Annotated in this window: 54 protein-coding genes, 1 tRNA gene, 1 pseudogene and 1 riboswitch (1 of these 57 cut by a window edge); of the genes and pseudogenes, 36 read left to right on the forward strand and 20 right to left on the reverse strand. The window is 64.6% G+C overall.

Annotated elements, in window-relative coordinates:
- Positions 1-133 precede the first annotated feature (133 nt).
- Positions 134-952: an isocitrate lyase/phosphoenolpyruvate mutase family protein gene (locus QMZ05_RS08465; RefSeq protein ID WP_353700380.1), complete on the forward strand. Its 819-nt coding sequence runs from the start codon at positions 134-136 to the stop codon at positions 950-952.
- 65 nt (positions 953-1,017) lie between these two features.
- On the opposite strand, the gene QMZ05_RS08470 is transcribed toward QMZ05_RS08465, so the two are convergent.
- Complete coding sequence (locus QMZ05_RS08470) at positions 1,018-1,449, reverse strand: hypothetical protein (protein WP_353700381.1); 432 nt, start codon at positions 1,447-1,449, stop codon at positions 1,018-1,020.
- A gap of 146 nt (positions 1,450-1,595) precedes the next feature.
- Between QMZ05_RS08470 and QMZ05_RS08475 the strand changes: the two genes are divergently transcribed.
- Complete coding sequence (locus QMZ05_RS08475; protein WP_353700382.1) at positions 1,596-2,237, forward strand: trimeric intracellular cation channel family protein; 642 nt, start codon at positions 1,596-1,598, stop codon at positions 2,235-2,237.
- Positions 2,238-2,241: 4 nt separating this feature from the next.
- On the opposite strand, the gene QMZ05_RS08480 is transcribed toward QMZ05_RS08475, so the two are convergent.
- On the reverse strand, positions 2,242-3,468 hold the full coding sequence (locus tag QMZ05_RS08480; RefSeq protein ID WP_353700383.1) for a cytochrome c: 1,227 nt from the start codon (positions 3,466-3,468) through the stop codon (positions 2,242-2,244).
- Between the two features lie 243 nt (positions 3,469-3,711).
- Here QMZ05_RS08480 and QMZ05_RS08485 point away from each other — a divergent pair, with 243 nt between their 5' ends.
- The 10 genes from QMZ05_RS08485 to QMZ05_RS08530 all read left to right on the forward strand — a co-directional run bounded on the left by QMZ05_RS08485 (position 3,712) and on the right by QMZ05_RS08530 (position 18,056).
- On the forward strand, positions 3,712-7,206 hold the full coding sequence (locus tag QMZ05_RS08485) for an indolepyruvate ferredoxin oxidoreductase family protein (RefSeq protein WP_353700384.1): 3,495 nt from the start codon (positions 3,712-3,714) through the stop codon (positions 7,204-7,206).
- A 268-nt stretch (positions 7,207-7,474) separates the two neighbouring features.
- Positions 7,475-8,632 (forward strand): thiolase domain-containing protein, encoded by a 1,158-nt coding sequence (locus tag QMZ05_RS08490; protein ID WP_050420450.1) that lies wholly within the window; start codon positions 7,475-7,477, stop codon positions 8,630-8,632.
- Positions 8,632-9,021 (forward strand): Zn-ribbon domain-containing OB-fold protein, encoded by a 390-nt coding sequence (locus tag QMZ05_RS08495; protein WP_353700385.1) that lies wholly within the window; start codon positions 8,632-8,634, stop codon positions 9,019-9,021. The genes QMZ05_RS08490 and QMZ05_RS08495 overlap by 1 nt, the downstream gene beginning before the upstream one ends.
- Before the next feature lie 206 nt (positions 9,022-9,227).
- The gene (locus tag QMZ05_RS08500; protein ID WP_353700386.1) at positions 9,228-10,088 is read left to right on the forward strand and encodes a MaoC/PaaZ C-terminal domain-containing protein; all 861 of its coding nucleotides are present in this window, start codon (positions 9,228-9,230) and stop codon (positions 10,086-10,088) included.
- Between the two features lie 77 nt (positions 10,089-10,165).
- A complete protein-coding gene (locus QMZ05_RS08505; protein ID WP_076831307.1) occupies positions 10,166-11,047 on the forward strand; it encodes an SDR family oxidoreductase in 882 nt (293 codons plus the stop codon).
- Positions 11,048-11,188: 141 nt separating this feature from the next.
- Positions 11,189-12,145, forward strand: coding sequence for a dihydrodipicolinate synthase family protein (locus QMZ05_RS08510; protein WP_353700387.1), 957 nt, complete (start codon positions 11,189-11,191; stop codon positions 12,143-12,145).
- A 3-nt stretch (positions 12,146-12,148) separates the two neighbouring features.
- Complete coding sequence (locus QMZ05_RS08515) at positions 12,149-12,943, forward strand: NUDIX hydrolase (RefSeq protein WP_353700388.1); 795 nt, start codon at positions 12,149-12,151, stop codon at positions 12,941-12,943.
- A gap of 338 nt (positions 12,944-13,281) precedes the next feature.
- Positions 13,282-14,226, forward strand: a complete 945-nt coding sequence (locus tag QMZ05_RS08520) for an alpha/beta hydrolase (RefSeq protein WP_353700389.1) — start codon at positions 13,282-13,284, stop codon at positions 14,224-14,226.
- Positions 14,227-14,261: 35 nt separating this feature from the next.
- Positions 14,262-15,143, forward strand: a complete 882-nt coding sequence (locus QMZ05_RS08525; protein ID WP_353700451.1) for an EamA family transporter — start codon at positions 14,262-14,264, stop codon at positions 15,141-15,143.
- A gap of 231 nt (positions 15,144-15,374) precedes the next feature.
- Positions 15,375-18,056 (forward strand): PAS domain S-box protein, encoded by a 2,682-nt coding sequence (locus tag QMZ05_RS08530; RefSeq protein ID WP_353700390.1) that lies wholly within the window; start codon positions 15,375-15,377, stop codon positions 18,054-18,056.
- A gap of 34 nt (positions 18,057-18,090) precedes the next feature.
- Here the strand turns inward: QMZ05_RS08530 and QMZ05_RS08535 are convergent, their stop codons facing one another.
- The 4 genes from QMZ05_RS08535 to glsA form a co-directional block, all read right to left on the reverse strand.
- On the reverse strand, positions 18,091-19,458 hold the full coding sequence (locus tag QMZ05_RS08535; RefSeq protein ID WP_353700391.1) for an amidohydrolase family protein: 1,368 nt from the start codon (positions 19,456-19,458) through the stop codon (positions 18,091-18,093).
- A gap of 24 nt (positions 19,459-19,482) precedes the next feature.
- A complete protein-coding gene (locus QMZ05_RS08540) occupies positions 19,483-20,046 on the reverse strand; it encodes an HdeD family acid-resistance protein (RefSeq protein WP_353700392.1) in 564 nt (187 codons plus the stop codon).
- Between the two features lie 476 nt (positions 20,047-20,522).
- A complete protein-coding gene (locus QMZ05_RS08545; RefSeq protein WP_353700393.1) occupies positions 20,523-22,172 on the reverse strand; it encodes an MFS transporter in 1,650 nt (549 codons plus the stop codon).
- Positions 22,173-22,241: 69 nt separating this feature from the next.
- A complete protein-coding gene (glsA, locus tag QMZ05_RS08550) occupies positions 22,242-23,237 on the reverse strand; it encodes a glutaminase A (protein ID WP_353700394.1) in 996 nt (331 codons plus the stop codon).
- Positions 23,238-23,609: 372 nt separating this feature from the next.
- Between glsA and QMZ05_RS08555 the strand changes: the two genes are divergently transcribed.
- Complete coding sequence (locus QMZ05_RS08555; protein WP_353700395.1) at positions 23,610-23,813, forward strand: hypothetical protein; 204 nt, start codon at positions 23,610-23,612, stop codon at positions 23,811-23,813.
- Between the two features lie 242 nt (positions 23,814-24,055).
- A complete protein-coding gene (locus QMZ05_RS08560) occupies positions 24,056-25,141 on the forward strand; it encodes an SMP-30/gluconolactonase/LRE family protein (protein ID WP_353700396.1) in 1,086 nt (361 codons plus the stop codon).
- Positions 25,142-25,348: 207 nt separating this feature from the next.
- Here QMZ05_RS08560 and QMZ05_RS08565 read toward each other — a convergent pair whose 3' ends face one another.
- On the reverse strand, positions 25,349-25,699 hold the full coding sequence (locus tag QMZ05_RS08565; RefSeq protein WP_026192881.1) for a GrlR family regulatory protein: 351 nt from the start codon (positions 25,697-25,699) through the stop codon (positions 25,349-25,351).
- Between the two features lie 321 nt (positions 25,700-26,020).
- Here QMZ05_RS08565 and QMZ05_RS08570 point away from each other — a divergent pair, with 321 nt between their 5' ends.
- Entirely contained in the window at positions 26,021-26,377 is a 357-nt protein-coding gene (locus QMZ05_RS08570; protein WP_050420459.1) for a hypothetical protein, read from the forward strand.
- A 15-nt stretch (positions 26,378-26,392) separates the two neighbouring features.
- Here the strand turns inward: QMZ05_RS08570 and QMZ05_RS08575 are convergent, their stop codons facing one another.
- Positions 26,393-26,776 carry a VOC family protein gene (locus QMZ05_RS08575; RefSeq protein WP_097675182.1) on the reverse strand — a complete coding sequence of 128 codons (384 nt, stop codon included), beginning with the start codon at positions 26,774-26,776 and terminating at the stop codon, positions 26,393-26,395.
- Positions 26,777-26,919: 143 nt separating this feature from the next.
- Between QMZ05_RS08575 and QMZ05_RS08580 the strand changes: the two genes are divergently transcribed.
- Positions 26,920-27,666: a hypothetical protein gene (locus tag QMZ05_RS08580; protein ID WP_353700397.1), complete on the forward strand. Its 747-nt coding sequence runs from the start codon at positions 26,920-26,922 to the stop codon at positions 27,664-27,666.
- A gap of 216 nt (positions 27,667-27,882) precedes the next feature.
- Positions 27,883-28,407, forward strand: a complete 525-nt coding sequence (locus QMZ05_RS08585; RefSeq protein WP_353700398.1) for a hypothetical protein — start codon at positions 27,883-27,885, stop codon at positions 28,405-28,407.
- Between the two features lie 120 nt (positions 28,408-28,527).
- Here the strand turns inward: QMZ05_RS08585 and QMZ05_RS08590 are convergent, their stop codons facing one another.
- A complete protein-coding gene (locus tag QMZ05_RS08590) occupies positions 28,528-28,944 on the reverse strand; it encodes a hypothetical protein (RefSeq protein WP_050420461.1) in 417 nt (138 codons plus the stop codon).
- Between the two features lie 217 nt (positions 28,945-29,161).
- Positions 29,162-29,241, forward strand: a riboswitch (ZMP/ZTP riboswitch).
- Between the two features lie 15 nt (positions 29,242-29,256).
- Here QMZ05_RS08590 and QMZ05_RS08595 point away from each other — a divergent pair.
- From QMZ05_RS08595 to QMZ05_RS08620, 6 genes are all read left to right on the forward strand, one after another.
- A complete protein-coding gene (locus QMZ05_RS08595; protein ID WP_353700399.1) occupies positions 29,257-30,120 on the forward strand; it encodes a tetrahydrofolate dehydrogenase/cyclohydrolase catalytic domain-containing protein in 864 nt (287 codons plus the stop codon).
- Between the two features lie 129 nt (positions 30,121-30,249).
- Entirely contained in the window at positions 30,250-30,702 is a 453-nt protein-coding gene (locus QMZ05_RS08600; RefSeq protein ID WP_353700400.1) for a MaoC/PaaZ C-terminal domain-containing protein, read from the forward strand.
- Between the two features lie 147 nt (positions 30,703-30,849).
- Positions 30,850-31,278, forward strand: coding sequence for a zinc-ribbon domain containing protein (locus QMZ05_RS08605; protein ID WP_353700401.1), 429 nt, complete (start codon positions 30,850-30,852; stop codon positions 31,276-31,278).
- A 200-nt stretch (positions 31,279-31,478) separates the two neighbouring features.
- Positions 31,479-31,772, forward strand: a complete 294-nt coding sequence (locus tag QMZ05_RS08610; RefSeq protein WP_050420464.1) for a hypothetical protein — start codon at positions 31,479-31,481, stop codon at positions 31,770-31,772.
- A gap of 246 nt (positions 31,773-32,018) precedes the next feature.
- Entirely contained in the window at positions 32,019-32,390 is a 372-nt protein-coding gene (locus QMZ05_RS08615) for a hypothetical protein (protein WP_074125568.1), read from the forward strand.
- Between the two features lie 122 nt (positions 32,391-32,512).
- Positions 32,513-33,325, forward strand: a complete 813-nt coding sequence (locus tag QMZ05_RS08620) for a hypothetical protein (RefSeq protein WP_353700402.1) — start codon at positions 32,513-32,515, stop codon at positions 33,323-33,325.
- 25 nt (positions 33,326-33,350) lie between these two features.
- Here the strand turns inward: QMZ05_RS08620 and QMZ05_RS08625 are convergent, their stop codons facing one another.
- Entirely contained in the window at positions 33,351-34,496 is a 1,146-nt protein-coding gene (locus QMZ05_RS08625; protein WP_353700403.1) for an alkane 1-monooxygenase, read from the reverse strand.
- Between the two features lie 158 nt (positions 34,497-34,654).
- Here QMZ05_RS08625 and QMZ05_RS08630 point away from each other — a divergent pair, with 158 nt between their 5' ends.
- Positions 34,655-35,665: a helix-turn-helix domain-containing protein gene (locus tag QMZ05_RS08630; protein ID WP_353700404.1), complete on the forward strand. Its 1,011-nt coding sequence runs from the start codon at positions 34,655-34,657 to the stop codon at positions 35,663-35,665.
- Here QMZ05_RS08630 and QMZ05_RS08635 read toward each other — a convergent pair.
- Positions 35,662-36,759, reverse strand: coding sequence for a sterol desaturase family protein (locus QMZ05_RS08635; protein WP_353700405.1), 1,098 nt, complete (start codon positions 36,757-36,759; stop codon positions 35,662-35,664). The genes QMZ05_RS08630 and QMZ05_RS08635 overlap by 4 nt on opposite strands.
- Between QMZ05_RS08635 and QMZ05_RS08640 the strand changes: the two genes are divergently transcribed.
- Positions 36,743-36,919: a hypothetical protein gene (locus tag QMZ05_RS08640; protein WP_353700406.1), complete on the forward strand. Its 177-nt coding sequence runs from the start codon at positions 36,743-36,745 to the stop codon at positions 36,917-36,919. The genes QMZ05_RS08635 and QMZ05_RS08640 overlap by 17 nt on opposite strands.
- A gap of 439 nt (positions 36,920-37,358) precedes the next feature.
- Here the strand turns inward: QMZ05_RS08640 and QMZ05_RS08645 are convergent, their stop codons facing one another.
- On the reverse strand, positions 37,359-38,924 hold the full coding sequence (locus QMZ05_RS08645) for a hypothetical protein (RefSeq protein WP_353700407.1): 1,566 nt from the start codon (positions 38,922-38,924) through the stop codon (positions 37,359-37,361).
- 821 nt (positions 38,925-39,745) lie between these two features.
- Here QMZ05_RS08645 and QMZ05_RS08650 point away from each other — a divergent pair.
- The 6 genes from QMZ05_RS08650 to QMZ05_RS08675 all read left to right on the forward strand — a co-directional run bounded on the left by QMZ05_RS08650 (position 39,746) and on the right by QMZ05_RS08675 (position 45,229).
- Positions 39,746-40,600 carry an N-acyl homoserine lactonase family protein gene (locus tag QMZ05_RS08650; RefSeq protein WP_353700408.1) on the forward strand — a complete coding sequence of 285 codons (855 nt, stop codon included), beginning with the start codon at positions 39,746-39,748 and terminating at the stop codon, positions 40,598-40,600.
- A 118-nt stretch (positions 40,601-40,718) separates the two neighbouring features.
- Complete coding sequence (locus tag QMZ05_RS08655; RefSeq protein ID WP_353700409.1) at positions 40,719-41,471, forward strand: ABC transporter ATP-binding protein; 753 nt, start codon at positions 40,719-40,721, stop codon at positions 41,469-41,471.
- Positions 41,468-42,169 carry an ABC transporter permease subunit gene (locus tag QMZ05_RS08660; protein ID WP_353700410.1) on the forward strand — a complete coding sequence of 234 codons (702 nt, stop codon included), beginning with the start codon at positions 41,468-41,470 and terminating at the stop codon, positions 42,167-42,169. Before QMZ05_RS08655 ends, QMZ05_RS08660 begins: the two co-directional genes overlap by 4 nt.
- Positions 42,166-43,659, forward strand: coding sequence for a Gldg family protein (locus tag QMZ05_RS08665; protein ID WP_353700411.1), 1,494 nt, complete (start codon positions 42,166-42,168; stop codon positions 43,657-43,659). The genes QMZ05_RS08660 and QMZ05_RS08665 overlap by 4 nt, the downstream gene beginning before the upstream one ends.
- Positions 43,656-44,177, forward strand: coding sequence for a hypothetical protein (locus QMZ05_RS08670; protein WP_353700412.1), 522 nt, complete (start codon positions 43,656-43,658; stop codon positions 44,175-44,177). The genes QMZ05_RS08665 and QMZ05_RS08670 overlap by 4 nt, the downstream gene beginning before the upstream one ends.
- Positions 44,174-45,229, forward strand: coding sequence for a HupE/UreJ family protein (locus tag QMZ05_RS08675; RefSeq protein WP_353700413.1), 1,056 nt, complete (start codon positions 44,174-44,176; stop codon positions 45,227-45,229). Before QMZ05_RS08670 ends, QMZ05_RS08675 begins: the two co-directional genes overlap by 4 nt.
- Positions 45,230-45,450: 221 nt before the next feature.
- Here QMZ05_RS08675 and QMZ05_RS08680 read toward each other — a convergent pair whose 3' ends face one another.
- The 3 genes from QMZ05_RS08680 to QMZ05_RS08690 form a co-directional block, all read right to left on the reverse strand.
- Positions 45,451-46,677 carry an integrase arm-type DNA-binding domain-containing protein gene (locus QMZ05_RS08680; protein ID WP_353700414.1) on the reverse strand — a complete coding sequence of 409 codons (1,227 nt, stop codon included), beginning with the start codon at positions 46,675-46,677 and terminating at the stop codon, positions 45,451-45,453.
- A 226-nt stretch (positions 46,678-46,903) separates the two neighbouring features.
- Positions 46,904-46,980 (reverse strand) — tRNA-Arg (locus QMZ05_RS08685).
- 99 nt (positions 46,981-47,079) lie between these two features.
- Positions 47,080-47,367, reverse strand: a complete 288-nt coding sequence (locus QMZ05_RS08690; protein WP_353700415.1) for a hypothetical protein — start codon at positions 47,365-47,367, stop codon at positions 47,080-47,082.
- Positions 47,368-47,589: 222 nt separating this feature from the next.
- Between QMZ05_RS08690 and QMZ05_RS08695 the strand changes: the two genes are divergently transcribed.
- On the forward strand, positions 47,590-48,036 hold the full coding sequence (locus QMZ05_RS08695; protein ID WP_095735047.1) for a hypothetical protein: 447 nt from the start codon (positions 47,590-47,592) through the stop codon (positions 48,034-48,036).
- A 30-nt stretch (positions 48,037-48,066) separates the two neighbouring features.
- On the opposite strand, the gene QMZ05_RS08700 is transcribed toward QMZ05_RS08695, so the two are convergent.
- Positions 48,067-50,295 (reverse strand): cation:proton antiporter, encoded by a 2,229-nt coding sequence (locus QMZ05_RS08700; protein ID WP_353700452.1) that lies wholly within the window; start codon positions 50,293-50,295, stop codon positions 48,067-48,069.
- Between the two features lie 281 nt (positions 50,296-50,576).
- On the opposite strand from QMZ05_RS08700, the gene QMZ05_RS08705 reads away from it, so the two are divergent.
- Positions 50,577-50,699 carry a hypothetical protein gene (locus QMZ05_RS08705; RefSeq protein ID WP_274613371.1) on the forward strand — a complete coding sequence of 41 codons (123 nt, stop codon included), beginning with the start codon at positions 50,577-50,579 and terminating at the stop codon, positions 50,697-50,699.
- Positions 50,700-50,728: 29 nt separating this feature from the next.
- On the opposite strand, the gene QMZ05_RS08710 is transcribed toward QMZ05_RS08705, so the two are convergent.
- Together QMZ05_RS08710 and QMZ05_RS08715 are read right to left on the reverse strand one after the other, a co-directional pair.
- On the reverse strand, positions 50,729-50,857 hold the full coding sequence (locus tag QMZ05_RS08710) for a hypothetical protein (protein WP_353700416.1): 129 nt from the start codon (positions 50,855-50,857) through the stop codon (positions 50,729-50,731).
- A gap of 178 nt (positions 50,858-51,035) precedes the next feature.
- Positions 51,036-51,251, reverse strand: a complete 216-nt coding sequence (locus QMZ05_RS08715) for a hypothetical protein (RefSeq protein WP_353700417.1) — start codon at positions 51,249-51,251, stop codon at positions 51,036-51,038.
- Between the two features lie 352 nt (positions 51,252-51,603).
- On the opposite strand from QMZ05_RS08715, the gene QMZ05_RS08720 reads away from it, so the two are divergent.
- Positions 51,604-51,978, forward strand: a complete 375-nt coding sequence (locus QMZ05_RS08720; RefSeq protein WP_353700418.1) for a hypothetical protein — start codon at positions 51,604-51,606, stop codon at positions 51,976-51,978.
- Positions 51,979-52,019: 41 nt separating this feature from the next.
- On the opposite strand, the gene QMZ05_RS08725 is transcribed toward QMZ05_RS08720, so the two are convergent.
- Positions 52,020-52,778: a GNAT family N-acetyltransferase gene (locus QMZ05_RS08725; protein ID WP_353700419.1), complete on the reverse strand. Its 759-nt coding sequence runs from the start codon at positions 52,776-52,778 to the stop codon at positions 52,020-52,022.
- A gap of 171 nt (positions 52,779-52,949) precedes the next feature.
- The gene (locus QMZ05_RS08730; RefSeq protein WP_353700420.1) at positions 52,950-54,158 is read right to left on the reverse strand and encodes an acyl-CoA dehydrogenase family protein; all 1,209 of its coding nucleotides are present in this window, start codon (positions 54,156-54,158) and stop codon (positions 52,950-52,952) included.
- A gap of 102 nt (positions 54,159-54,260) precedes the next feature.
- On the opposite strand from QMZ05_RS08730, the gene QMZ05_RS08735 reads away from it, so the two are divergent.
- Complete coding sequence (locus QMZ05_RS08735) at positions 54,261-55,826, forward strand: winged helix-turn-helix domain-containing tetratricopeptide repeat protein (RefSeq protein ID WP_353700421.1); 1,566 nt, start codon at positions 54,261-54,263, stop codon at positions 55,824-55,826.
- A 457-nt stretch (positions 55,827-56,283) separates the two neighbouring features.
- Positions 56,284-56,293, forward strand: a pseudogene (locus QMZ05_RS08740) (DMT family transporter) (it continues 863 nt past the right edge of the window).

Raw genomic sequence — 56,293 nt, forward strand, 5'->3', positions numbered from 1 at the left:
CCCAAGACTGCCTCCCAAAAGAAGCCTTGAATCTGATTTGCTCTCAAAAGGGAATCCTTAGAGTCCACACCACCTAGCGCGCAGCAGGGCTCGTGCCTATCTCTGCGCGGCCAACGACTCTAGGGAGCGACCAATGCCACTGCCAACTGCTGACAAACGCACAGCCTTCAAGAAGCTGCACGAGAGCGGATGCTTCATCATTCCGAACCCGTTCGATGCCGGCAGCGCCCGCGCATTGCAGCATCTCGGCTTCAAGGCGCTGGCCTCGACCAGCGCGGGCTTTGCCTGGACCATCGCCAAGGCCGACAACCGCGTCACCATCGACGACGTCTGCGATCATCTGACAGCGATGTGCGCGGCGGTCGATATTCCCGTCAATGCGGATTTCGAGGGCGGCTTCGCCGTCGAGCCGGAGAAGGTCGCGATCAACGTCGCGCGCGGCGTCAAAGCCGGCGTCGCCGGGCTGTCGATCGAGGACTCCACCGGGGACGCAGCCAATCCGCTGTTCGAGCACAAGCTCGCGGTCGAGCGCATCAAAGCGGCGCGCAAGGCAATCGATGCCGACAACAGCGGCGTGCTGCTCACCGGCCGCTGCGAAGCATTCCTGTGGGGGAAGAAGGACCTCAATCTGGTGATCGAGCGGCTGCAGGCCTACTCGGAAGCCGGGGCAGATGTCCTCTATTCGCCGGGCATCTCGACGAAAGAGGAAATTACCGCGGTCGTGAAGGCAGTCGCGCCAAAGCCGGTCAATCTCCTGATCGGCGGCGCGTCCGAGCTGACGCTGCAGGCGGTGGCCGATCTCGGCGTACGGCGCATCAGCGTCGGCGGGGCGCTGGCGCGGATGGCCTGGACCGGCGTCATGAAGGCGGCGAAGGAAATGGCCGAGAAGGGCACCTTCACCGAATTCGCCAACGGCTATCCCGGCGGCGAACTTAACAAGATGTTCAAGTAGAGCTTGCGTGCAAAAAAGCAGCGGGCCGTTTGGGCCCGCTGCTCGCGCCTGGTCAGTGTCGTCAGTTATTGCTTCGAAGTCCCGGCCGGCGGGGCGGCGGGCTTGTTCATGTCAGACTTGTTCATGTCCGATGGCGGGCTGGCCGGCTGCGCCGGCGCCGCGCCCGTGGTCGTGCCGGGCTGGCTATTGGGTTTCGGCGTCACGTCGCGCATGCCCGGAGGCGCCCCGGCCGGATTGGCCGGCTGTTGCTGCGCGGTCTGCGTCGACGGCGTCGTGCCCGCTTCGTGGACCGACGTATTGTTCAACCCATAGAACAGCGCGCCGAGCACCACGGCCACCGCAACTGCGAACATCGCGATCTTGGTGCTGCTTGCCGATCCCTCCCGCAGTTCCGGGTCCGGCTGCAACTCGTTGTCCAGGCTGTTGAAGCGCGCCTGACGGCGGATTTCGTCATCGGTCAGGTTGGCGCGATACGGATCGTCAGGGTTGTAAGCCATTGCAAAGTTCCTCCGTTAGCACCTCAAAGCTAAACACAGGGGACAATGGCTGGCGCGTCGGGATGTTCCGCGCCAATGTTGCAACCAGTTCATGCAGGAACCGGCGATTCCCAGCGGTTCCAAACCTGTTCCATGAGGCCTTTTCAATGTGGACCATGCCGCCCACCGATTCGGTGCTGCACGTGCTCTCGTTCATTGCCGTTGCGGCGCAATCGATGACGGCGGCGCTGGCGGCCGGCCGACGCAGCATGGATTGGGCCGGCGTCTGCATGCTCGGGGCGATCACCGCGCTCGGCGGCGGCACCATTCGCGACGTGCTGCTCGGGCATTATCCGCTGCTCTGGGTCGCGAACCCGATCTACCTTGCGGTCGCGACGGCCGGCGCCTTCGCGACCATCCTGCTGGCGCGGCTGGTGGTCAGGCTCAATCTCGCATTCCTGGTGCTCGATGCGATCGGGCTCGTGGTGTTCACCATGGCCGGCTGCGACGTGGCCTGGCAGGTCGACGCCTCGCTGCCGATCGTGATCGTCTCCGGCATGATCACCGGCTGCGCCGGCGGCGTGCTGCGCGATATCCTCTGCAACGAGGTGCCGCTGCTGTTCCGCAGCGAGCTCTACGCCAGCGTCTCCGTGGTGACGGGGCTGTTCTATGCGACCGCGTTCGGACTGAACCTCAACCCACCGGTCTGGACCCTGCTGACCTTCGCGCTCGGCCTGAGCTTCCGGATGCTCGCGATCCGCTACAGATGGGAGATGCCGAAATTCGTGTTCTCTGACGAGGAGCGGTGAGCCGCTATTTCGCCGTCCGCGCTTTGGCGACCTCGTCCGCGGTCACGGCCGGCGCCGCATTGCCCCAGGAATTGCGGATGTAGGTCGCAACGTCCGCCACCTCCTGGTCGGTCAGTTTCGGATAGGCCGGCATCGACCCTGCGTTGGGCGCGCGCGGTGTGGTCACGGTCTGCGCACCGTCGAGGATGATGCGCAGCGTGCTCGCCGGATTGGCCGATTGCAGATTGGCGTTGCCGGGCAGCGGCGGATAGATCCGCGGCGCGCCGGAGCCGTCGAGCTCGTGGCAGGCGACGCAGGCGCCGCGATAGATCCGCTCGCCGTTGCTCATCTGCGCGGGCGAGGGTGAGGTGACCTGCGGCTCCGGTGCGCCGGCGGGCAGGCTCTTCAGATAGGCGGCGATCGCGCGCACATCGGCGTCGCTCATCTTCGAGGTCGAGTTGATCACCACCTCGGACATCAGCGGACCGGCATGGCTGTGCCCGTTGCGGCCGCTTTGCAGATATTCGGCGATGTCGTCAGCGCTCCAGGACTTCAGCCCGCCGCGCTCCGCGCCGTCGAGCCGCGGCGCGAACATGCCCTGGACCACGCTGCCACCGAGCGCCTCGTCGCGTTTGTCGGCGCCGAAGGCATTCTTCGGCGTGTGGCAGGCGCCGCAATGGGCGAGCGCCTCGACCAGGTAGCGGCCGCGATTCCAGTCCGCGCCCTTGCTCTGGTCCGGCTGGATGATGCCCGGCGTGAAGAACAGCGCATTCCACGCCCGCATCATCACGCGGTAGCAATACGGCCAGCGCAGCTGCGGTGGCGGCGCCCTGTTGCTGATCGGCGCCAGCGTCGCGAGATAGGCGCGGATCGCCAGGATGTCGTCGCGGATCAGCTTCGTGAAGGAGGGGTAGGGGAAGGCGGGATAATAATGCTTCCCGTTCGGCGAGACGCCGCCGCGCAGCGCGCGGAGGAAATCGTCGTCGCTCCAGCCGCCGATTCCGGTATCGCGGTCGGGCGTGAGATTCGCAGAAAACACCGCGCCGAACGGCGTGTCGATCCGCTTGCCGCCGGCGAACGGCTTTGCCGGATCGGCGGTATGGCAGCTCGCGCAGTCGCCGGCGATCGTGAGCGCCTTGCCGCGGGCGATGATGTCGTCGGTTGGCGCAGCGGCGCATTCGCGGGCCGCGAACGCACCGCACAACAACACACCGGCCAGAATCGCACCCGTCGTTCGATGTCGTCGCCGCATCCATTCACCTTCCGCACCTTCCGGTCCACAAGACGCGTTACGCCATTTCGCCGCGGGCCTGTCCTGCGACAGAAACCGAAACGGCCCTCTGATATTCCCGGCACGATATTGCGATTTTTGAGCGACGGGCCTGGTCGCCCAGAATTGTGCTGCGCGGGCCGGAAAATCCGACATAGACTGGTTCTAACAAGTTCGGATGGCTAGCTAAAAAGCAGCCGTCGCGACCAGCGAAAAGAGGGCTAAATGGGAATCAACCAAGGGCCTATCAGCCTCGACCAGAAATATACCCAAGGCACCGGCCACGTCTTCATGACGGGCATCCAGGCGCTGGTTCGCCTGCCCATGGCGCAGATCAGACGCGACCGCGCCGCAGGCCTCAACACGGCAGGCTTCATCTCCGGCTATCGCGGTTCCCCCCTCGGCGGCTACGACCAGCAGCTGTTCGCCGCCCGCAAGCATCTCGAGCAGTACAACATCAAATTCCAGCCCGGCGTGAACGAGGACCTGGCGGCCACCGCGATCTGGGGCTCGCAGCAGCTCGGGCTGTCGGCCGGCGCCAAGTATGATGGCGCGGTCGGCATCTGGTACGGCAAGGGCCCCGGCGTCGACCGCTGCGGCGACGTGTTCCGCCACGGCAATGCGGCGGGCTCCGCCAAGCATGGCGGCGTACTCTGCCTTGCCGGCGACGACCACGGCGCAAAGTCCTCCACCGTCCCGCATCAGTCCGACCACGCCTTCATCTCCGCGCTGATGCCCTACCTCTATCCCTCCAGCATCCACGAAATGATCGAGATGGGCCTGCTGGGTATCGCGATGTCGCGTTACTCGGGCTGCTGGGTCGGCATGAAGGTGATTACCGAGACGGTCGAGACCACGGCCGAGATCGACCTCACCGACGAGATGACGCCCTTCGTCATCCCGGCCGATTTCGAGCTGCCGCCGGGCGGGCTGAACATCCGCTGGCCCGACGACCGTTTCGAGCAGGACCGCCGGCTGCAGGACTACAAGGGCTTTGCCGCGATCGCCTTTGCCAGGGCGAACAGGGTCAACCGCATCACCATGGATTCGCCGAACGCGCGCTACGGCATCATGGCCTCGGGCAAGAGCTACGAGGACATCCGCCAGGCGCTGCGCGAGCTCGGCATCACGCCCGAGATCGCCGCCAAGATCGGCATCCGCCTCTACAAGATCGGCATGCCCTGGCCGCTGGAGCCGGAAGGCGTGCGCAACTTCGCGGTCGGCCTCGAGGAGATCTTCATCGTCGAGGAACGCCGCGAGATCGTTGAGAACCAGGTCAAGCAGGAGCTGTTCAACTGGCGCGACGACGTGCGCCCGCGCATCGTCGGCAAGATGGACGATCACGACAAGCGCTTCCTGACCTTCGCCGCCGAGCTCAGCGTGGCCTCGCTTGCGAGCTCGCTCACCGAACGGTTGCTTCGACTTAATCTCAATCCTGAAATCGCCGAGATGCTGCGCGCCAAGGCCGACTGGTTCAACGGCCGCCAGTCGACCCAGATGCAGGCGACGGCGCCGGTCAGCCGCACGCCGTATTTCTGCTCGGGCTGCCCGCACAACACCTCGACCAAGGTGCCGGAAGGCAGTCGCGCGCTCGGCGGCATTGGCTGCCACTTCATGGCGCTGTGGATGAACCGCTCGACCGAGACCTTCACCCATATGGGCGGCGAGGGCGTGCCGTGGGTCGGCATCGCGCCGTTCACCAACGAGAACCACATCTTCGCCAATCTCGGCGACGGCACGTACTTCCACTCCGGCATTCTCGCGATCCGCCAGTCGATCGCCTCCAAAGCCAACATCACCTACAAGATCCTCTATAATGACGCGGTCGCGATGACCGGCGGCCAGCGCCATGACGGCGATTTGTCGCCGCAGCAGATCACCTTCCAGCTCCACGCCGAAGGCATCCGCGAGATCTATCTGGTCTCGGAAAATCCCGCCGCCTATCCGGCCGACACCATCGCGCCCGGCGTCAAGCTGTTCCATCGCGACGAGCTCGAGAACGTCCAGAAGATGTGCCGCGACACCAAGGGCACCTCGGCGATCGTGTTCGTGCAGACCTGCGCCGCCGAAAAGCGCCGTCGCCGCAAGCGCGGCCTGATGGAGGATCCGGCGCGCCGCGTGCTGATCAATCCCGCCGTCTGCGAAGGCTGCGGCGATTGCTCGGTGCAGTCGAACTGCATCTCGGTCGAGCCGCTGGAGACGGAGCTCGGGCGCAAGCGCACCATCAACCAGTCGACCTGCAACAAGGATTATTCCTGCGTGAAGGGTTTTTGCCCGTCCTTCGTCACGGTCGATGGCGGCACCCTCAAGCGCCGCGCGCCCACTGAACTCGGCGATATCGGCGCCTTGCCGGAGCCGGCCTCGAAGCCTGCGCTCGATCGGCCCTACAACATCGCGGTCGGCGGCGTCGGCGGCACCGGCGTGCTGACGATCGGCGCGCTGCTCGGCATGGCCGCGCATATCGAGGGCAAGGCCTCGATGATCCTCGACATGTCCGGTCTCGCGCAGAAGGGCGGCGCGGTGCTGAGCCATGTCCGGCTCTCCGAGCACACGGCCGACGTGACCTGCTCGCGCATCGTGACCGGCACGGCGGATCTCGTGCTCGCAGCCGACGAGGTCGTCGCGGTGTCGAAGGATACCATGACGCTGTGCGAGGCGAGCCGCACCGTCGGCATCATCAACAGCCACATCATCCCGACCGCGGATTTCATCCTCAACCGCGACTTCAACTTCCAGAGCCGCAAGGTCACCGGCGTGCTGGAGACCGAGCTGCGCAAGGACTCCGCCTTCTTCGACTTCACCAAGCCGGCCGAAGCGCTGCTCGGCGACTCCATCGCCACCAACATCATGATGATGGGCTTTGCCTATCAGCGCGGGCTGCTGCCGCTGTCGGCGGAATCGATCCAGCAGGCGATCGAGGTCAACGGCGTCTCGATCAAGATGAATACCCAGGCGTTCCAGCTCGGGCGTCTGGCCGCGGCTGATCCGGCGCGGCTCGCCGCGATGATGAAGGGGCAGGACGACGACGTCGCCCCGGTCAAGTCGCTGGATGCGATGTCGCTCGACGAGATCATCACCCACCGCACGGCGCTTCTGACTGACTATCAGAACACGCGTCTGGCAAAACGTTATCGCAAGCTGGTCGACCAGGTGCGCGACGTCGCCGCCAAGGGCGGCTATGGTGAGGCGCTGCCGCGTGCGGTCGCGATCAATTACGCCAAGCTGCTCGCCTACAAGGACGAGTATGAAGTGGCGCGGCTGTTCACCGACGGCCGCTTCGAGAAGCAGCTGCGCGACCAGTTCGAGGGCGAGTTCAAGTTCAACTTCAATCTCGCTCCGCCGATCCTCGGCGGTGGGCTTGACGCGCAGGGCCGTCCGAAGAAACGCGCCTTCGGGTCGTGGATGATGTCGGCCTTCAAGGTGATGGCGCGATTCCGCTTCTTGCGCGGCACCCCGCTCGACATTGTCGGCTACAACTCCGACCGCAGGCTCGAGCGCGACCTGATCGCAGGCTACGAGAAGGATGTCGCGACGGTGCTGAGCCTGCTGTCGCCGCTCAATCACGACATCGCGGTCGAATTGCTGTCGCTGCCCGAGCGCATCCGCGGCTACGGCCCGGTGAAGGAGAAGGCGATCAAGGAGGCAAAGGTTCGCTACGCGCAACTCGCCGCCGACCTCGCCAACCCGCCGCCCGCGCCGCGGCAGATGGCGGCGGAGTAGGGTAGCCGCAAATTCGCTGTCGTCCCGGCGAAAGCCGGGACCCATAACCACCGAACTTTATTGTCGCATAGCGCTAAGGCCACAGCGCGTTCTAACCACACAGCCCTGTGGTAATGGGTCCCGGCTTTCGCCGGGACGACAGCGGGTTTGAGGCGCGCATCGGTGCACGCTAACCGCAGTCTCGCCTGACGGAATATTTCCGCGCTTGCCAAGGTCGCGTCGTCGGTTCAGAAAAACGCTGGAGCGAAAAACGCCAGCGGAGAGCGATTTGACCATCAAGGGCAAGGCCTACATTGCCGGGATCTACGAGCATCCCACCCGGCATGCACCCGATAAATCAACAGCACAGCTACATGCCGAGGTCGCCAAGGGCGCGATCGAGGATGCCGGGCTCACCAAGGATGATATCGACGGCTATTTCTGCGCCGGCGACGCGCCGGGCGGGCTGTGGCCGATGGTCGACTACCTCGGCCTCAACACCAAGAAGCTGCGTCACGTCGACTCCACCGAGACCGGCGGCTGTTCCTACCTGATCCATCTCGGCCACGCCGCCGAGGCGATCGCCGCGGGTAAGTGCTCGGTCGCGCTGGTCACGCTGGCGGGCAAACCGCGCACCGGCCCGATGCCGCCGCGCGCCTCCGGCGCCGAGGCCGATTTCGAATTGGCTTACGGGGCTACCACGCACAATGCCTATGGCATGTGTGCCATGCGCCATATGCACGACTATGGCACCACCTCCGAGCAGCTTGCCTGGATCAAGGTCGCGGCCTCGCATCACGCGCAATACAATCCGCATGCGATGCTGAAGGAGGTCGTCACGGTCGAGGACGTCTTGAACTCGCCGATGATCTCGGATCCGCTGCACCGGATGGATTGCTGCGTCGTCACCGATGGCGGCGGCGCGATGATCGTCACGACGCCGGAGATCGCCAAGAGCCTGAAGAAGCCGCTGGTGCGCCTGATCGGCCATGGCGAGGCGGCGAAGGGCCCGCGCGGCGGCAAGGATCTCGACCTGACTTACTCCGCCGGCGTGTGGTCCGGCCCGCGCGCCTTCGAAGAGGCGGGCGTGACGCCGAAGGACATCAAATACGCCTCGATCTATGACAGCTTCACCATAACGGTGCTGATGCAGCTCGAGGATCTCGGCTTCTGCAAGAAGGGCGAGGGCGGCAAGTTCGTTGCCGACGGCAATCTGATCTCGGGCGTCGGCAAGCTGCCGTTCAATACCGACGGCGGCGGCCTCTGCAGCAACCATCCCGTCAATCGCGGCGGCATGACGAAGATCCTCGAGGCGGTGCGCCAGTTGCGCGGCGAGGCGCATCCGAAGGTGCAGGTGAAGAACTGCGACCTCGCGATCGCCCACGGCACCGGCGGTCTGCTCGGCGTTCGCCACGCCGCCTCAACCTGCATTCTGGAGCGTGCGTGATGTCTGAAGCGAAGAAGTACAATGCCCCGGTGACCAATCCGGAGACCGCGCCGTTCTGGGAAGCGGCGAAGGCGGGCAAGTTCATGATCAAGCGCTGCACCACCTGCGGCGAGGCGCATTATTTCCCGCGCGCGATCTGCCCGTTCTGCTTCTCCGACAAGACGGTGTGGGAAGAGTCGAGCGGCGAGGCCACGGTCTACACCTACAGCCTGATGCGGAAGTCGCCGGCCGGTCCGTATGCGATCGCCTATGTGACGCTGAAGGAAGGCCCGTCGCTGCAGACCAACATCGTCGATTGCGATCTGGAGACAGTGAAGATCGGCCAGAAGGTCAAGGTGGTGTGGAAGCCGACCGACGGCGCCCCGCTGCCGTTCTTCACGCCGGCGTAAGCCTAAGAAGTACCTTCTCCCCTTGTGGGAGAAGGTGGCGGCCGGAGGCCGCCGGATGAGGGGTTCTTTCCGCGAACGATGTTCTTTCTGCGGCGCGAACCCCTCACCGGAGCGAGGTTGTGACAACTGTAGGTGCGGCCCTCTCCCACAAGGGGAGAGGGCGCTTCAACGAGCACCGCAAGAAAATGTTCGGGGAGAAAACAACAATGCCAATCGTGTACGAACAGCTGATGGCCCTGAAGAATCTCGGCCAGAAATACAGCTACGGCGATCGCGACGTGATGCTCTATGCCTATGGCATCGGCCTCGGCGCCGATCCGATGGACGAGAAGGAGCTCGCCTTCGTCAATGAGGGCGTGCTGACGCCGCGTCCGCTCAAGGTGGTGCCGACCTTCGCGTCGGTCGCGGCCTGGGGCGCCGGTCCCGGCGAGATGAACCTCAACCGCGTGATGGTGGTCGACGGCGAGCGCGATATCACCTTCCACAAGCCGTTCGCGACCGCGGCCCACATCACGGCCGACTCGACCGTGCTCGACGTGTTCGACAAGGGCAAGGACAAGGGCGCGGTGATCCGCCACCAGACCGTGCTCAGGGATGAGAAGGGCGACAAGCTTGCAACGCTCGTCGCCTCGCGCTTCGCCCGCGGCGATGGCGGTTTCGGCGGCCCGTCCGATGGCCAGCCCGAGCCGCACAAGGTGCCGGAGCGCGCGCCCGACAAGGTGGTCGACATCACGACGCGGCCGGACCAGGCGCTGATCTACCGGCTCTGCGGCGATCGCAACCCGCTGCATTCCGATCCGGAGTTCGCCAAGAAGGCCGGCTTCCCGCGGCCGATCCTGCACGGCATGTGCACCTACGGCATCACCTGCCGCGGCGTGCTGCAGACCTATGCCGACTATGACCCCGGAGCCTTCAAGCAGCACGCGGCGCGGTTCTCCTCGCCGGTATTCCCCGGCGAGACCGTGACGATGGAGCTGTGGAAGGACGGCAGTGTGGTGTCGTTCGAGGCCAAGGTGAAGTCGCGCGGCGTCACCGTGATCAAGAGCGGCAGGACGGTGCTGGCGTAGCCACTTGCGCTGGTCGTCGGCTCCCTCTCCCCGCAAGCGGGGAGAGGCGAAGAAGAAACAACAACGGAGAAACAACCATGGGATTACTCGACGGCAAGGTGGCGCTGATCACGGGTGCGGGCGGCGGCCTGGGTGAGGCCTACGCAAAACTGTTCGCGCGCGAGGGCGCGGCCGTGGTGGTCAACGATCTCGGCGGTCCGCGCGACGGCTCGGGCTCCGACAAGTCGATGGCCGACAAGGTGGTCGATGCGATCAAGGCCGAGGGCGGCCGCGCGGTCGCCAACGGCGCCGACATCTCGACCTTGGCCGGCGGCCAGTCGGTGTTCGACGATGCCATCAAGCATTTCGGCCGCGCCGACATCCTGGTCAACAACGCCGGCATCCTGCTCGACGAGACCTTCCACAAGGCCAAGGAAGCCAACTGGGACAAGGTGATGAAGGTGCATCTCAAAGGCACCTTCTGCTGCACCCAGCCGGTGTTCAAATGGATGCGCGACAATGGCGGCGGCGTCATCGTCAACACGTCATCGACCTCGGGCCTGATCGGCAATTTCGGTCAGACCAATTACGGCGCGGCGAAGGGCGGCATCTGGGGCCTCTCCAACGTGCTGGCGATCGAGGGCCGCAAATACAACATCCGAATCTGGACGCTGGCGCCGGGCGCGCTGACCCGTATGACCGCGGACCTGCCGCGCTACAAGGAGAACCCGGGCGCGGCGCTCGGTCCTGATGGCATCGCGCCGGCCGTGCTCTACATGGTCAGCGATCTCTCGGGCGACCAGACCGGCAAGGTGCTCGGCGTCTCGGGCCCGCGCGGCGTCCGCGAGATGCGGATGATGGAAATGGAGGGCTGGACGCCGCCGTTCACGGGATGGAAGGCGGAGGATATCGTCACCCACGCCAAGGAGATCTTCTTCTCCGAAGAAGAGATCAAGAAGTCGGCGCGGCGGTTCAAGTAAGTCCTGGCAAATGCCGTTCCGGTGCGATGCGCGGCATCGGACCGGAATTGATGAGCCGCGCCCGGGGGTAGGGGCTTCCCGATGCGCAATGGCGCAGCGGGGAATGACGCTGTATAGAGGGCGGAAACAGATGAGGCACAAATGACCAAACTCACCGCCCAGGCCGCAGGAACCTTTGCGATCGCGCCGACCCCGTTCCACGACGACGGCCGGATCGACGAGGCATCGATCGACCGGCTGACCGATTTCTATACCGAGGTCGGCTGCGACGGCGTCACGGTGCTCGGCATTCTGGGCGAGGCGCCGAAGCTCGATGCCGCCGAGGCCGAGCAGGTTGCGCTGCGCTTCGTCAAGCGCGCCAAGAAGCTGCAGGTGATCGTCGGCGTCTCGGCGCCGGGCTTTGCCACGATGCGCTCGCTGGCGAAGAAGTCGATGGACGCGGGCGCCGCCGGCGTGATGATCGCGCCGCCGCCGCATCTGCGCACCGACGACCAGATCATTGGCTATTTCAAGCAGGCGCAGGAAGCTGTTGGAGACGACATTCCCTGGGTGCTGCAGGACTATCCGCTGACGCTCACCGTCGTGTTCACGCCCGCGGTGATCCGCAAGATCGTGATGGATTCGCCGTCCTGCGTGATGCTCAAGCACGAGGACTGGCCCGGCCTGGAGAAGATCTCGACCTTGCGCAACTTCCAGAAGGACGGCTCGCTGCGGCCGCTGTCGATCCTGGTCGGCAATGGCGGCCTGTTCCTCGATTTCGAGATGGAGCGCGGCGCCGACGGTGCGATGACCGGTTACGCATTCCCCGAGCTGCTGATCGACGTGGTCAATCTGTCGAAGGCCGGAAAACGCGACGCGGCGCACGATCTGTTCGACGCGCATCTGCCGCTGATCCGCTATGAGCAGCAGCCTGGCGTCGGTCTCACCGTGCGCAAATACGTGCTGCAGAAACGCGGCATCATCTCCTCCAGCGCCCAGCGCAAGCCCGATGCGGTGATTACCGCGCAGGCGAGGGCCGAGGTCGACTATCTGCTCTCCCGCGTGGCGCGGGTCGACCGCCGCGCCAATCTGCAACCGCAATCCAGTGCAGCAGGCTAAGTGATGACCGAGATTGTTGCCCCGCGCCTTGCCTCGACCGTGCTGCTGCTCCGTGACGGCAGCAGCGAGATCGAAGTCTTCATGATGGTCCGCCATCATCAGATCGAGTTCAACTCGGGCGCGCTGGTATTTCCCGGCGGCAGTGTCGACAAGAACGACAAGGAGATCGCCGCCGATCCCGCGCTCTATTCGGGCGGCGAAGGGCTCGACGGCGACGCGCTCGGTTTCCGGATCGCGGCGATCCGCGAGACGTTTGAAGAGAGCGGCATCCTGCTGGCGCGGCCGGCAGGCTCGAAGGAACTGGTCGATGCCAAGCGTGCGAACGAGATCGCGACCGCGCATCGTGCGGCGTTGAACGAAGGCAAGATCACGTTCCTCAAGGTGCTCACGGACAACGGCATGGTGCTCGCGCTCGACGAACTCGTGCCCTATGCGCACTGGATCACGCCGGAGGGCATGCCGAAGCGCTTCGACACCTGGTTCTTCCTCGCCGCCGCGCCGCCCGAACAGCTCGGCGCGCATGACGGCAAGGAATCGACCGACTCGATCTGGGTCTCGACGCGCGAGGCGCTGGAGGGCGGCGAGAGCGGCCGCTTCAAGCTGCCGTTCCCGACCACGCGCAATCTGATCCGGCTCGGCAAGCAGCCGAATGTCGGCGCCGCGCTTGCGGACAGCCGTGGCAAGTCGATCGTCACGGTGATGCCCGTGATGACCAAGACCGCCACCGGCCGCCAGCTCCGCATCCCCAAGGAAGCCGGCTACGACGGCGAGGTGTTCGACGTCGGCGCGCTCGGGTAGGGCCGTCGTCTCGAGCGGCAGTGAATCAGTCCGTCATTGCGAGGAGCGATAGCGACGAAGCAATCCATGCTTCCGCGTATGCCGCGCAATGGATTGCTTCGCTTCGCTCGCAATGACGAACATGGACCCGTCATCCTGAGGTGCGCGCCCTTGCGCGCCTCGAAGGATCGACGGCCACCAGCCGGGCCGCGCATCCTTCGAGGCTCGCTTGGCTCGCACCTCAGGATGACGGGTCACTTTCCACACTTCGGCCTGAACCGAAGTATCACCACCGCAAGCTCGTTATAACCACGTCGGTCACCGCGCCGGGGCAATTGCCCGGCGCAAAAGGAGCCGACGTGCAACTATCCTTCGAAGCGCCGATATCCGACGAATTCCACCTGACGTTGCCCGGCAGTGACGACAGGCTGCTGCTGCGGCACTGGCCGGGCGAGGGCGATCCCGTGCTCTACGTCCATGGTGCGACGTTCCCGTCGTCGCTGTCGGTCGGCTATCGCTTCGGCGGGCGGTCCTGGGCGGACGATCTCAAGACCAATGGCTTCGACGTCTGGGCTTTCGATTTCGTCGGTTTCGGCGGCTCGAGCAGGCCGCGGCAGATGTCCATGTCCGCAAGCGGGGTCGCGCCGCTCGGCCGTGCGCCGGAAGCCGCTGCTCAGATCAGTGCGGTTGTCGATCACATTCGCCGCGCGCACGCCGGCGTCCAGGTCCACATCGTCGCGCATTCATGGGGCACGATCGCTGCCGGCCTGTTTGCCGGTCATCATCCGGATGCCGTCGGCCGCCTCGTGCTGTTCGGACCAATCGTTCGGCGGGAGCTCGAGGGGTTGCCGCCCCCTGAGAGTATCGGTGCGTGGCGCGAGGTCACGATCCCAGATCAGTTGAAGCGATTTGTCGAGGATGTCCCGCCGTCGCATCCGCCGGTGCTGATCGAGCCTGACCTCGCCGGGTGGGGCCCGGCCTATCTGGCAACCGATGCCGGGGCGGCCGGACGCAACCCACCGGCGGTCCGGATTCCAAACGGACCGCAGGCCGACATCATCGCGGCGCTGTCGGGGCAGCTCCCCTACGACCCGCGCCGCGTCCTGGCTCCGACGCTGATCGTGCGCGGCGAATGGGACAACCTTTGTCAGGATGGCGACGCCGCCTGGCTGACACACGCGTTGGGTGCCACGGAGAAGGCCGATGTGGTCGTGCCGAAGGCAACGCATCTGATGCACCTTGAACACGGACGGGAAGGCCTGTTTGCGGCGACCGCCGGTTGGCTTGCAAGGAGCGCATCGTGAGCGGCCCCGCGAGCGGCGAGGCGCGCCAACCGAAGATGGGCCTCGAGCTCGCTCTGCTGCTCGCGCTCGCCACCCTCTGGGGCGGCTCCTACACCTTCATCAAGCTCGGCGTCGCGACCATCCCGCCGATCACGCTGATCGCGGCGCGCACCGCGATCGCAGGCCTGCTGCTGCTCGTCATCATGCGGATGCGCGGCGTGACGATGCCGACGGACGGTGCGACCTGGCGCCGCTTCATCTTCCAGGCCTGCCTCAACAGCGTGATCCCGTGGACGCTGATCGCCTGGGGCGAGCGCTTCGTCGACGCCGGGCTCGCCACCATCCTCAATTCGGCTTCGCCGATCTTCACCTTCCTGTTCACCGCCGCGATCACCCGCCACGAGGCCGCGAGCCCGCGCAAGCTGGTCGGGGTGATCGCCGGGATGGCGGGCATCTGCCTGATCGTCGGCGTCGATGCATTCCGCGATCTGGGGCAGGGCATCGTGGCCGAGGTCGCGATCGTCGCCGCCACGATCTGCTATGCCTGCGCCGCGATCTTCAGCCGCGGCTTCAAGGGGCTCGATCCGATGGCGCCGGCCGCGGGCTCGCTGCTCGCGGGCGCCGCGATCCTGATCCCGCTCAGCCTCGCCGTCGAACGGCCCTGGACCCTCTCGCCGTCCACCAGTTCGCTGCTCGCCTTGCTGGCGCTTGCGGTGTTCTCGACCGCGATCGCGTTCGTGATCTACTTCCGCCTGATCCAGACCCTCGGTTCGGTCGGCACCACCGCGCAGGCCTATTTGCGGGTGCCGATCGGGGTTGCGCTCAGCGTCGCATTGCTCGGCGAACGGCTGAGCCCGACAGCGTGGGTCGGGCTTGCCTGTGTCGTCGTCGGCGTCGCCGCCATGACGATTCCGGCGCGAAAGATCGCTACGGCCTGAGGCCATCGCCGCGACGACGACGCCCCGTGAAGGGGCGCCGCGGCCCGAGAACAGCGTCACTAGGCCGGCATCCCGCCGGACCAGGCCCGGCTGCCCTGTGCCGGAATCGGCCACCGGCGCCCGGCCAGGTGACAGAGGTCACACCGCCGGCAAGGCCGAGCCTGCAGCATGTTTCCCCAAAGCCCGTAATTTCCCGTATATTGGGGTGCATTGGACCCCGGCCTTGATGACATGACCGCTGAATTGCCGCCGAATTCGCAAGCGCCGCGTGCGTTCTCCCTCTCGATTGGCCAACTCACGTTCGGCAGCTTCCTGCTGGTTCTGGCTGTGATCATCATCACATCCACGGCCAGCGTGATCGCGATCCGGCACATCGATACGACCTTTGCCGAGCTGCAGCGGCTGCAAAGCGTCGGCGACATCGCCGAGGATATCGACCGCCGCACCAACGAGCTGCGGCTGGCGGCGCGGGACTTCGTCACCGAGCCCGGCAACCAGTCGGCCCAGGTCGCGCAGGCGGCCCAGTCGCTGAGCGAGATCCTGAAGAAGACCCGGATCGAGCTGGCGCCCGAGCAGCAGGACATGATCGACGGCGTCACCCAGCGGCTGGCGACCTATCGCAGCGGGATCGAGCGCATCTCGGCGCTGCTCAGCCGCCGCGCCGAGATCGTCGCCGGATTGCCGCCGCTGCGCGAGGCGTTCGACAAGGCGATCGCCGAGAGCAATGACGCGGCGCTTGCGAACACACTGTCGCAGGCCCAGAGCCGCATCGCCACCGCGCTCTTGGCGCACAACACGTCAGCCGCCGAGCAGGCCGCGCAAAGCATGCGGGCGATGACGATCGGCGATCCCAGCCTGCGCAGCGCGGTCGACAATTATGCCGAGGCGATCAGCGCAATTTCGGTGCGCGAGGGCCAGATCGCCGACATCGATCGGGAGGTGCTCGGCGCCGAAGGCCGCCTGATCCAGAAGGTCACCGAGCTGTTGCGTGAGCTCAGCTCGCGCCGCGGCCACGTGCTGTCGCGCGATTTTGCCCGGACGCTGGCTGAGGCAAAATGGCAGAGCATCGTGCTCGGCACGGCGGGCGTGCTGATCGGCCTGTTCGCCGCCGTGCTGGTGGTGCGCCGCACCGTCCGGCCGCTGGCCAGGATCGCCGGGTCGATCCGCAAGGTCGCGGGCGGCGAGAAGAGCGCGTTCATCCCCGGCGCCGACCTCGACAACGAGATCGGCGACATCGCGCGCGCCGCCGAGGTGTTCCGCCAGACCCTGGTCGACGCCGACAGCGCGCGCGAGGCCGCACTACGCGCGCTCGCCGAGCAGCGGCTCGCCGAGGAGAGCTACCACAAGCTGTTCGAGGCATCGGTCGACGGCATCTACGTCACGACGCCGGGCGGCACGCTGCTCAACGCCAATCCGGCGCTGGCGCGGATGATGGGCTATGCGACGCCGCAGGACCTGATCAACGGCATCGGCGACATCGCCTCTACCGTTTATGTCGACGCGGCGGCGCGGGAGCAGTACCAGCAATTGATGGCGCGCGACGGCACGGTGCGTGACTACGAGTACCAGGTGCGCTCGCGCGACGGCACCGTGCTGTGGCTGTCCGATTCCGCGACCGTGGTGCGCAACGACGAGGGCGAGGTGATCCGTTACGAGGGCACGGTGCGCGACATCACCGACCAGAAGCGCGCCGAGGACGCGATTGCCGAAGGCCGCCGCATGTTGCAGATGGTGATCGACACGGTGCCCGCCGTCATCAACGTCAAGGAGCGCAATCTGCGCTATGTGCTGATGAACCGCTACATGGCGGGCATCTTCGGCGTCGAGCCGCAGGACGCGATCGGCCGGACCACCGCCGAGCTGATGCAGCGCTATGGCGCCGCCAAGACCGACGAGAACGACAAGCGCGTGCTGTCGGTGCGGCGCGAGCTCGGCTTCTACGAGGAAGAGTACAAGGACGCAGCCGGCAACATGCGGCAATGGCTGGTCAACAAGCTGCCGATCCTCGATGCGCAGGGTGACATCGAGAACATCGTCACGGTGGCGCTCGACATCGGCGAGCGCAAGCGGTCCGAGCAGGAGATGCGCAAGGCGCGGGATTCCGCCGAGGCCGCGCTGCGCAACCTGCGGGAAACCCAGAACTCGCTGATCGAGGCCGAGAAGCTCGCCGCGCTCGGCCGCCTGGTGGCCGGCGTCGCCCACGAGGTCAACAATCCCGTCGGCATCAGCCTCACGGTGGCCTCCGCGCTGGAGCGCAAGACCGCGAACTTCGAGGCCCAGGTCGAGCGTGGCGACCTGCGCCGCTCCAGCCTCAACGATTTCCTGAACACGGCGCGGGATGCCTCATCGCAGCTCGTCGCCAATCTGAACCGCGCCGCGGAACTGATCCAGTCGTTCAAGCAGGTCGCCGCCGATCGCAACTATTCCGACCAGCGCACCTTCGATCTCGGCGATCTCACCGAGCAGGTGGTGATGAGTCTGCGGCCCGGCCTGCGCAAGCACAATCTGACGCTCAACGTCGATTGCGAGCCGAACCTGATGATGAATTCCTATCCCGGACCGTATGGCCAGGTGCTGACCAATCTGTTCCTCAACGCGGTCGCGCATGCGTTCCCGGACGGCAAGGCCGGCGAGGTGGAGATCCAGGTGCACGCCTCCAGCGGCGACTATGTCGAGGTGATCTTCGCCGACAATGGCTGCGGCATGAGCCTCGACGTCCGCCGCCGCGCCTTCGATCCGTTCTTCACGACGCGGCGCGACCAGGGCGGCACCGGGCTTGGGCTGCACATCGTCTACAGCATCGTCACCACGCGCCTCGGCGGCCGGCTCTCGCTCGAGTCCGCGCCGGGTAACGGTACGCGCATCCAGATGATCCTGCCGCGCGTCGCCCCGCTGGAGCAGGCCGCGGAGTAGGCGGGCTCCAACTCCGTCACCTTGCGGATCGCCGTTATTTCTTCATCTCGCCGGCCAGCAGGTTCTTGTAGATCTTGCCGTTCTTCATGATGACCAGGAAGTTCTTTGCGGGATCTTCGACCAGCCTGATGTTGTCGATCGGATTGCCGTCGACCAGCAGCAGGTCGGCGAGCGCGCCTTCCTGGACCACGCCAAGCTTGCCGGGATATGGATTTCGCGGCCCGGACAGACTGAGCAGTTCAGCGTTGGTCGACGTCGCCATCGTCAGCGCCTCGGCCGCCGTGTACCAGCGGGTGAGGTCGGCCAGCATGTTGCCTTGCCGGTCGGCCAGCGCCTTCGAGAACAGGACATCGGTGCCGAATGCCGTCTTGATCCGGTATTTCCTCGCCAGCGCATAGACCCGTTCGGTCCCGGAAACCACTTGCCGCATCTTCTCCTGTTCCGCGGGCCCCAACGCGCTGGCGCCCGCCAGATCGAGGAAGGGCTGCGTGCTCAGCCAAATTCCCTTCTCGGCCATCAGGCGGGCCGTTGCGTCGTCCATGAGATGACCGTGCTCGATACACTTGACGCCCGCCGCGACCGACCGCTGGATCGCAACCGGCGTATAGGCGTGCACGGCAACGTAGGTGCCCCAATTCGCGGCGGCCTCGACGGCGGCACGCAGCTCCGGTTCGGTGAATGTCGATACGTCGAGCGGACTGAACGGCGATGCGACGCCACCACCCGCGGTGAGCTTGACCTGCGAGGCCCCCTGCATGAGCTGCTCGCGTGCGCGCACGCGAACCTCGTCCGGACTGTCCGCGATCATGCTGCCGCCGATTTTCTCCATGCGGCTGAGCATGCCGCCGATCGTTCGCGGCAGATCGGACAACTGCCGGAAATCGCCATGGCCGCCCGTGATGGTGATTACAGCGCCTGACGGGTAGATGCGGGGCCCGGCCACGAGTCCGTCGTCGATGGCCCGCTTGAGCCCGAAGGTGGGCCCGCCCATGTCGCGAACGGTGGTAAAGCCCCGCATCAATGTATCGTTCGCTTCCGCCGCAGCGAGCAGATTGTTGTAGCCGACGTCACCCGCGATCGCAGCCGCCGGCGTCGGGCGCACCAGCATCGCATGCCAATGCGCGTCGATCAGCCCGGGCATCAGGACGCGCTCGCCGCCATTGATCACCTGCGCATCGGCCGTGATCGCCGAGGTCGAGATCGTCTCGATCTTGTTGTTGCGGACCAGCACATTCGATGGCGCGGACAGTGTGCTGTTGTTGCCGTCGAAGATGCGGACGTTCTGGAACAGGACCGCGGAATCCTGCGCCTGCGCCGCCGGGAAAACGCCGAGGCTCATGCCGATCGCCGCAAGCAGCACGGAAATCCGGACGATCCCGCTCTGTGTTCTCACACCTGACATGTTCGGTTTCCCCCCAAAATGCTGCTACGCCGGCCGGTCGGCGGGCCGCAAGGCATAGGTCAACCAGCCGATGCCGTGGGACATCAGATCGATGCCCAGCAACAGTCCAAGCACCCAGAGCCCGGTTGCCGGAAATCCGCTCAAGATGATGAGGCCCGCGATGACGCCGAACACCCCGGAGGCCGCCAGGACCCAGCCGGACTGCCGCCAATGGCCGATGCCGATCGTCACGCGGACGAGCCCGGAGACCAGGAGCATCAGGCCGAGGACGTAGGTCAGGATCAGCGCGCCGATCACCGGCTGGCTCAACAGCACGATTCCGGATGCAATGTAGAGGGCTCCGAGCAGCAGCTGCCACAGGAAACCTCCCCACCCCTTGGTCCAGAAGCCGTGCACGATCTCGAAGCCGCCTGCGAAAATCGCCGTCCAGCCGATGAAGATCGCGCTGACCACGGTGAAGAGCACGACATCGCCGAGGACGAGGACGCCCGCGACGATCATGGCGATCCCGAGCAGGACGCACATCCATAGCGGCGGCGGCGCGATGCCGGTGAGACCTAATGCGGAACTGTTGTCGGTGGTCGCCATGTTATCCTCCTCAATTCCCGGGCCGGGAAACGCGTCGCCGATTGGCCGGCGCGGCGATCCGTGCCGTTCGAGCGGAGCGGGGAGCCGCGCCTGGGATCACCAGCGCCACCCGCAGCGACGACGGCCGCGGTGCCACCAGCAGGCCCAGCGTCGCCGGCGATGCCAATGGCGGCGGCGCGGTGGTCGCGGTGGCGGCCGTGGCCGCGGTCGCCGGCTGGTAGCAACTCTATGAACAGGCGGCCCGGCATCGTCCGCCCTGGCGGCGAGGTCCTTTTCCAGCGCGAGCGGCAGCGCCTTCGCGCTCTCCGCCAACAGGCTTGTACCCAGGCCTGCGGCAACGACACCGCCGAGCATGCTCCGCAGTGCCGTCCGGCGATCGATGTCATGCATGGCTTGCTCCTTCCGTTGTTGCCGGGACGTCGTTGTCTTGCTCCAGCGCGTGATGCGCATGGATCTGCCGGTCAGGCCGGCGCGGATCAGCTGGTTCGTTCGCGGTTGTCCGCCGCGTTGTCATCCGGAATCTCTCCCGGCCGGTAGTTCGGCAGCCGCCCTGCCGGAATGACCGCGAGGAGGGCGAGGCCCGCCATGATCAACAGCCCGATCTTCAGAGCCCGCAGCCGGGCTTCGGTGTTGACCCGGACCGCTTCCTCGACCTGCTGTGGCGTGCCGCTCGTGGCTTCGAGCACGCTGCGGAGCCGGTCGTTGCTGACGAAGGTGATGTTGTTGAGGTCAACCTGGCTTTGCAACTCCTTCGTCAGCACCGGGCTGGCCGTGATCTTGCCGAGGGCGATGGTGCTCAGCAGACCAACGAGAAGTGCGCCGGCGACCGCCGTACCTACCGCGGCGGCGAGGTTTTGCGTGGTCCCGCGCAAGGACCCGACGTCCCCCGCCAGAGCCTTGGGCGAGGCCGTCACCAGGACGTTGAAGAGCAGCGTCACCAGGGAGCCCTGGCCGATGCCGAACAGGACGAGACCAAGCAGAACGGGAATCTCGCTCCAGTCGTTGCGCACGACGAAGGCGAGCCACAGCAGCGCGATGGTGCAGAGCGCAAAGCCGAAACGTCCGATCTGGCGCGGTGTCAATCTGCCGTAGAGATTGACGATCAGCATCGCCGAGAAGAAGACCGTGAGGTTGAACGGCATCATCGCGATCGCGGTGGCGATCGGCGAGCGTCCCTGCACGATCTGGATATAGAGCGGCACCGTGAAGTTCAGTGCGGCCTCCAGCGCGACCACCGCGAACAGCGCATAGACCGCGCAGCGCTCCTCGGGCGAGTCGATCACCTCCAGTGCCAGCAGCGGGGTTTTTCCCGCGGCCTGCTGCCGGTGCGTCCAGCTCAGAAACGCCTGTCCGAGCACGATGCCGATCACGATCATGATCGGCGCCGGCGAAACGCCCAACAGATCGAACGGCGCGTTGGGACGGGCGAGCGCCAGCCCCCAGCCGTTGAGATTGTTGAATCCGAAGCTGATCAGAATGATCGCGCTGGCGGCGAGGGCGACGCCAACCAGATCGATCTCGATGTCGGGGCGGCCGCGGTCGGGCTTCAAGCGAAAGCTCAGCAGGAAGACGATCGCCGACACCGCGATCAGGATTCCGAACGCCGGCCGCCAGCCGATATAGGTTCCGAACACTCCGCCGATCACGAATGCGAGCACGCCGGCAGCCGCACGCGCCGAGCCCAGCGCGCCGAGGGCCGTGGCCTGCTGGCGCCCGGCATAATTCTCGGCGATCAGGGCGACGAGCGAAGGCACGATCACCGCTCCGGCGGCACCGCAAAGCGCCTGCGCCGAGATCATGGTGGTGGCCGTGGGGCTGAATGTCATCAGCAGCTGCGATGCAAAGAACAGGACGACCGCAAGGCGGAAGACCTGCAGCGCGCCAAATCTTTGCGCGAGTTTCGCGCCAAGCATGACGAAGCCGGCCACAAGCATGGAATAGGCCACGATACCGGTCGCCACCGTGGTAGGGGGCACACCGAAGCTTGTCACCATGCCGCCCATGGCAACCGGGAGCGATGCGACATTGAACGACATGATCATCTGGCCGAGCGCAATCGCGATCATCGGAACCCATGATGCGCGCTCTTCCTGGTGGATGCCGCCGATCGATATTGTCTGCGCCATGGCGTCCTCCGATCTTCTCGGCTTCTGCGATCGGCCCGCCCGCGGGAATGCCGATCTTGCGACGACCGCTCAGCCGTCCGGCTGCGACACGAGCAGATCCATCCCGAGTCGCTGTGACAGGAATTTTGCGGCGAGCTGGCCCCTCACGCTGTTGCCGGCGGCGTCCAGCGGCGGGGCGAACGTGCCGAAGCCGCCCTTGCCCGGGGATACCGCGACGATGCCGCCGCCGATGCCGCTCTTTCCCGGTAGGCCGATATCGTAGAGCCAATCGCCCGACGTTTCGTACAATCCGGCGGTGACCATCACTGCCAGGGCGTAGTGGCATACGGCTGCGTCGACCACGCGTTGCCTGGTCACCGGGTTCACGCCGCCGTCAGCCAAGGTCGCGCCCATCACGGCCAGATCCCTGGCGCTGACATTCAGCGAACATTGCCGCGTGTAAAGATCAGTCGCCTGCCTGGCGTCGCTGTAGATCCGCTCGTAGCTCTCCAGCAAGCGCGCGATGCTTCGATTGCGGAAATTGGTCTCGGAGGCGGATGCATAGACCTCCTCGTTGAGCGAGAGAGGCCGGCCGGCGAAGCGAGATAACCCGTCGTGGATGAATCGCCAGCGGTCCTCGACGGACCGTCCCGGCGCGAGACTGGTCGCAGCAATGGCGCCTGCGTTGACCATCGGATTGGTGCGCCCGTTTCCCTGCTCGATCGCACCGAGCGAGTTGAAGGGAAGACCGGTGGCGTTGGCGCCAAGTTTTTCGCGTGCCGCCTCCGGGCCGATCGTCTCGCAGATCAGCGCAAACAGGAACGGCTTCGAGACGCTCATGATGGAGAATTCGTGGTCGACGTCTCCAGCGCCATAGACACGGCCACCGGTTCCGACGACACAAACACCGAACAGCTCCGCCGGAACCCGTGCGAGTGCCGGGTAAACCTGCGACGTCGTTCCATCGGTGTTCGACTTGAATCGCCGGTGCGCGTCTTCCACAAGCGCCTGCACCATCTCCGGACCGGGTAGATGACCGGTCGAGATGTAGGCCTGCTCTCGCTGATCGACCGAAAGCGACGCCATCGCATCACTCCGTCCGAACGGACCCAACGGTGGCCGGTTCCATTCTAGAACACGATGCGCTGGAGCAGTCAGCGCCAAAGTTTTATTTGAGTCAACCTACAACCGGCGCCTGGTCCTGCAACCCAGCCATCAACATTTGCGAACAATCCACCTGAGGTGACGTTCAGTCAGTGAGGCTGACGCGATCGCCTTCCAGTCGCCGACGCAACACGCAGTCGCTTCAGTTTGAATCAAACGGCGGACGTCGCTGCGGCACGCAATCAACGACCGATTGCAACGTTTTCGTTTGAGGGAGTACGATTGCGGTGCGTGCGTGCGAGCCGAAGCGAGTGTGGGAGGCGCGGGGCATCAACCGTAGAAATGAGATGTACCATGGCGGCGCAAACAAGTGACGGACATCTGTTCCTGTTCAAGAAGCTTGGCGGCCTGTTCGCGATCATAGCCGGATGCCTGCTGACAGCCGTGGGTGTGACGTTCGAGTCCACCGATACGACCGTTATCGGCATCCTGCTTCTGGTGCTGGGTGCCGTCTTGCTCGTGCTCAAGATCATGAGACGAAATCAGCAGCCCGGATAGCTGGGCTGCATCGGCGTCTCCTGCGGCGCTTGCGGAGCGAGCCTTGAGGATCAATGGCGCCGATGGCGGCCGTCGATTCTTCGAGACGGTCGTGTTGCGCCCTCGGGATCACGGGCAGGACGATCGATATTCGATCAGTATCGATCGATGCGCGAACGGCATTGGACCGTCCGCGACAACACTCCTACGGCTCGCTCAACCGATCCTGGGATCAACGGGCGGTGCGAGCAGGGGAGGAAGACATGATCTCACGGCGCAATCTGCTGGCCGGCATCGGCGCGGGCATGGCCAGCGCAGCGGCCAGCCGCGCCATGGCGCAGTCGTTCCCGTTCAAGCCCAATCAGCGCTATCCGGATCCGGCGGTCGAAATCCTCGACCCGAGCTTCGCCAAGTACCGGCTCTACAGCTCTACGCTGGAGCAGGTCGCGACCGGCTTGCGCTGGGCGGAAGGGCCGGCCTATTTCCCCGAAGGCGGCTATCTCTTGTTCAGCGACATCCCCAACAACCGCATCATGAAGTACAGCGAGAAGGACGGCAGCCTCAGCGTCTTCCGCAGCCCCGCCAATTTCGCCAACGGCAACACCCGCGATCGCCAGGGCCGCCTCGTGACCTGCGAGCATTCGGTGACGCGGCGGATCACGCGCACCGAGAAGAGCGGCAAGATCACCGTGCTGGCCGACGGTTTCGAGGGTAAACGGCTCAATGCGCCGAACGACATCGTGGTGAAGTCCGACGACACGATCTGGTTCACCGATCCGGTGTTCGGCATCGCCGGCGAGTGGGAAGGCTTCAAGGCCAAGCGCGAGCAGGACAACACCAACGTGTTCCGCATCGGCACCGACGGCAAGCTGACGGCCGTCATCACCGATCTGGTCAATCCGAACGGGCTTGCGTTCTCGCCGGACGAGAAGAAGCTCTACGTCGTCGAGTGGAGGGGCACGCCGAACCGCAGCATCTGGAGCTACGACGTCAATGCCGACGGCACCGTCTCCAACAAGACCAAGCTGATCGACGCCGCCGATCAGGGCTCACTCGACGGCTTCCGCGTCGATCGCGACGGCAATCTGTGGTGCGGCTGGGGCAGCAACGGCGCGCTGCAATCGGAGCCTGTGGATGTCAACGGCCGCAAGGTCTATCAGCTCAAGGGCAGACCTGAGGATCTCGACGGGGTGATGGTGTTCAGCCCGCAGGGGAAGCCGCTCGGCTTCATCCGCCTGCCGGAGCGCTGCGAGAACCTGACCTTCGGCGGACCCAAGAACAACCGCCTCTACATGGCGTCCTGCCATTCGATCTACGCGCTCTATGTCGACGCGCATGGCGCGACGTGAATAGGGAGAACGGCAGAAACATGTGCCAGCACCGTCATCCCCGCGCAAAGGCTTCGCCTTTGTCGCTGGAGGAGCGGCGAAGCCGCGTCTCGAAGGGTGCACGGCCCGGCTGGTGGCCGTCGATCCTTCGAGGCTCGCTGCGCTCGCACCTCAGGATGACGGTCCGAAAAGCGCTCAAACACGATTCAAGCGCAATCTTATCGTGTGCTAATTGATATCCGCGAGCTTGTGCAGCGTGGCGCCGAAGATCAAGCTCGCCTTGCCGACCAGCGCGGTTCCACTCATGGTGCCGCGGGTGTCGGTGAAGGTGCCGGAAACACCGATGCCAACCGGCGCGGGCCCGCCGAACAGCGGGTTGTCGGTATCGCGCGGCGTGGTGTGGCGTTGCACAAGGACCTCGCCCTTGAACGCGTCGCCCTTCACCGTGTAGCTGCCGGTGTAATAGAGATAGGCATCGCCGCCGAGAATTTGTCCGTCGCGGAAGAGAATCACTCCGCTGCCCTTGCCGACGCGTCCGTCCAGCAGGGTGACGTGGATTGAGTACAGCCCGTTCTTCATAACGTCCCATTGACCGGCTGCCACGCCCGCAGCAATCCGGATTGGTTTTTTATGCCAAAGCGAGCAACCTCGTGCAATGCGGCAGGTTGATTCCGGGTGTCCGGAGTGGCCGTGAACCCTCGGTTCCTGCCAGGCGGTGTGACGGCGCGATGACAGCGGACCGTGCGCGCGACTCGAACTGGCCCGCGAAATGCATAGCTCTGGTTGCACTGGCCGGTAAGTGCTGGAGCAACACACATGACAGACAGGATGGAAGCTGGCGGCCGCTTGGCGGGCCCCGACGACGATTCCGAAACCTTTGCCGGCCGTGGCAGGGGCCGGATGCGGGTGTACCTGCCGCTCGGTCTCGTCGTGCTCTTGTCGGTGGCGGCCGCGCAGCTTGCGCAGGCGCGCGATCCCGACGGCCGCTATGCCAATTCGCCGCTGAAGGAGTGGTTCGACGGTCTGCGCAGCGGCAAGGGGCCGTGCTGCTCCGATGCCGACGGTACTGCGGTCAGCGATGTCGATTGGGAATCGAAGGACGGGCACTACCGTGTGCGCCTCGAGGGGACCTGGATCGACGTCCCCGACGAGGCCGTGGTCACCGAGCCCAACCGGGCCGGCCGCGCGATGGTCTGGCCAATCAAGAGCTACATGGGCGTCACGATCCGCTGCTTCATGCCCGGCAGCATGACGTAGCGCGGCAGTCGTCGCTCACACGTACTTCTTGTCGCGCTCGAGCAATTCGATCGAGATGCCCTGCGGGCCGCGGATGAAGCAGATCCGCACGCCCGGGCGGATCGTGGTCGGCTCCTTGGTGAACTCGACGCCCTTGGCCTTGATCTCGGCCGCGACCGCGTCGATGTCCTTCACCGTCAGCCCGAAATGATCGAGCCCCTGATAGGGCGTCACCGGCGGGGCGTTGACGCCGTCGCCTTGCGTCACCTCCGCGATGAAAACCTTGGCGCCGCCGAGCTGGACGTCGATGCGGCCTGGGCCGCGGATGATCTCGCCGCCAAGGATGTCGCGCAGCCAGGTCGCGGTGGCCTCGGGATCAGGACTGCGCAGATGGACGTGGTCCCAGGTGACGACAGGCATTGCGATCTCCTTGTTGTTCTCGCGCCGCGTCGGCGCGCGGCACTCGCTCTCGGGCGGTGCAAATCTAGCGATCGGCCAGCTGTGATGCCATCCCGTGCTGCACGTCGCAAGATTGTCGTCCCGGAGTGCAACCATTCGGGCCGATGGCGATTGTTCTCGCGTGGCCGCTCGGCCTGCGGCCGTCCCGGATGCCGCATGCGGCGATGGCTGCGGCCTCTGTGCTGGCGGGGGTCTGGTCGGGCGTCGAGGGTGAGGGCACGACGATGCGGATCGGCTTGGCGTCGTTTCGAAATGTTGCCGCCGGACGTCTCGGTGACGGCGGCTTCTACGCCAGCCTGCTGCTGTCGTTGATCGCAATCGCCGGGATCGCCGCCTGGTTCATGCTCCCCGAGCCGAGCGACGCAGGAGACCAGGATGTCTGGCCGGTGTCTTCGACCGTCATCCGTACCGCGCAGGATGTTCCGACCGGGGTGCAGCCTGCCCAGACCGCAAGGGAGGCGCTGGCCGCACCGGCGGACGAGCCGGCCACGGTCGGCGTGGCCGCCACCCCGCAGCCGGCCGAGGAGGCCAGGTTGTCCCAGCCGGGTGCCGAACGATCACCGTTGGACCGGGTGCGGATCGCCTCGCAATCGTGGCGCCGCGGCGGTCTCGGATCCAAGATGCTGGTCACCCTGACGCTGCGCAACGCCAATGATTTCCCGGTCAAGGATATCGAGATCGCCTGCGCCTTCATCCGCCGCGACGGCAGCCCGATAACCGAGCGCAAGCGGCTGATCCCGGACACCATTGCCATGAAGAGCCGCAAGACCTACTCGGAGATGTTAATCGGCTTCGTAAATGTTAACGCAAACAAGGCGAAATGCTCGGTCGTGACCGCCAGCCGCGCCTAAACCCTGCATCTCGAAAAAGTGAGCGGGAATTGACTTGCCGGGTGAACCGTAACGGCCAGGCAGGAACTAACTAATAAGCCGACCGTTGGAGAACGACCCGGAAGCGCGGGATGGCGACTGTCCGGGCGATCATGCGCAGACGATGAATTCGCTGCGCGATGACTGATGTCGTCGCGCCAAGATGAACCGCGCCCGTGGCGCGGGGGGAGCTACCAAATGCCTGTGGCGCGTTATTTCCTGTACGTTGGTGGAGTGCTGCTCGCGCTGCTCTTCGTCGTCAATGCCATCGTGCCGCAGGAGGCCGTGGTTCCCGGCCAAAGCCAGACCATCTCGTCGCCAGGCGTCGACAAGACGATGGTCCGCATCAGGTCGACGCAGAAATTGCCGGAGCGGGTGGTATACGATACCAGCCAGCCGATCATCGTTCCGGCGCAGGTGAACGCGGTTGCCGCGGCCGTCCCGCCGGCAACGGGCGACGCATCGGCACAGGCCCGTGTCCGCAACACGTTTGCCCAGTTCATCCCCGAGAAGGCCGACGCGCAGAAGGCCGTGGCCGAGGCGAAACCGGCCGACCAGCCGGCCCAGGCCCAGCCGCAGGCACCGAAGAAGCACAAGGTTGCGCGTTACCATGCCCATCCCCAGCAGCCGATGCGGCTGGCGCAGCCCGGCATGTATCAGCCCTACCGCGTCGCGCAGCAGCAACCGCGCATGGGCTTCTTCGGCGGTTTCGGCACCTGGTAGGCAGGGTCGCGCCGCAGCCGGCAACCGATACGCCGCCGCAAATGCTTGCGGCGGCATTTTCATGTCCGCGAGATCAGGCGGCAACCGGACGCAACTAGCCCTCCGGGCCGTTCACGCCGGTTAGCGCGGCAGGCGCGGAATCTTGTCGGCGAAGCCGTTGTAGCAGGTCAGCCGCTCGTCCTCTTCCTTCACGAACCGGCATTCGTTGACGCCCTTGGCAGGGGCGGCCTTCGGCTTCGGCTGCGGCTTGAAGATCTCGTCGTAGCACATCAGCCGTTCCTTGGTGGCGTCGTCGATGTCCTGACAGGCCTGGAGCTTCTGCGCGACCGATTGCGGCTTGCCGGGCGCGGCAGCCTTCTCGCCCTTCTTGGCCGCCGACTTCTTGCCGACCTGGACCAGCGGCTTGTCGCCGACCATCGGCTGCGAGGCCGCCGCCGGCTTATCGGCCGCGGGCGGTGGCGTGGTGGCTGGAGCGGTGCCTTGGGCAAGCGCGGCAGCCGGGCAGAGGAGCGCCAACGCGAGGATGATATGTCTCATGTTGAAAATGTCCGAAATGGCGTGATGACCGGAAGGATGGCGCCGGGGATCGGAAAAGCCCGGCAAGCGCCGAGGCTTATCGCAAGTTCTGCCCGAATCCTACCCCCAGAGACGACCCATCCGGCACCGATCCACCGGCAAAAACAGGGGCAATTCGTGGCCGGTCCGACCGCAACCGAGCGTGATTTGCCTTTGCCGGGCCCACCGGCTATCACGACGCCATCTGCGCGACTGGCGCTTGGATGGACCACCATCGGGGAGCGCAGAGACTGAACGCCGCGCGCCTGGGCACCGCTTCGAAACGGAGGTGCCATGACGGCGAACATTCTTGATGGGCATGCACATGCCCAAATTGTCATCGACAAGGTTGCAAGTGAACTGGACCGGCTGCCCCGCGCGCCCGGGCTTACGGTCGTGCTGGTTGGTGACGATCCGGCCAGCCAGATCTATGTGCAGAGCAAGGTCCGGATGGCGGAGCGGCTTGGCCTGCGCGGCGAGGTCGAGCGCCTGCCGGATGACGCCAGCGAGGCCGACCTGCTTGCCAGGATCGCGGCGCTCAACGCGCGCGACGATATCGACGGCATCCTGATCCAGCTGCCGCTGCCGGCGCATATCGACGCTCTGCGCGTGATGGCGGCGGTCGACCCGGCGAAGGATGTCGATGGTCTGCACGCGCTCAACGCCGGCCGGCTGTTTCACGGCGACGATGCTTTGGTGCCGTGCACGCCGCTCGGCTGTCTCAGGCTGATCAAGTCGATCCGATCGGATCTCACCGGCGCGCATGCCGTGGTGATCGGCAGCTCCAACATCGTCGGCAAGCCGATGGCCGCGCTGCTGTTGCGGGAGCAGGCGACCGTGACGCAGACCCACATCCACACCCGCGGCATCAGCAACATCTGCCGTCAGGCCGATATCCTGGTCAGCGCGGTGGGCAAGGCTGGGCTCGTGCGCGGCGACTGGATCAAGCCGCAGGCGATCGTGATCGACGTCGGCACCACGCGTGTCGAGAAGCCGGACGGCGGCTACGCGGTATGTGGCGATGTCTCCTTCGACGAGGCGATGCAGGTTGCGGGCGCGATCACGCCGGTGCCGCGCGGCGTCGGACCGATGACGATCGCCTGCCTGATGGAGAACACCGTGAAGGCCGCCAAGGCGAGGGCGGCCCGGCTGCAATAGCGCGGGACGCCCGCGGCGAGACGCGAGCGGCCGGTGCCGCTCGCGTGCCGTGCACGAAGTTCATGACCTCAGAGGTAATGGAAAGCCCGCAGCGTTCGGCTATCGTCATGCGACAGACGGAGGCGCGCGATGCTGTATGCGGAAGATCTCACCGAGGGCCAGACATTCAAGCTCGGGATTTACACGATCGGCGAGGCCGAGATCTTGGAGTTCGCCGGGAAGTATGATCCGGTGCCGATCCATACCGATCCCGTCGCCGCTGCGGCGGGCCCGTTCGGCGGGCTGATCGCAAGCGGCTTCAACACCATTGCGATCTATCAGCGGCTCGTCGTGGAGGCGATCTGGAGCAAGGTGGCGGGCATTGTCGGGCGAAGCTTCGAGATCCGTCTGCCGAGCCCGGTCCGCCCGGGAACGACGCTGACAGGCCAATCCCAGATCCAGAAGATCACGATCAGACCGGAGCGGCGCGACGCCGTCGTGATCTTCAAGACCGAGCTCGTCAACGACGAGCGGCGCCCCGTGCTCGTCCTCGTGCTCGATGCGCTGATCCACATGCGCCCCGTTGAGCGGGCGCGGACATAGGCGCCGCACCGATCGTCGATCTGGTCGTCGCGCAATGCCGCGGCTAGTATGGCGAGCCTGCGGCCGAACTGCAGCGCATCAATGACGTCGTCCTTGATAAGGCCGGGCAGCAAGTTCGCCGATGGGGTGCAGGGCGGATACGCGGACGTGAAACGCAGCAAGCAGACGCGTGGAGAGATCGAGGCCAAGCAGCGCAAGGCCGCGGCATGGCACCACACGCTGGCACAACGCGCCGCCGAACGCAGGCGCCTTCGTGACTACAAGATCGCGCTGGCGCGCGACGAGGTTCCGGTGGTGACGAGCCAGCTTGCGCCCTCGAACAGCTATTCGATTCCTGATTTCGTCGAACGCGGAACCTATCGGCCCGAGCCTTTCGTCTGCAAGGATTGCGGCGTTGCCGAGGTCTGGACGCCGTTGCAGCAGAAATGGTGGTACGAGACCGCGAAGGGCGACGTGTTCACCAAGGCCGTGCGTTGTCGCGCCTGCCGCACCAAGGAGCGCGTGCGTAAATCCGCCGCGCGCCGCGTGCATCTGGAAGGGCTCGCCAGGAAGAAGAAGCCCTCCGCCGCATCATGAGCGGGTGCGCGTGACGCCGCGCTGCTGCTTCACAGAGATGTGGATGTGGAACCCGCGCGCGGGCGGTCAATGCGTCGCGCGCGCGGAACGTTTCGTTGACTGATCGGTTCGAGACTTTGAAGCCCCCGGCGAGGGGTGCGGGCGGGGAGGAACCAGCCAGGGAAGCAGTCACGGCCGGAACCAACGAGAAGGAGCAGCGGATGAAGCTTAATTCCACGCAAGTCAAGCAGACCATGTCGCAAATGAACGCCCAGGTGCTTCCGGACGACCATCCGGCGGTGGCGCAACTGAACAGCGTGTTTGGCGAGCACACATTCTTCGTCGATACCAGCGGACTCAAGGTCCTCGAACCCGCGCAGAGCTCCGACATGCCGGGACAGACCGGCGAGGTGGTGAGCCTTGCCGAATGGAGCGATCCGGAGCTGACGTCGCTGCGGCCGCACGAGCCCGAGCCGACCGGCGTGCTCATCATGCTTGAACCGAGCAAGCACTGAAGCGCGTTTCCGAGCGAAGCGGGGTGCCGGTTCGCGCAAGGAGAATGCGACCAGACCAGGGGATTGAGAGCATGATCCGATTCAATCGGACCATGCTCTGAGTGCCGCATCGGACAGCACCGCAATCGGCCTTCCTGACGGCGACAGTCTCCGACGTCACGTCAAGAGGTGCCGAAAGTCACATGGCAAATCAGAGCCGCCTGCGTATGCATCGTTCGAGATGGGTATCCAGGCGGTGAGGGGCAGATGGGGATCGTGCGGCGCTGGAGCTCTGACGAGGACGAGAAGCTCAGAGAACTCGCCAGGGCCGGCAAGAACGCTCTCGAGATCAGCAACGAACTGACCCGCAGCGCTTCGGCGGTGCGGCGGCGCGCCGAGGTCCTGTCGGTGCTCATCATGGCGAAGGCGTTTCGCGCGCGCCCGTCGCATGTCGCCACCCATCTCGAAAGAGTAGCGATCGACGCGATCCGAACCCGCCGCTCGTTTCCCGCGGGCGTCGGCCCGAGCACCATTGCCGGAATGATCGACAAGGGCTGGATCGTTCCGGAACTGGGGCGGCGATATCGCGTCACCGATGCCGGCGTGGAGGCGGTGCGCCGGAAGATCCCGAGCGGGTGAGGGCTGCGCGGCAGCCCGGCGGGCAGACACGGCAGCTGCCACGGAAAGCAAGATTTAGCGCCCGAGACGGCCGCTTGCGCCGTTGAAGCATCGGGGACGCTGACAGCCGGCAGGTCTCCGGCGTGTCCAACCCGTCCGGCCCGATCGCATCGATGCTCAACGCCCAGCAGGCTCCAGACGATCGATACCAGCGTTTCGCCGATCTTGCGCCCTTCGTCCGTGAAGCGATCGACACCATCGCCGCGTTGACCCCGGCCCAGCGGGTCGATGTGGACTTCCTCGAACGGGAGTTCATCCCGGCGCTGGGACTCAATGACGAGCTGCTGCACGAGCAGCCGCCGGAGCTTGCGCCGAGCTTTGGCAAGGGCCTGCACCTTTGGCAGTATCCGAACCAGCTCGCGCCCTATCTCGCCTGGCTTGCGCGCAACGCGGCCGGCATCACCTCGTACATGGAAATCGGCTGCCGCTGGGGCGGCATGTTCATCCTAGTCGCGGAGTGGCTCAGGACCAGCGGCGCCGACCTCAAGAGGGTGATTGCACTCGATCCGATCGCGCCGACGCCGTTCATCGCGACCTATTTCGAACTGCTGCAGGAGCAGGCGCGCATCGAGCCGATCTACATGCAGGCGTTTTCAACCTCGCCGCTGGTCGCCGCGCATGTCGACCGGCTGAAGCCCGACTTCGTCTTCATCGACGGCGATCACAGCCTGCGCGGTGCGATGCAGGATCACCTGCTGGTGCGCGCCCACGCCAGCATCATCGTGCATCACGACATCCACTCCCGGGCCTGTCCGGATACGACATGGCTCTGGAAGGCGCTCAGGGAATTCGAAGCACCGAGCTTCGATGCGTTCGAATTCACCAACCAGTATCCGTCCGTCAACGGCTCGTTCCTCGGCATCGGCGCGATGAAGCGGCGGTCAGCGCAGGCGTAGGGACGGACGCCGGCGCTTGTCGCGATCACGCATCCACCGGTCGCTCGCCCAGGTTCAGCTTGCTCTTGTCGCCGCCGGCCCAGGCCAGTGTCTTCGGGTCCATCACGCGGAACCAGAGCGGCGGGATCGCGGCCAGCCCGAACATGCCGGTGTAGCCGTTCGGCAGCCGCGGGATGTCATCGAAATCGCGCAGCGACTGGTAGGGGCGCATCGGGTTGGCGTGGTGATCCGAGTGACGCTGCAGGTGGAACGTCATCAGGTTCGAGACGATGTGGTTGGTGTTCCAGGAGTGGCGCGGCTCGACCGCCTGGTAGCGGCCGTTCGGCAGTTTTTCGCGCAACAGGCCGTAGTGCTCGACATAATTGGCCTGGGTCAGCGCGTACCAGCCGAGGAAATGATGCGCGACGATGAACGGCGCGACCTTCCAGCCGAACGCCGCAATCAGGATGGCCGCGACGACCAGCGTCAGTGCAAAGCCCTGCAGGATCTCGTTGTTGACCGACCAGACCGGCTCGCCGCGCCGGGTCAGCCGTTCGGCCTCATTGCGCCAGCCGCGCTTGAAGGCGCCCGGCAGTTCGCGCGTTGCGAACGCATAGATCGATTCACCGAACCGCGCGCTGGCGGGGTCTTCAGGAGTTGCGACCCAGGTGTGATGGCCGCGATTGTGCTCGACGCGGAAATGGGCGTAACCCACCGCGCAATTGGCAAGCATGCCGAAGAAGATGTTGAGCCGATCAGACTTGTGGCCGAGCTCGTGCCCGATCAACAGCGCGCCGCCATTGATGGTGCCGACGCCGAGCAGCAGCGCGACATAGGACCACCACGGCAGCTCTTGCGTCCCGAAGAAGGCGATCAGCGCGACGTAGTTGATCCAGGGAAACGCCACGGTGATGCGCGCAAGCCGCAGGTAATACGGATCGGCCTCCATCGCGGCGACCACCTCCGCCGGCGGATTGTGGGTGTCTTCACCGAAGAGGACATCGAGCAGCGGGATCAGGATGAAGATGAAGACAAAGGGGATCAGCGTCACCAGCGGATTGTGCGTCCGCAGGAAGAGCCAATAGGACAAAAGCGGGATCAGCGGCGGGATGAACGAGAGCATCCAGAGATAGCGCTTGCCGTCCTTGTAGGTGATGGTTTCGCCAGCGGCGTTGGTGCCCGTGAAGATCATCGCATTCCCTCCAGCTGCTCTTTCGAGGCGGCATTCGCCGTTGTTTCACCAAGGATGCCGCGAGGCGGGCCTGCGCCGCCAGTTCCCAACAGGCCAATTTTGTGGCATTTTGCGCCAAACCATTCGGCTGGATGCTAGCGAGGGAGGGCGCCGACGCAATGCAGGGATCGGAGGCGGATGCCCTTCGGGTGCCGGTGTCCGCGAGCTACGCGCGGGCGCTGGTGCGGGCGTTCGGCAAGACACGGGGCGAGCGCAACGAACTGCTCAGGGGCACCGGCGTCGAACAGGAGCTGCTCGACCAGCCGGGCGCTCACATGCCGGTCTCCGCGCTGGTGATGTTGGCCGCCAACATCACCCGGGCGCATGGCGAGCTGTGGCCGTTGTCGGCCGCGGCGGTCTGGTCGACATCGCTGCAAGGGGCGCTCGATGTCGCGACCAGGACGGCGCCGACCATCGCCGATGCGTTGAACATCGGTGCGCGCTTCGGGTCGACTCGCGCGCCCTTCATCCGCAACCGGCTGCGCAAGACCGTGCGCTCGATCCAGATTGAAATCGCTCCGGCGGTCCCCATGGAGGGCGCGTTGTGGCGCGCCGTGGCGCTGGCGGTCAGTCTCAACATCCACGCCGCGTATGAGCAGCTGCTCGAGGATGCGATCGGGGAGGCGACGCTGAAATTTCCCTGGCAGCCGCCTGCGGGCGCGGAGCGGCTCATGCAGCATTATTCCTGCGCCGTGAAGTTCAACGCGGCCGCCTTCATCTTCGACGTGCCGAACAAGTTGTGCGCGCGGCCTTCGCCATTTGCCGATCCGGAATTGCACGCCAAGGCGATCGAAGCCCTGGAGGCAGTCGAGAGGCCGCGCTCGGACACTGCGGCGCTGGCGCGGATGGTCGAGAGCCTGATCGCGGCGCGGCTGCCGCATCGTTTAGCCGAGGAGGAGGCCGCGCGCCTCGTCGGCACCTCGCGGAGGACGCTGGTGCGGCGGCTGGCAGAGGCGGGCTGCGCCTTCCGCCCGCTGCTCGATGGCGTGCTGCGCGAGCGCGCGCGGACCATGCTCGCGGAGGGCACGCAGTCGCGCGACGAGATGGCGGCTGCGCTCGGCTACACCGATGCGACGAGCTTCAGCCGCGCCTGCCGGCGCTGGTTCGGCGCGAAGGGCGTGCGGGCCTAGCTCAGCGGCGCGCTGTGGCGCGGCTGCGCGGGCTCGCCGCCGTTCGACAACTGAGGTTGGATGGCTGGGGGATCGTTGCGCTTTCGCTTCGAGGCCCACGCGATGAACGGGTAGGCGAGGAGCGCCAGATATTTGGTGGGCATTGGATGATCGACGCCGAACGTCGTCGCCTTCCTTGCCTTCGGCAGGTAGGCGCTCCCGAACAGCACGTCGTAGAACGAGATGAATCCAGCGAAGTTCTTGTCCCTGGCTTCGGCTTCGCTGCTGTGGTGCCAATGGTGAAATTCCGGCGACACCAGGATGTAGCGCAGTGGTCCGTAGCTCAGGCGCACGTTGGCGTGGACCAGCCAGGTCTGCCAGAAGTAGACGAGGAGGTAAGTGCCGATCGCTTCCGTGGAGAAGCCGAGCGCGTAGAGCGGAAACAGCGCGCCGGCCTTCATGAAGATCACGTCGAGCGGGTGCTGGTGGATCGCAGCGAGCCAGTCCAGCTCCTCGACCGCATGATGAACGGAATGGATCTGCCACATGGCGGGTACGATGTGCAGGATGCGGTGCGTCCAGTAGATGCCGAGGTCCGCGATCAGGATCACGATGGGCACCTGGACCAGATACGGAAGATTGCCGATCGTCTGCGTCACCGCCGCAGGCAGGACCGACTGATTGACCAGAATGGCCACCGTCGTGACGGCGATCACGCCGGCTAGCACCAGCCACCCGTTGATGAACAGGAAAGCCATGTCAGTCAGCAGGCCACGCCTGAAAATCTTCTGAGGCCTCGCAGCGAACAGTCGCTCGAAAGGCACGAAGATCAAAACCGCCAGCAGAAGCTGGTTCACTCCCAATAAATCGCGCATTTCAAAATGGCCGCCCTGAAATGCCGGTAGCCTATCACCTCGGCTCCCGACGGCGTCAATAGGAAGGAAAGCCCAAGCGGTGGCAGCGTTAAACGGGACAGTTAAGCGGGAACACGAACCGGCATGCTCCAACTCGCCGGTCGGGGCAGGAGACGAGGCAAGACCACGCGACAGGTCAAAACGGTCTGGGTGGTGCGCCAATGGCGCGCTCGAGCCGATCTCGGTGCTGATCAGCCGCAAGACCCAGCGGCTCTATGTGTGGCGGGCGCTTCGAACCGATCTACGAGAGTCCGTCACCATCGCGGAAACCGACCGTCCGATCGGCACCCATGTCTTCACCGCCGTCAAGCGCAAAAGCGGCGAGACCAGCGCGCGATGGACTGTCCGTCTTGGTGGATAGCGGACAGCCGCGCGTCGCCGAACTCGAGCGCCGTGGTCCGGCGGCGCACCTGCAGCGATCGCGGCATTCTATTGTTTCGCGTGCGCCCGAGGCCTTGTCCCTCGACGCCGTCCGTGCTGGTTCACGACAAGTGCCAGGGTGGCGGTCGCCTTGCCAGTTGCCAATCCAAGCCTATTCATGAGCGTACGCCCTGAGGTGCCAGCGGCCCTAAAGGAACGGACGCATCGAGCCGTAGTCGTACGGAAGCGGGAACACGCTTTTGGACGCGTCCCATCGCGTTTTGTGCCAAACCTTACCCATCAGGGTTTTGCAAACCCCGGAGCTAGGGCCAGCGCCGTCCGCATGCATTCCGAGCGGGCGGCGTTGTGCTGTGAGGATCACGCTTGCAGTGCTTATCCTGGTTGCTGTGTTCGCGGTTAGACCAGGCTCTCCGTGGGGGCTATTGCAACGCGACAAATCGATCCCTGGCCTGCTGGATGCCGCCGGCAAGCGCCTTTGCGTATAGCTCGCGCGCCTTCGTCACATCGCCGCGTGTTCCATAGGTCTTCCACGTGGAAAGAACGAGGGGATCATAGGTCTCCGCAAGCATAAAGCTTGCCTGTGCGCTACCTGTCCCGACAGCGTATTCGAGCACGATCCGAGCTGCACCGATATCCCCCTGGACGAGGAGAGCGCTGGCGCGCGCGAGCAACCTGGCAACTTCCGGACCGCCTTGCGCCTCAGCGACCGCTGGCTGCTCTTTCGCAGCCGCCTCTGCGGCTTGAGTCAGCGCGGGGTCGCGGCCCGGTGCCGGTGCCTCGGCCCGGTCGCGCTCCTTCTTCAGAGACCGTCGCAGCTCTGTCGTCGCGCTCATGGCGCCCTTCTTCACCTGCACCGCTTCGTCACTGGCCTTGCTTGACAGCGCCATCTGGGTCTCGAGGTCCCGCCGTGCCCTCGCAAGCTCGCGAGTCAGCGCCTCGGCCCTGTCGTGCTCCGTCTTCAAAGACTGTCGCAGCTCCGCGATGGCGCTCTCGGCGGCCTTCTTCGCCTGCACCGTCTCGTTACCTGCCTTGCTTGACAGCGCCAGTTGGGTCTCGAGGTCGCGCCGCGCTATCGCAAGCTCGCCAGTCAGCGTCTCAGCCCTGTCGTACTCCTTTCGCAGAGACCGTTGTAGCTCCGCCATCCCGCTCTCCGCGGCCTGACCGAGCTGCGCCGCCTGATCGCGGGCCTTGTTCGCCTGAGCTGCCCGCATCTCAATGGTCTGCTGCGCGCTCGCCAGTTCATTTGCGAGGGCCTCTGCGCGGCGCCGCTCCCCTTCAGAAGACTGTTGCACTTCCGGCTGCATTGCCTCCGCGGCCCGTTTGCCCTGCGCAGTATCCCGCGGTGCCTGTGCGATCGCCCGGTCGGCTTGCTGATGAAGAGCCGGATCCCGCGCCGATGAATCGGCCTTTTGCTGGTCTTGGCTTGGGACCTGGGCCTCCTTCTCGACGGCCTCCACGTCTGCTGTGCTGGGCCTGACGTTATCCTGCTCATCAACGTATCGCGTCACATAGGCGACGAACTCGGCGTGGAAATACCAGCCGATGAGCGACGCCCCGACCATCACCGCGGCGATCGAGGAGATGGCGCGCCGCGCGGTCCGTTTGCTCTGCGCAGCCCGCGCTTCAACCAGGACGCCAGTGACCGGGTCCGCGTTCGTAACCAGACGAGTTAATTCCGTCACCCTCGCGCGTTCGGCCAGGCCCGAGGGGAAACAAAAGGAGCGGGGCCCTGGCGACGCCGGGGGGGCGATTGATCCAGTTTCCTTTGGCGGAATAAACTCATCTTGCAGAATAAATTCATCACCTTCCTCTGGAAGATGCATTGTTTGCCAATGCGTCGGCGTGATCTCGCTTGGCTCGCCATTTTTTCTAACCCACCCGCGCCCCTCAGCCGACCATTGAGCAGATTCGAAGCGTCCGCTTACGTCATCCTCAAGAATGACGAATGTTCCATCCCTTGGAGCGGTGTCGATCACGCGGCGCATGCAAAAGACGCCTATTCGATGCGGTTATCCAATTTTTTAGAAGGACTTCGTCAATGCACAGATTCTACTCCACCCCACCAAAGGCCTCAAGAAATAGTCATTTAGGTCTTTGGCGGTAGTCCGACCGCAGCACGGCGGCGGAACGGACACAGCACGTATCTGTGGCGATAACTGTGGCGGCGCTCTTTTGGTTCGCGATGTACTGGCTACAAGCCCTTTATCTCATTGGTGGGCCCGGCAGGACTCGAACCTGCAACCAGACCGTTATGAGCGGAAGGATAAAGGACGCGTTCGTTGAATTTGTTACATCTTCGTCCGGGATCAAGCGCATCCGCTGCGATTTGATGCGGTCGTTCTGGTGCGAAACTGGTGCGGCGGACGGACAAGGTCTGAAGGGCCATGGATTCCCATGCCTGAACGCGCCGCCGGTCCCGGTGCCATTGCGCTGGGCTATCGCGGCCAGGCCGTGGCTGTGGACGGGAAAACAAAGACGGAAAGAACGTGGACTGACTTCTACCGCATCCGAGATGCCACGAGTGCAGTGCAGCGTGTTGATACCGAGGCTGGCTAGGAAAAACATGGGCCCCCCTTTGCCAGGGCGGGTTTGCGAACCGCATGAACTGCATCGTTCTTTCAACCCTGGCCCCGTGGGGGGGGAAAACTTTCCCGTCTAGGCCCGGTAGGCCAACTTGCTTTTGCAAGGGGCCAATCTATTCTCTCTGACTACCCGCCTCGGCCGCGCCAGGCGAGGCAGCCGTGGCTGCAAAGACAGCCAGTAAAACAAAAACAGCCCGTAAAGCGAAGGCTAAGGAGGAGCTGCCATGACGATCAAGCAGATTGCATTGAGTCTGGCTATCGCGCTCGGCCTTGCGAGCGCTGCCGCCGCGCAGGAAGGCCCCAAGCTATACGTCTTCACGTCGGGTTCGTTGGGAGGCTTCCCGAAGGCAGCCCTGCAGATGGGCGGTCAAGGCAATATCGATTGGGCGCCCGTGAGCTTCTATGTGCTCAAGCATCCCAAGGGCAATGTCATCATCGATACCGGAAACAACGATAAGACGATTACCGATCCCGAAGGCTGGTGGGGACCGCTTGCCAAGGGGTTCGGTCTCAAGATGACAAAGGACGATGCCATTCCCGCACAGCTCGAGAAGATCGGACTGAAGACTGACGACATCAAATATGTCGTGGTCGGTCACCTGCATCTCGACCATGGCGGCAATGTCAGTCAGTTTCCGAATGCGACCCTCGTTGCCCAGAACGATGAACTGAAGGCCGCATGGTGGCCGGATGTCGGCTACTCGCTCTATTATATTCCAGGCGACTTCGCCGACACCAAGAAGATGAACATCATCCGCCTCGAGGGCGACCTCGATCTGTTCGATGACGGTTCGGTGCGCGTGATGCGGGCTCCCGGGCACACCCCCGGCAGCCAGTTCGTAACCGTCAAATTGCCCAAGACGGGTACGGTTATTCTGACCAGCGACGTGGTTTATCTGAAAGAAAACCTCGATAAGAACCTGATCCCGCCGATTCCGGGCACCTACAATCCGAGCGATGCCTATCGCAGCTACCAGCGCGTTCGGCAGGTTCGCGACGCCAACAATGCCCAGATCTTCTACGGGCATGATCCGGAGGTTTTCAAAGCCACCAAGCACGCGCCAGAGTTCTATGATTGAGCCTTAAGCCGGCGCGGGGCGCTCCCTTGAGAGGCCGCGCCGGACCTCAGGGCGAGTCCCGGAGCGGGGCGGTAGACTCACCTTTCCCGCGGACGCACTCGCCTGTTCGGGACGCTGCATGACCATCTCGGCAATCGACGCGGCGCCTAATGATGCGTTGGTCCAGACGGGTATCGCCCCAGCGATCTCTGCGTCCAATGTGAGCAAGCGCTACGGTCCGGTATTGGCGCTGGAGGGGCTCACGCTCGACATTCACGCCGGGGAAGTGTTCGGCTTGCTGGGTCCGAACGGCTCCGGCAAGACCACGTTCATGCGGCTGCTTGCGGGCTATCTTCTGCCATCGGCCGGCCGCTTGATGGTCGCAGGCCACGATGTCGTCGGCGATTCACTCGCGGTGCGGCGGCGCATCGGCTATGTGCCGGAAGCAGCGCCGCTGTACCGGCAGATGCGGGTGAGAGAATTCCTGGCCTTCATGGCACGGCTGCGCGGCGTGCCCGAGCGGAACGTGAAAGGCGCCGTCGAACGCATCGTCGATAGGCTCGCGCTGTCCGCTGTCGCCGACAAGCCGACACGGGCCTTGTCCAGGGGCTATCGGCAGCGGACTGCGCTCGCCCAGGCGCTGGTCCACGATCCGGACATCCTTATCCTCGACGAGCCTAGCAATGGGCTTGATCCACGCCAGATCATTGAGATGCGGCAGCTGATCCGCTCGCTCGCCGGGCGCCACACGGTGCTGATAAGCTCCCACATTCTCAGCGAAGTCGAGAAGACCTGTGACCGGGTGGCGGTGCTGCTCAACGGGCGCCTCCTGGGCGTCCGTGCAATGGCAGATACTGCCGACCTCGAAGCCTGGTTCTTGTCGCTCACATGAGAACGCTGCGCATTCTCTTTGCCAAGGAGCTCAACGCGACGCTGACGTCGCCGATTGGCTACACAGTGGCCGCGGTTTTCCTACTCGTGCTCGGCTATACCTTCAGCCTGACGCTGTTTGCGACCAAGGTGGCCAACCTTCAGTACATCTTTCACCAGATGTATGTGCTCTCGATCCTGCTGGTGCCGGTGCTGACCATGCGCAGCTTTGCCGAGGAGCGGCGGTCGGAGACGCTCGAGCTGCTCCTGACTGCGCCGGTGCAGGAGCTTTCGATCGTGCTCGCCAAATATGCCGCCACCTTGACGCTCGTGCTCGGCATCTTTGCGCTCTCGCTCGTTTATGCCGTGATCCTCGATCGTTACGGCGAGCCCGACTGGGGACAAATCTACGCCGGCTATCTGGCGCTCGCGCTGCATGCCTCGCTCCTGGTTGCGGTCGGCCTGCTGATGTCGAGTATCACCGAAAATCAGGTCGTCGCGGCGGCGCTGTCGATCGGCATCTTCCTGATGCTCTGGTTCGCCGATTCCGTGTCCTATCTGTTATCGCCGCCCTTCGACAGCCTCGCCCTCAACCTGTCCCTGATCGGACATTTCAAGCCGATGGTGTCAGGCTCGGTGTTCGTGTCGGACATCGGCTATTTCATCACGGCGAGCATGCTCGCGCTGTTCCTGACCACCTGGGGGCTTGCCCAGCGATGATCCAGGCATCCGAGGCGATCAATCTCGTCTGGTTTTTGGGCGTGGTTGCCGCGCTTGCACTATTGTTTGCAGCGGGCTTGAGACTGCCGGTACGGCTCGGCTATGCCAGCCGTGCCGTCTCAGCTGCCCTTGTGGTCGCCGTCGCCGTCGCCGTCGTGGTCCTCGCCAACGCGGCGCTGTTCCGTCACGACGCGCATCTCGATTTCACGCGCGAGAAGGCCTTCACGCCCTCCGCCGAGGCAGGCGAGGTGGTGCGCAGGCTCGCCGAACCCATCGACGTTACCTATTTCTACCAGAAGCAGAACCCCGGCGCGGTCGCCCTTGGCGCCATGCTGCGGCAGCTCGAACGAGAGAACGGGAATTTTCGTGTCCGCCTGATCGACGCCGACCAGAACCCGGCGCTCGCCTCCAGTTTCGGCGTACGCACCTACAATTCGGCCGTGCTGCGGTCGGGCGATCGCCGCATCGAAGTCGTGACGACGGACGATCGCGAGATCGCGCTCGGCGTGCTGCGTCTGTTGCGCAAGCGCGAGGTCGTGATCTGCTTTGCCGCCGGTAATGGCGAATACGACATCGACAATTTCGAATTCCATACGCATTTCGAAGGCGCTCACAGCCATAGCCACGACGCTTCGGGGCTGGCGGTCGTGCAGATGGAGCAACACGGGATCGGCCGGTTACGACGCGCGATCGAGAAGCTCGGCCTTGCCGCGCGCAAGATCTCCTTTGCGACCGGCCAGCCGATCCCGGACGATTGCGGCGCTGTCGTCGAAGCCAATCCGCGCACCCGCTATTCTCCCGGCCAGACCGAGCTGATGCGCCGCTATCTGGAGCGGGGCGGCTCGGCGATGTTCCTGATCGAGCCCGACTATGAGCTTGATAACAGCCTTGCCGCGCTGCTCGCCTCTGCCGGCTTCAAGGTTGGCAATGGCGTGATCGTCGATCCCAAGGAGCACTATTTCACCGACGAACAGATGATTGCCGTGTCACACTATGGTGTCCATCCGATCACGCGCGGCTTGACACTGTCGTTCTATCCGGGGGTACGCCCACTCGAAATAGTACCGACGGCCGGCCTCAAGCTGACGGCACTGGCGGCCAGCAGCTCCGAGGCTTACATCATCGCCGACCGCTTGGATAACGGCTCGACCGCGGCGTCCGCATCGCGCGCATCGAGGATTATCGCTGTCGCCGCCGAAGGCCGATTGAACGAAACGGCCCCCTCGACATTCCGCATGGTCGTGGCTGGTGACGCCGATTTCGTCTCCAACTCATTCTTTCCATACCTGGCCAACTCGGACGTCGTGCTCGCCGCACTCGCCTGGCTTACGCATGAGGAGCGAGCGCCGACCATGAAGCCGCCCGTGGAAGTGCTGCCGACCGTCTCGCTGACGGGCGAGCAGATGCGCGGCATCTTCATCGTCACCGTTCTTTTGATGCCGGGCCTGATCGCCTTTGCCGGCGGCGCGATGTGGTGGTTGCGGCGATGAACCGGTTGATCTGGAGCGCTGCAGCTCTAGGCGCCATCGTCTTTCTGGCGGCACTTGCGTTGACCGGCGGTCGCGGCGGTTCGGGGTTGCTGCCGTTTGTGCCGAAAGGCCTGATGACGATCCGGCTTCAGGATGTTCGCGAGGTCGAATTGGAAACACATGAGGGGCGCTGGCATTTTGTCCGCGCGGAGGATGGTTGGCATGCGGCGGCGGGGGCGACGACGGCAGGCTTCGCGGCGCGGCTTGACGGCGCGCTCAGATTGCTGCGCAATTCGGGACCGGAGCGTGTACTGAGCGCGACCGAGACTGCAGCCGTCGACCCCGCGCAATTCGGATTGAATCCGCCCCGGTTGCGCGTCGTAGTCAACGGCAGCGGCGCTTCGTCCTTCGTCATCTCCTTCGGCGCGACCAATGTGCTCGGACTGTCGCACTATGTCAGGCGCGAGGGGAGCAGTGAGATTGCGCTGCTGCCCGGCTTCGTCGCCGAGGAGTGGGAGCGGGTGGGGAAGATGCCGTGAGCGCGCACCTCGCACGATGGATTGCATTCTGGCTTGCAATCGCCTGCTGCGCCGATGTCTCGGCCCATGTCACCACCACCGGATTGGTCCGCATCGAGTTGTCGGGCGACCGCCTCTCTTATGCGCTCTCTGTCGCGTTGCCTGAAATACCACAGGCGTCGGCTTCCATGCTGAACGCAGCCGCCAATGGCGATCGCTCGGCGGCAGAAGCAGTAGCGGAAGCGGCGCGCAGGAGCGTCACGGTCGATCTTGGCGGCACGCGCTGCCGCGCAGGGCGGGTGCGCATCGGTGGCGCCGGCGCGAACGAGACCCGCGCGACGATCGAGATCGGCTTCACTTGTGACCCTGGGCACGGCCGCCTCACGGTTACAGAAGACTGGGGCGTTTTTCTTGGCGGACACTATCAGAATCTCGCCAACATCCGCACGTCGAGCGGCGAGCGGCAGGTTGTCTTCGGCGAGGCATCGCGAACGGCGGTCGTCGACATCGACCGCTCCGTCGCGACCGGCTGGCTGGATTTTGTGAAGCTCGGCGTCGCCCACATTCTCACCGGCTATGATCATTTGCTCTTTCTTCTTGCGCTACTAGCCATCGCGCGCGGTTTCTGGTCTGTGGTGAAGATCGTAACCGCCTTCACGCTCGCTCACAGCGTGACACTCACGCTGGCAACACTGGGTTTTGTCAGGGTCCCTGAACGCATCATTGAACCGCTTATCGCCGCAACCATCATCTGGGTTGCGCTGGAAAACTTGTTCGCGGCCGCGCCGGATCGGCGGCGGTGGATGTGGAGCTTTGGGTTCGGTCTCGTGCACGGACTTGCGTTTGCTTCTGCCCTTGGCGAGCTCGAACTGAAGGGCGCAGCCATGCTCCGCGGATTGGTCGGATTCAACGCAGGCGTCGAGATCGGCCAGCTTATCTTCGTGGTGATCGCGCTTCCGCTGCTGACGCTGATGTCGCAAGGGTGGGGCGCGCAGCTGACACCGCGCCTTGCCTCAATCGCCGCCGCGGCGATCGGCACGTATTGGTTGCTTGAGCGAGTTCTTGTCGGTTGAACCTCGTCAGCAAACAGTATTCCTTGCAATGGCCTTTAGGCCGCCAGCTGGGCGATGTCCGCTTTGGCGGCAAATCCGGACCTCAAAGTGGTTCGTCTTCCTTGAACGAAGCTCTGAAACAGCAAAATGTGGCTGATCGAACCTTCAGTCGAAGAGGATCCTTCTACCCGAAGGGCAGAGACGCTCCGAAACGTAATATGTCGCAGGAAGGCCCACATCCCTTAGGCGGCCCTTATCGAATTGACGTTGTTCTTCGGTGGTCGCGTGGCGTAGTCAGCAAACGCCTGCATCACAACACGTCGCTTTTTTAGCGCCTCGCCGCGCTTGTAGGCCTTTTCAGCGTCATCGCCGGTGATGTGATGCAGGCAATGTTCGACGATCTCTTCCTCGAAGTCGGTTTCTTCCTGTGCCCAGGTCCGAAATGTGGTCCGGAAACCGTGCACGGTCAGTGTTTTGTCCCCGGTGATCTGCTTCAAATGCTTGAGCATAGTCATGTTTGAGATCGGCTGCCGTAGGCTGCGACCCGGAAATACGAACTCGTCACTCACGCGGCTCTCATGGGCCTCGCGCAGATAAGCCAGCGCCTGCCGGGGTAGCGGCGTGCGTTTGGGTCGTTCATTCTTGGTATCAAGCGTGTTGAGATTCCAGAGTCCGCCTTCGAGATCGAGCTGCGACCAGCGCATGCTCTGCACCTCATTGGTTCGTGCCAATGTGAGGATAGCGACTTGAAGCGCCCGCGCGCTTTGATCTGGATTGGTGCTGAGCTTTCGCATGAACGCCGGGAGGTCATGGTAGTCCATGGCCTTGTGGCTCCCGCGGACCGTACCCCGCTTTCGCTGTTTCGGCATGATCGGCTTCAGTCGGCTGTCCCAGTCCGCCGGGTTGTGTTTTGGCCGCAGGTTCAGCGCTATGGCTGCGTCCAAAATCTTCTTGATCCGCTGGCGTGCGTCGCGTGAGATCTCGCGCTGATGCCAGACCTTCCGCAAAACGGCGGTGACGTGCTCGGTCTCGATCTGGTCGAGTTGCAGCTTGTGCAAAGGTTGGCAGGTAACCTGCACGATGCGCTTGAGCTTGTTGCGCGCGGCCTTGTGCTTCAGGCCGGTCTCGTAAGTCTGCCGCCATTCCTCCGCGAATTCGCCGAACAGGCGCGATCCTTGCTGGCGGCGCTTCTCGTCGTCGCGCTGTTCTCTCGGATCAGTTCCCTTGGCAAGAAGCCGCAGGGCATCGATCGCCTTGTCCCTGGCCTCGGAAAGCTTGAGGCCTGCCGCCTTGGCCGAGCCGAAGCCCATCTTTTTGACAATGCCGTTGCGCTGATAGCGGAACGCCCAGCGACGACCACCGCTAGGGGTGACAACCAGATAGAGGTTGTTGCCGCACGGGTACTCGCCGGGCCCCACAGCAAGGTGGTTCTTTGCGGTGATCTCCGGCGTTTCAGTTGGAATCTGCATAGGAGATTCGAACTCCTGTCCCTCGCGGACAACGCGCTCGACGAGCTAGCGGAGATTCTAACTCAGATCGAGGGATAGTTGAAGGGGCGTTCTGGCGGCGGAACGCCGGCGATGGCGAGCGGCGGCCAGCGACCTCGCGCGAAGCAAAAATATTTTGGAAAACAGGGCTTTATTGCGCTTCGGGCGACGGTTGGCGATGACGAGTGAAGCTCGGCAAATGCGGGCTTGGCGCGCTCGGAGAGATTCGAACTCCCGACCCTCGGAATCGAAATCCGATGCTCTATCCAGCTGAGCTACGAGCGCCGCGGGGGTCGATTATCAGACTTGGGCTGACAGGGCCAGCAGCCTCGCGCGGCACCGGGCGGTGTCCGCGCCGGGCGCTGGCCGTTGGCCCGCCAGCCTTCAGAAGCAGGGATGGCGGCGGTGGTCCTGGCCGATATAGGCCGCCGAGCTCTGGTAGCACTTGTTGGTCGACGGGCCGTCGTAATAGGCGAAGCTGCCGGCCGCCGGGCCCGGGCCGTAATTGTGCAGATAGCTGATGTGGTAGGGCAGGCCCCAATAGGCGTGCCGGTGATGGTGATGCCGGTGGTGCGGGGTGGCCGTCAGGTCGGCCGCAGCGGCCGGGACAGCCAAGGAAGCCGTCAAGGAAATCGTCAGGGCGAGGGCGGCGATAAGCTTGGTCTTGGTCATTGGCGGCCTCCGGGCATTCACGCTGGAATCGGCTTCACTGGCCGCTCCAAGGTCCTCTAACGACTCATTTAACCCGGAATCCGGCCAAAAGCTGCGGGAAATCAGTCACAGCGCGCCAAATTTTGCCTTTTTGCGGATGCTTAACGGATTGCCAACACAGTCCGGCCAGAGTCTTGCGGTCAGGTCCGCCCGGGCCGCCTTTCCCTCGGTTTAGAACATTTCATGCGCATCACGCCCCTTGTCGCCTTGCTGCTGTCGGTCCTGGCGGTCACGCCAGCGCGGGCCGTGCTGCACATCACGCGCGACCATGGCGGCTATGTCGAGGAGTACAAGGCCAAGTACAAGTTGATCCGCGACCGCCGCGAGCGCGTCGTGATCGACGGCATCTGCAACTCGGCCTGCACGCTGGTGTTCGGCATCGTGCCGCTGAACAAGATCTGCGTGACGCCGAAGGCCAGCATCGGCTTCCATCAGGCCTATTACGACAAGGCCTTCACCTTCGGCATCAAGGTCACCAGCCTCGAGGGCACCTCGGATCTGATGTCCTATTACCCCGATACGGTGAAGGACTGGATCCGCCGCAATGGCGGGCTCACCACCGAGATGAAGAAGATCAAAAACGGGGTCGATCTGTGGAAGATCGTCGATCCCTGTCCGGAAGAGTGGTAGGCGCGAGCCGTTCCCGCCTGGGTCCTGCCGTCAGGTTTTCGGCCTGACGTCGCCATCCGACACCAGCAATACCGAGGCTTTCGACTTGCCGAGCACGGCGGCCGCGACGCTGCCGAAATTCAGGCTGTCGCCCTGGATGCGGTCGACGCCGACCACGACGAGATCGGCCCGGCTTGCCGTGATTTCCTGCAGGATCGCGACCTCCGGTGCGGTGCTGGCGCGCAGCCGCGTCGCGACATTGATGTCATAGCGCGCCGCGGTTGCCGCGATGTCCTTCAGGATCGCTTCCTCCCGCGCCAGCGACATGCTCGGGCTGGAGCGGCGAGCGCCCTTGTCGCGCGTGGTCGAGACGTAGACCACCTGCAGCGGCTCGGCACTGAGGCGGGCCAGGGCGATCGCGACCTCGGCGCCGCGCCGCGAGACGTTGCTGCCCGAGACCGGCACCAGGATCTTCCGCGCATTCGCCGTCGGCTCCTTCTCGTGCACACCCTTGGCGGCCACGATCGCCAGCGGACCGTCGAAGCCGGAGGTCAGCTCGTCGATCCGCCGGCCGAAGGAGCCATCGGGGCCGGCGACCTTGTCCATGCCGACCACGAGCAGGTCGAAGCCCTTTCTGGCTTCCTCCGCGATCGCCTCCGCCGCCGTCTCCTCGCGGGCGCGGCTGATGACGTCGACATTGTCGTCGCCGCCGCCGTCGGCCTCGGCGCTGGCCCTTGCACTCGCCTTGGCGGCGTTGATGACCGCCGCCTCCGGACTCTCCTCGTCGGCGCGATTCTTCTCCTGCAGCTTGGCGTTGGCGCCGACATGCAGCACCGTGATGGGCAGGCCGCGCCCGCCGGCGAGCAGGCCAACGACATGGGCGGCGAATTTCGCGTTGTTGCTCTCGTCGACCGCGAGCAGCAGTCGCTCGAGATTGGCGACGAAGCCGCGCTGCTCGACTTCCTCGCGCTCCAGCCGTTCCTTCTCGTCCTTGCCGAGCGGCAGCCGCGCCAGCGCGCTGCGCAGCATCGGCGGCATCGCCATCGTGGTCAGGATCGCCATGGTCACGATCATCGAGAACATGGTCTGGCTCAGCACGCCCATCGACAGGCCGATGGTGGCGATGATCACCTCGGTCGAGCCGCGCGCGTTCATGCCGCTCGCCAGCGCATAGGATTCCGGCCGCGTCAGCCCGCCGAGCGCGCCGCCGACGAAAGCGCCGCCGAACTTGCCGATGCTCGCGATCAGGATCAGCGCCGCGGTCAGCAGCAGGAGTTGCGGATCCCTGAGCACGGTGAGGTCGGCGGCAAGGCCAGCGAGGCCGAAGAATACCGGCATGAACAGGCTGGAGATCAGCCCGCGCAGCCGCTCGTCGATCTGCCGGGTCAGGATCGGGGATTCCCCGACCAGCACGCCGGCGATGAAGGCGCCGAGCACGGTATGCACGCCGATCAGATGCGTGATGCCAGCCATCACGCTCATCAGCAGCAGGATTACGGTGATGACAGCGGCCGACGAGACCAGATTGTCGTTGGCCCAGCGGATCAGCCGGAACACCAGTCGGCGGCCGATCGTGAAGCTGACCACGAGGAAAGCCAGCGTGCCGAACAGCGCCTGCGCGACCGAGAGGACATCCAGGGTGCCGCGCGAGGCGAGGCTCAAGATCACTGCGATGATGATCCAGCCGATGGTGTCGTCAATGATCGCGGAGGCGACGATGATCTGGCCGACATCTCGGCGCATGAAGTTCATTTCGCGCACCACGACCGCGACGATCTTCACCGAAGAGATCGACAGCGCGGTGCCGAGGAACAGCGATGCGATCAGCCGCGCTTCGGGATGCGGCAACAGGCTGTCGGGCAAGAATTCGCCGAGCGTGAAGCCGCAGACGAACGGCACCGCGATGCCCGCAACCGAGATCGTCGTCGCGGCGCGGCCAACCTTGCGCACCAGCTTGAGGTCGGTCTCCATGCCGGTCAGCAGCAACAGCAGCAGGATGCCGAACTGCGCGATGCCGTCGATCAGCGCCTTCTGCTCGCCGGACGGCGGAAAGACGACGCTGTGCGCCGACGGCCACAGCCAGCCGAACAGCGACGGGCCGAGCAGCAGGCCTGCGAGAAGTTCGCCGATCACGGAGGGCTGGCCGATCCGCTGCATCACCTCGCCGAGGCCGCGTCCGACCGCGATCAGCAGCGCGATCTGGGCGAGCAGGATGAACTCGGAAGGTTTCGCTGCCTCGTCGCCGGCGGCGTTGGCCGCGGTGACGGCCGCAAGCAGCATGACGACCGCCCAGATCGTCGGTTGAAGCCGCCCCCAGCGGATCAGCATCGCGTCTCCGTTGCCAAATTCCAGCGCGGCTCGGCCTGTTTACCGCATGCGGTCAACGCCCGGGTTCCGAAAGCGATCCACCCGGGTCAGATTTTGGAACCGGGGCACCGTCCGCTCGTTTCACTCATGATGCGTTCATCCTCGTGATGCGATTGTGGTCCCAGGAGTGAGCCCGAGCGCGAGCCTCACCGCCGAGGCGGTCGGGCCTCGGCCCGCACGCACAGGAGGTTGTGATGGCAACCAGATCCAATCTTTCGAAGGCTGAACTTGCGCGCAGCGTCGCCGGCGCTACGTCAGCGCTGGTGCTGAGCGCGCTGGCTTTGTTCGTCGCCGCCCATCATCTGAGCGGTGGGTAGGGCTGGCGGCGTGTCCGCCGGACCAACTATCAAAGCAGGAAGGTCCCGATCAGGAGGCCGGCCGCAAATGCCCAGAGACCGAGCGTGCAGGCCGAGATGATCCGGACGAGATTACGCAGATCGACGTCCTGCCAGCTGCTGTGGGATCGATAGGTCAATTGCAGGCACCCCCTGCGGCGGCCGCCTTTGCTTCTCGCCCAGCAAGCCTGTTCCCGATCGGTGCCCAAATGAAGGCAACCGGGGGTGGCGCCCGATCACGCGTTCGCGAGGCGCCGCCTCAGACGCCCGGTCATGCCTTCCGGCTGGGGTGACGATGCCCGGCACAGACCTCCCGGGCTATTTCGATCCTGACTTCCCAGGGGTCTCGGCAGCGTTCGGCTGGTCCACGACCTCGAATCTCGACCGGCTGAAGCGACCCAGTCCACTGAGCTCGTAATAGCCGTCACGTTCGTTTTCCTGCGTCACGTCGTAGACACGACCGAGCGAGAGCGTGTCCCGCTGCAAGGTGTTGTCGACGCAGCGAACACGAAAGATCTTGCCGGTTTCGACCATGCGCTCATCCTGAATTGTTGGTCTGGTTCGGTGACGCGCCAGCTCGCTGTGTGACGTCGCGATGACCCCGCATTGGGCTCGCATGCGGTGCGCCTCCGATGATTTGGAAACGCCCCTGCCGGGCAGGCGTTCCTATCATCGGAGGCGCGCCGTATGCGTCTCGCCGCGAAAGCCAAGCCGTGGCCTTGCACGAAAGTAGCTGAGTTATGCCGCGGCCGGATCCGCGCCTCTGCCGCGCCGGTCCCGCGGTCTCGCAGGCTGTGACCGTGGTTGGCGGATGCCCGTCTGTTGTATGCGAAGAAGACGCGCGCTACAGAGACGCCTCGCAAGCAAGAACCTGGGACAAACGTCGTTGAGGATATCCGCCAATACCGGCATTGTGATCGGATCGACGCTTTTTGCCTTGGCGTCGAGTGCGTTCCTTTATCTGCTTCCTCCAAGTCCGATCGACAGGAACCTGCTCCGCGGTACCTTTTATTTCTTGAAGGGGCATGCGTACCAAATTCCCGTCAAATTTCTGGACGGCGAGCTCGGTGCTGCCCGGCTTTATGAAGATGACAAGCTGCTCGGCCCGGCAAACAGCGACCTGGAGGAGATCGCCGCCAAGGGCGGCGGCCGATTCCAGCTCTTCCGGGACAACAAGAGCTTTTTCGGCCCCGTGCTGCTGCTCTCGACAAGCGACAATACCGACCCGAACACGAACGGCAGGAAGTATCATCTCAGATGACGACCGGCGCTATGCGGCGGTCGAATAGAGGCCCGCGCCGATCACATGAAGCCCGGGTTGCGCGGTAGGTACTGGGCCCAATCGCCGAACTCCTGTGACGACATCAGCAGCATCGGACACTTGATTCGCATGCCCAGCGCCATCGCGGTATCCAGCGCCGCCTTGCCTGTGCCAGGCAGGAATGCCGATACCCGTGACGCGCCGCTCTCGGCCGCCAGGTACAGCGCTGTTCGCAGGGCGGGAGCCATGGCGTGCGGCTCCGTGACTGCGAGCGGTCCGATATGACCACCGGCATCCACGTAGGCGTAGCCGATCCAATCGTTTCCATCGTGGAGACTGAACCCGGTCGCGGCGCCGCCGCTAATCAGATAGCGATGATGCTTTTCGCGCGAGACGCCGAGGATCCGCTCGTCCGCTTGCGCGAGGCGGCGCAGGGTCGCGGCCTCCAGCGTGAGCGGCGTGACGGTATATCGCGGACCGTGCAAGTGAGCGAGCAACTGTTCGCGCGATGCACCGACACTGTAGATCGGAAATCGCGGAAGCAGTCCGTGACGGATGTAGAGCCCTTGCGATACCGTGTTGAAGCTGAAGGTGATGAGCACGCGGTTGGACGCGCCCGATTTTTCGGCGTGCGCGATGGTCCGCTTGATCAGCTCGTTGCCGATGTTTCGCCCCTGCTGATCGGGCGACACGAACAGCTGCGCCAGGAACCACATGTCGCCGCACACCCAGCTCCACGCAAAGCCGAGGATCCGCTCGTTCTCCTCCGCCACCCAGAGACCGTCGGGATCGTCCTTCATGGAGAACAGCTGGAATTTGGGCGGGGACGAAGCCGCCATCGGTCCGAAGCCGTGCCGTTCGGTCAGATCGTTGATGCTGGCGACGACGAGGGCGTCGGCAAATTCCAGATCCGCTGCGCGGGCCGGTCGGCAAATCACTGACATCGGCAGCTCCGTTGGTAGCCGGTATTTTCAGAACCTCGCCGTGCCGGGATCGAGCCCAAGCGCCAGCCGGCCGGCGGTGATGTAATTGTTCGGACTCATCGCGATATGCTTCGCCGCGGCGCGCACGTCGCCGACCGCACGCTCCAGAGCGCAGGTCTCGAAGATAGCGACGGCGCCCGCGCTGGCAGCCAGCATCTCGGTGACGGACGTCGCAGTCTCCGCCGCGTGTGCGTTGGCGAGCCGAATGTCCGCGCGCGCCTCCACCAGCCGTTGGCCGCCGATGTCGGTCGCGGCCATCAATTCGGTCATGGCATCGATCAGAAAGGCGCGGGCGGCGCGAAGCATCGCGCGCGTCCGCCCGACCGTCGCCTGAACGATTTCGCGATCGCGGAGCGCGGCTCGGCTTCCGGCGCGGCCTTTGGCGAGTTCCGCGAACGAGGTGATGGCGCCGGACGCGATGCCGAGCGGCGCCCCGCTGATGCTCCAGGCGAACACCGATGACGGCGGCATGCGATAGAGCAGTCCGGGTTGGGTCGGTCGCAGTCCGAGAAAGGGATGGACGTGCGCGGCCGGCACGAAAATATCCCGTACCTCGAAATCGCAGCTGCCGGTGCCGCGCAGTCCGGACACGTGCCAATTGTCGAGGATGGTCACATCCTCCCGCCCGGGATAGCAGCAGAGAAGCGGCGAAGCCGGATCGTCGGGCTTCACGCTTGCCAGCACCATGAAGCGCGTCGCGTGATGCGAGCCGCTACCGAACGGCCAGCGCCCGGACAGGTGATAGCCGCCTGCAACCGCGGTCGCCGTGCCCACAGCTCCGGTCGCGCTTGCGACAAATGCACGCGGGTCGGCATACCACTCACGCACGATGGACTGATCGAGGTAACCTCCGATCCGGCTCATGCCGGCGCCGTTGCCGACCAGCCAGCCGACCGAGCCATCCACCGCCGAGGCGGCTTCGACGACACGCGCGAATGCGAAGGGAGACAGCTCGGGCCCGCCGAGCGCTTGCGGCAGCCACAGGCGGAACAGGCCCGCATCGGCCAGCGCGGCGAAAACCGCGTCGGGCAGCCGCCGTTCGCTGTCGAACGCGTTGCGCTGCGCAGCGATCAGCGGGGCCAGCGCCCGGACGGCTTCGAGCTCGCGGTGCCCCCGGTCCGGGGCACCGGCCATCACGTTCGAACCGGGACGAGACGTCAGCTCGTCCGTCTCCACCGCATGGGATGAATCGCGCATTGTGCAGTCCTCGATGTTGCTCGGCCCGCAGCATGATCGTCCGCTTTCCTGAGGTCCTGAATCCGTTCCGAAAAAGTTGCAAAAAATGTAGTCTCCAGAGCCATGGCGACGATCCACCAGTTCGGTCCCTTCCGCCTCGACGCAGGGGCCGAGACGCTGTTCCGGGAGTCCGAACCGGTCGCGCTCGGACGGCGCGCCGTGGTGCTGCTTCGGCTGCTTGTCGAGCAGGCCGGATCGCCGGTTTCCAAGGCTGCGTTGATGGAGGCGGCCTGGCCGGGGCTTGCCGTTGAGGAGAGCAATCTGACGGTGCAGATCGCCGCGCTGCGGCGGGCCTTTGCCGACATCGACGGCGGCGCGAGCTGGATCGAGACGCTGCCGCGCCGAGGCTATCGCTATGTCGGGCCCCCGGTTGCGAGCCTGTCCGAACCGAGCTCGCCCGTATCGTCAGCGCCGGCGCTGTCCGACAAGCCGTCGCTCGCGGTGCTGCCGCTGTCAAATCTGAGCGGCGATCCCGCGCAGGACTATTTTTCCGACGGGATCACGGGAGACATCATCGCCGAACTGTCGCGGTTCAGGTCACTGCTCGTCGTCGCCCGCCACTCCAGCTTCGCCTACAAGGGGCAGACACCCGAGATCAAACGGGTCGGCCGCGAGCTCGGGGTTCGCTACGTGGCCGAAGGGAGCGTGCGCACGATCGGCAGCCGTATGCGGGTGATCATCCAGCTGCTCGATGCCGCGAGCGGGTACAGTCTCTGGACCGAACGCTACGACCGCGATCTCGAGGACATCTTCGCTCTGCAGGACGAGATTGTCCGGGCGATCGTCGCGGCGCTGCCGGGCCGGATGGAGGACGCCGGTCGCGAGATCGCAAGGCGCAAGCCGACCTCCAGCATTACCGCCTACGATCTGGTCCTGCTCGGCAATGAGCGATGGCGTCAGCTGACCGTGACGGCGATGGCGCAGGCCAGAGACTATTTTCGAAGCGCCGTCGCGCTCGACCCGCAATATGCTCGCGCGCACGTCAACATCGCCTGGACCATCGTCTGTGACGTGTTTCTCGAATCGCCCACCACCGCGACACTGGAGGAGGCGCGGAGCGAGATCGAGACCGCGCTGGATATCGAGGATGGCGACGCCTGGTCGCATGGCGTGTTCGCTCAGCTGCTGTTCCTGAGCAGGGATGACGCCAAGGCCGAAATCCATTTTGGCCGCGCGCTTGCGCTCAATCCAAACGATGCCGACGTCGCTGCGGTCTTCGCCAACATCCTGGTCTATTGGGGACGCTGGCGCGAGGCGCTGACGTGGATCGGGACAGCCAAGCGGCTCAATCCGTTTCCGCCCAACTTGTACCATTGGTATCACGCGCTCGCCCTCTATTCGGGGCGCGAGTACGAGCAGGCGGTCAAGGCGGTGATGGAAGCGCGGTCGTTCGACAGGTGGTCGCACGGCCTCCTTGCCGCCTGCTATGCGCAGATCGGACGGATCGACGAGGCGCGGGCCGAGGCCGACGCGTTCGTCAGCCAGCGATGTCGCGAATTGAATGCGAATGGCCGCGCCGTGCCCGCAAGAACCCTCGAGCTCGCGCAGGCCAGGGCCGACCGATATCGCAATCCCTCCGATCGCGAACATTTCCTCGACGGATTGCGCAAGGCGGGTCTCACCGGTTGACGGACCAAGGCCGCTTGCTACTCGAACCCGCGAGTTGACGTGGGCCCCACCACACCTGTCCTCGCCCGGCTTGCCGCCTCCGCTAAAGCTTCGGCGCGCCGGGGACTCATGGCCTCGTCGAAGCCGGGACCGGGCGATCCAGTACGCCGCGGGCCATCGGTCCAATAACGGCTGCCTCTGGAATACTGGATCACCCGCTTTGCGGGTGATGACACTGGTTGTTTGACATCTTGAATCGAGAGCCATCCTCGGTGTCGTCCCTGCGAAAGCAGGGACCCATAGCCACAAATAGTTATTGGTGAGCGACGCTGGAACAACGAGCCCCTGCAACAATACCGGCCGCGGAGTATGGGTCCCTGCTTTCGCAGGGACGACAGCGCGGATGGAGCATCGGCTAGCAATCTCACCGAAATTCGCGATTGCCGGCTGCTTCATCTTCAGGCAATGACGGCCTGCAATGAACAAGA

The sequence above is a fragment of the Bradyrhizobium sp. INPA03-11B genome, from assembly GCF_040446015.1.
In the GTDB taxonomy this organism is placed as follows: Bacteria; Pseudomonadota; Alphaproteobacteria; order Rhizobiales; family Xanthobacteraceae; genus Bradyrhizobium; species Bradyrhizobium macuxiense_A.

Coding starts and splice junctions, on each gene's coding strand:
- QMZ05_RS08700 (WP_353700452.1), bottom strand. CDS start 50,295: ATGCTGCTTGCGGCCGTCACCGCGGCCAACGCCGCCGGCGACGAGGCA.
- QMZ05_RS08665 (WP_353700411.1), top strand. CDS start 42,166: ATGATCCAGGCATCCGAGGCGATCAATCTCGTCTGGTTTTTGGGCGTG.
- QMZ05_RS08590 (WP_050420461.1), bottom strand. CDS start 28,944: ATGAGACATATCATCCTCGCGTTGGCGCTCCTCTGCCCGGCTGCCGCG.
- QMZ05_RS08495 (WP_353700385.1), top strand. CDS start 8,632: ATGTCTGAAGCGAAGAAGTACAATGCCCCGGTGACCAATCCGGAGACC.
- QMZ05_RS08615 (WP_074125568.1), top strand. CDS start 32,019: ATGGGGATCGTGCGGCGCTGGAGCTCTGACGAGGACGAGAAGCTCAGA.
- QMZ05_RS08475 (WP_353700382.1), top strand. CDS start 1,596: ATGTGGACCATGCCGCCCACCGATTCGGTGCTGCACGTGCTCTCGTTC.
- QMZ05_RS08705 (WP_274613371.1), top strand. CDS start 50,577: ATGGCAACCAGATCCAATCTTTCGAAGGCTGAACTTGCGCGCAGCGTC.
- QMZ05_RS08645 (WP_353700407.1), bottom strand. CDS start 38,924: ATGCGCCGCGTGATCGACACCGCTCCAAGGGATGGAACATTCGTCATT.
- QMZ05_RS08670 (WP_353700412.1), top strand. CDS start 43,656: ATGAACCGGTTGATCTGGAGCGCTGCAGCTCTAGGCGCCATCGTCTTT.
- QMZ05_RS08650 (WP_353700408.1), top strand. CDS start 39,746: ATGACGATCAAGCAGATTGCATTGAGTCTGGCTATCGCGCTCGGCCTT.
- QMZ05_RS08630 (WP_353700404.1), top strand. CDS start 34,655: ATGCAGGGATCGGAGGCGGATGCCCTTCGGGTGCCGGTGTCCGCGAGC.
- QMZ05_RS08500 (WP_353700386.1), top strand. CDS start 9,228: ATGCCAATCGTGTACGAACAGCTGATGGCCCTGAAGAATCTCGGCCAG.
- QMZ05_RS08580 (WP_353700397.1), top strand. CDS start 26,920: ATGGCGATTGTTCTCGCGTGGCCGCTCGGCCTGCGGCCGTCCCGGATG.
- QMZ05_RS08570 (WP_050420459.1), top strand. CDS start 26,021: ATGCGGGTGTACCTGCCGCTCGGTCTCGTCGTGCTCTTGTCGGTGGCG.
- QMZ05_RS08660 (WP_353700410.1), top strand. CDS start 41,468: ATGAGAACGCTGCGCATTCTCTTTGCCAAGGAGCTCAACGCGACGCTG.
- QMZ05_RS08555 (WP_353700395.1), top strand. CDS start 23,610: ATGGCGGCGCAAACAAGTGACGGACATCTGTTCCTGTTCAAGAAGCTT.
- QMZ05_RS08540 (WP_353700392.1), bottom strand. CDS start 20,046: ATGGCGACCACCGACAACAGTTCCGCATTAGGTCTCACCGGCATCGCG.
- QMZ05_RS08465 (WP_353700380.1), top strand. CDS start 134: ATGCCACTGCCAACTGCTGACAAACGCACAGCCTTCAAGAAGCTGCAC.
- QMZ05_RS08690 (WP_353700415.1), bottom strand. CDS start 47,367: ATGACCAAGACCAAGCTTATCGCCGCCCTCGCCCTGACGATTTCCTTG.
- QMZ05_RS08515 (WP_353700388.1), top strand. CDS start 12,149: ATGACCGAGATTGTTGCCCCGCGCCTTGCCTCGACCGTGCTGCTGCTC.
- QMZ05_RS08560 (WP_353700396.1), top strand. CDS start 24,056: ATGATCTCACGGCGCAATCTGCTGGCCGGCATCGGCGCGGGCATGGCC.
- QMZ05_RS08470 (WP_353700381.1), bottom strand. CDS start 1,449: ATGGCTTACAACCCTGACGATCCGTATCGCGCCAACCTGACCGATGAC.
- QMZ05_RS08610 (WP_050420464.1), top strand. CDS start 31,479: ATGAAGCTTAATTCCACGCAAGTCAAGCAGACCATGTCGCAAATGAAC.
- QMZ05_RS08680 (WP_353700414.1), bottom strand. CDS start 46,677: ATGCAGATTCCAACTGAAACGCCGGAGATCACCGCAAAGAACCACCTT.
- QMZ05_RS08595 (WP_353700399.1), top strand. CDS start 29,257: ATGACGGCGAACATTCTTGATGGGCATGCACATGCCCAAATTGTCATC.
- QMZ05_RS08510 (WP_353700387.1), top strand. CDS start 11,189: ATGACCAAACTCACCGCCCAGGCCGCAGGAACCTTTGCGATCGCGCCG.
- QMZ05_RS08525 (WP_353700451.1), top strand. CDS start 14,262: ATGGGCCTCGAGCTCGCTCTGCTGCTCGCGCTCGCCACCCTCTGGGGC.
- glsA (WP_353700394.1), bottom strand. CDS start 23,237: ATGGCGTCGCTTTCGGTCGATCAGCGAGAGCAGGCCTACATCTCGACC.
- QMZ05_RS08735 (WP_353700421.1), top strand. CDS start 54,261: ATGGCGACGATCCACCAGTTCGGTCCCTTCCGCCTCGACGCAGGGGCC.
- QMZ05_RS08575 (WP_097675182.1), bottom strand. CDS start 26,776: ATGCCTGTCGTCACCTGGGACCACGTCCATCTGCGCAGTCCTGATCCC.
- QMZ05_RS08655 (WP_353700409.1), top strand. CDS start 40,719: ATGACCATCTCGGCAATCGACGCGGCGCCTAATGATGCGTTGGTCCAG.
- QMZ05_RS08545 (WP_353700393.1), bottom strand. CDS start 22,172: ATGGCGCAGACAATATCGATCGGCGGCATCCACCAGGAAGAGCGCGCA.
- QMZ05_RS08730 (WP_353700420.1), bottom strand. CDS start 54,158: ATGCGCGATTCATCCCATGCGGTGGAGACGGACGAGCTGACGTCTCGT.
- QMZ05_RS08695 (WP_095735047.1), top strand. CDS start 47,590: ATGCGCATCACGCCCCTTGTCGCCTTGCTGCTGTCGGTCCTGGCGGTC.
- QMZ05_RS08625 (WP_353700403.1), bottom strand. CDS start 34,496: ATGATCTTCACGGGCACCAACGCCGCTGGCGAAACCATCACCTACAAG.
- QMZ05_RS08725 (WP_353700419.1), bottom strand. CDS start 52,778: ATGAAGGACGATCCCGACGGTCTCTGGGTGGCGGAGGAGAACGAGCGG.
- QMZ05_RS08485 (WP_353700384.1), top strand. CDS start 3,712: ATGGGAATCAACCAAGGGCCTATCAGCCTCGACCAGAAATATACCCAA.
- QMZ05_RS08530 (WP_353700390.1), top strand. CDS start 15,375: ATGACCGCTGAATTGCCGCCGAATTCGCAAGCGCCGCGTGCGTTCTCC.
- QMZ05_RS08535 (WP_353700391.1), bottom strand. CDS start 19,458: ATGTCAGGTGTGAGAACACAGAGCGGGATCGTCCGGATTTCCGTGCTG.
- QMZ05_RS08585 (WP_353700398.1), top strand. CDS start 27,883: ATGCCTGTGGCGCGTTATTTCCTGTACGTTGGTGGAGTGCTGCTCGCG.
- QMZ05_RS08480 (WP_353700383.1), bottom strand. CDS start 3,468: ATGCGGCGACGACATCGAACGACGGGTGCGATTCTGGCCGGTGTGTTG.
- QMZ05_RS08715 (WP_353700417.1), bottom strand. CDS start 51,251: ATGGTCGAAACCGGCAAGATCTTTCGTGTTCGCTGCGTCGACAACACC.
- QMZ05_RS08565 (WP_026192881.1), bottom strand. CDS start 25,699: ATGAAGAACGGGCTGTACTCAATCCACGTCACCCTGCTGGACGGACGC.
- QMZ05_RS08505 (WP_076831307.1), top strand. CDS start 10,166: ATGGGATTACTCGACGGCAAGGTGGCGCTGATCACGGGTGCGGGCGGC.
- QMZ05_RS08600 (WP_353700400.1), top strand. CDS start 30,250: ATGCTGTATGCGGAAGATCTCACCGAGGGCCAGACATTCAAGCTCGGG.